This window comes from Aquipseudomonas ullengensis, from assembly GCF_014174475.1.
GTDB lineage: Bacteria > Pseudomonadota > Gammaproteobacteria > Pseudomonadales > Pseudomonadaceae > Aquipseudomonas > Aquipseudomonas ullengensis.
The window spans coordinates 513,393-568,455 of sequence record NZ_JACJUD010000003.1 but is presented as its reverse complement, the minus strand read 5'-3'; the positions used below and the strand labels follow the sequence as shown (position 1 = coordinate 568,455).

Annotated in this window: 56 protein-coding genes (2 of these 56 only partly in view); 32 read left to right on the top strand and 24 right to left on the bottom strand. The window is 64.0% G+C overall.

The window, feature by feature from the left end; all coding sequences use genetic code 11:
* From H3H51_RS11950 to H3H51_RS11925, 6 genes are all read left to right on the top strand, one after another.
* Positions 1–1,302, top strand: partial view of an acyl-CoA dehydrogenase C-terminal domain-containing protein gene (locus tag H3H51_RS11950; RefSeq protein ID WP_183089256.1) — the 3' portion only. Its footprint begins 489 nt before the window's first position; the window shows 1,302 of its 1,791 coding nt (coding positions 490–1,791); the start codon falls outside the window, past its left edge; the stop codon is at positions 1,300–1,302.
* A 118-nt stretch (positions 1,303–1,420) separates the two neighbouring features.
* The gene (locus H3H51_RS11945; protein WP_183089255.1) at positions 1,421–2,413 is read left to right on the top strand and encodes an alpha/beta hydrolase family esterase; all 993 of its coding nucleotides are present in this window, start codon (positions 1,421–1,423) and stop codon (positions 2,411–2,413) included.
* Between the two features lie 18 nt (positions 2,414–2,431).
* The gene (locus tag H3H51_RS11940; protein WP_183089254.1) at positions 2,432–3,595 is read left to right on the top strand and encodes an iron-containing alcohol dehydrogenase; all 1,164 of its coding nucleotides are present in this window, start codon (positions 2,432–2,434) and stop codon (positions 3,593–3,595) included.
* A gap of 259 nt (positions 3,596–3,854) precedes the next feature.
* Entirely contained in the window at positions 3,855–4,289 is a 435-nt protein-coding gene (locus tag H3H51_RS11935) for an acyl-CoA thioesterase (protein ID WP_183089253.1), read from the top strand.
* A gap of 27 nt (positions 4,290–4,316) precedes the next feature.
* A complete protein-coding gene (locus H3H51_RS11930; RefSeq protein WP_183089252.1) occupies positions 4,317–5,501 on the top strand; it encodes an acetyl-CoA C-acyltransferase in 1,185 nt (394 codons plus the stop codon).
* Between the two features lie 153 nt (positions 5,502–5,654).
* A complete protein-coding gene (locus tag H3H51_RS11925) occupies positions 5,655–5,948 on the top strand; it encodes a hypothetical protein (protein WP_183089251.1) in 294 nt (97 codons plus the stop codon).
* A 128-nt stretch (positions 5,949–6,076) separates the two neighbouring features.
* Here the strand turns inward: H3H51_RS11925 and H3H51_RS11920 are convergent, their stop codons facing one another.
* A complete protein-coding gene (locus tag H3H51_RS11920) occupies positions 6,077–7,099 on the bottom strand; it encodes a ferrochelatase (protein WP_183089250.1) in 1,023 nt (340 codons plus the stop codon).
* Positions 7,096–8,001 (bottom strand): TIGR01777 family oxidoreductase, encoded by a 906-nt coding sequence (locus tag H3H51_RS11915; protein WP_183089249.1) that lies wholly within the window; start codon positions 7,999–8,001, stop codon positions 7,096–7,098. Before H3H51_RS11915 ends, H3H51_RS11920 begins: the two co-directional genes overlap by 4 nt.
* 198 nt (positions 8,002–8,199) lie before the next feature.
* Here H3H51_RS11915 and H3H51_RS11910 point away from each other — a divergent pair, with 198 nt between their 5' ends.
* Genes H3H51_RS11910 through H3H51_RS11895 form a run of 4 tightly spaced genes read left to right on the top strand, consistent with a single transcriptional unit; the run spans position 8,200 to position 11,034 of the window.
* The gene (locus H3H51_RS11910; protein WP_183089248.1) at positions 8,200–9,186 is read left to right on the top strand and encodes an NAD(P)/FAD-dependent oxidoreductase; all 987 of its coding nucleotides are present in this window, start codon (positions 8,200–8,202) and stop codon (positions 9,184–9,186) included.
* Positions 9,183–9,407: a TIGR02450 family Trp-rich protein gene (locus H3H51_RS11905; RefSeq protein WP_183089247.1), complete on the top strand. Its 225-nt coding sequence runs from the start codon at positions 9,183–9,185 to the stop codon at positions 9,405–9,407. The genes H3H51_RS11910 and H3H51_RS11905 overlap by 4 nt, the downstream gene beginning before the upstream one ends.
* Positions 9,408–9,452: 45 nt before the next feature.
* Complete coding sequence (gene rlmF / locus H3H51_RS11900; RefSeq protein WP_183089246.1) at positions 9,453–10,442, top strand: 23S rRNA (adenine(1618)-N(6))-methyltransferase RlmF; 990 nt, start codon at positions 9,453–9,455, stop codon at positions 10,440–10,442.
* 4 nt (positions 10,443–10,446) lie between these two features.
* On the top strand, positions 10,447–11,034 hold the full coding sequence (locus H3H51_RS11895) for an IMPACT family protein (RefSeq protein WP_183089245.1): 588 nt from the start codon (positions 10,447–10,449) through the stop codon (positions 11,032–11,034).
* Positions 11,035–11,659: 625 nt separating this feature from the next.
* On the opposite strand, the gene H3H51_RS11890 is transcribed toward H3H51_RS11895, so the two are convergent.
* Positions 11,660–12,079, bottom strand: coding sequence for an Lrp/AsnC family transcriptional regulator (locus H3H51_RS11890; RefSeq protein WP_183089361.1), 420 nt, complete (start codon positions 12,077–12,079; stop codon positions 11,660–11,662).
* Positions 12,080–12,212: 133 nt separating this feature from the next.
* On the opposite strand from H3H51_RS11890, the gene yjeH reads away from it, so the two are divergent.
* From yjeH to H3H51_RS11825, 13 genes are all read left to right on the top strand, one after another.
* Complete coding sequence (gene yjeH, locus H3H51_RS11885) at positions 12,213–13,478, top strand: L-methionine/branched-chain amino acid transporter (protein ID WP_183089244.1); 1,266 nt, start codon at positions 12,213–12,215, stop codon at positions 13,476–13,478.
* A 102-nt stretch (positions 13,479–13,580) separates the two neighbouring features.
* A complete protein-coding gene (locus H3H51_RS11880) occupies positions 13,581–14,924 on the top strand; it encodes a TAXI family TRAP transporter solute-binding subunit (protein ID WP_183089243.1) in 1,344 nt (447 codons plus the stop codon).
* Positions 14,925–15,082: 158 nt separating this feature from the next.
* Positions 15,083–19,921 carry a PAS domain S-box protein gene (locus H3H51_RS11875; protein ID WP_183089242.1) on the top strand — a complete coding sequence of 1,613 codons (4,839 nt, stop codon included), beginning with the start codon at positions 15,083–15,085 and terminating at the stop codon, positions 19,919–19,921.
* A gap of 62 nt (positions 19,922–19,983) precedes the next feature.
* Entirely contained in the window at positions 19,984–21,141 is a 1,158-nt protein-coding gene (locus H3H51_RS11870; protein WP_183089241.1) for a response regulator, read from the top strand.
* A 114-nt stretch (positions 21,142–21,255) separates the two neighbouring features.
* Complete coding sequence (yejK, locus tag H3H51_RS11865) at positions 21,256–22,263, top strand: nucleoid-associated protein YejK (RefSeq protein WP_183089240.1); 1,008 nt, start codon at positions 21,256–21,258, stop codon at positions 22,261–22,263.
* Positions 22,264–22,438: 175 nt separating this feature from the next.
* Positions 22,439–23,086 (top strand): helix-turn-helix transcriptional regulator, encoded by a 648-nt coding sequence (locus H3H51_RS11860; protein WP_183089239.1) that lies wholly within the window; start codon positions 22,439–22,441, stop codon positions 23,084–23,086.
* On the top strand, positions 23,083–23,472 hold the full coding sequence (csgE, locus tag H3H51_RS11855) for a curli production assembly/transport protein CsgE (protein ID WP_183089238.1): 390 nt from the start codon (positions 23,083–23,085) through the stop codon (positions 23,470–23,472). Before H3H51_RS11860 ends, csgE begins: the two co-directional genes overlap by 4 nt.
* The gene (locus tag H3H51_RS11850; RefSeq protein ID WP_183089237.1) at positions 23,469–23,894 is read left to right on the top strand and encodes a curli assembly protein CsgF; all 426 of its coding nucleotides are present in this window, start codon (positions 23,469–23,471) and stop codon (positions 23,892–23,894) included. The genes csgE and H3H51_RS11850 overlap by 4 nt, the downstream gene beginning before the upstream one ends.
* 25 nt (positions 23,895–23,919) lie before the next feature.
* On the top strand, positions 23,920–24,768 hold the full coding sequence (locus tag H3H51_RS11845; protein WP_183089236.1) for a CsgG/HfaB family protein: 849 nt from the start codon (positions 23,920–23,922) through the stop codon (positions 24,766–24,768).
* 123 nt (positions 24,769–24,891) lie between these two features.
* Positions 24,892–25,365, top strand: coding sequence for a curlin (locus H3H51_RS11840; protein WP_183089235.1), 474 nt, complete (start codon positions 24,892–24,894; stop codon positions 25,363–25,365).
* Positions 25,366–25,417: 52 nt separating this feature from the next.
* Positions 25,418–26,590, top strand: a complete 1,173-nt coding sequence (locus tag H3H51_RS11835) for a hypothetical protein (RefSeq protein WP_183089234.1) — start codon at positions 25,418–25,420, stop codon at positions 26,588–26,590.
* 61 nt (positions 26,591–26,651) lie between these two features.
* A complete protein-coding gene (locus tag H3H51_RS11830; RefSeq protein ID WP_183089233.1) occupies positions 26,652–27,023 on the top strand; it encodes a hypothetical protein in 372 nt (123 codons plus the stop codon).
* A 41-nt stretch (positions 27,024–27,064) separates the two neighbouring features.
* Positions 27,065–27,754: a helix-turn-helix transcriptional regulator gene (locus H3H51_RS11825; protein WP_183089232.1), complete on the top strand. Its 690-nt coding sequence runs from the start codon at positions 27,065–27,067 to the stop codon at positions 27,752–27,754.
* Here the strand turns inward: H3H51_RS11825 and H3H51_RS11820 are convergent.
* From H3H51_RS11820 to H3H51_RS11805, 4 genes are all read right to left on the bottom strand, one after another.
* Positions 27,751–28,686, bottom strand: a complete 936-nt coding sequence (locus tag H3H51_RS11820; protein ID WP_183089231.1) for a glutathione S-transferase family protein — start codon at positions 28,684–28,686, stop codon at positions 27,751–27,753. The genes H3H51_RS11825 and H3H51_RS11820 overlap by 4 nt on opposite strands.
* 67 nt (positions 28,687–28,753) lie before the next feature.
* Positions 28,754–29,050 (bottom strand): GIY-YIG nuclease family protein, encoded by a 297-nt coding sequence (locus H3H51_RS11815; protein ID WP_183089230.1) that lies wholly within the window; start codon positions 29,048–29,050, stop codon positions 28,754–28,756.
* A complete protein-coding gene (locus H3H51_RS11810) occupies positions 29,047–29,745 on the bottom strand; it encodes a glutathione S-transferase family protein (protein ID WP_183089229.1) in 699 nt (232 codons plus the stop codon). Before H3H51_RS11810 ends, H3H51_RS11815 begins: the two co-directional genes overlap by 4 nt.
* A gap of 76 nt (positions 29,746–29,821) precedes the next feature.
* Positions 29,822–30,286 carry a nuclear transport factor 2 family protein gene (locus H3H51_RS11805; RefSeq protein ID WP_183089228.1) on the bottom strand — a complete coding sequence of 155 codons (465 nt, stop codon included), beginning with the start codon at positions 30,284–30,286 and terminating at the stop codon, positions 29,822–29,824.
* A 120-nt stretch (positions 30,287–30,406) separates the two neighbouring features.
* Here H3H51_RS11805 and H3H51_RS11800 point away from each other — a divergent pair, with 120 nt between their 5' ends.
* The gene (locus H3H51_RS11800) at positions 30,407–31,360 is read left to right on the top strand and encodes a GlxA family transcriptional regulator (RefSeq protein ID WP_183089227.1); all 954 of its coding nucleotides are present in this window, start codon (positions 30,407–30,409) and stop codon (positions 31,358–31,360) included.
* 145 nt (positions 31,361–31,505) lie between these two features.
* Here H3H51_RS11800 and H3H51_RS11795 read toward each other — a convergent pair whose 3' ends face one another.
* The 4 genes from H3H51_RS11795 to H3H51_RS11780 form a co-directional block, all read right to left on the bottom strand.
* A complete protein-coding gene (locus H3H51_RS11795) occupies positions 31,506–32,267 on the bottom strand; it encodes an amino acid ABC transporter ATP-binding protein (protein ID WP_183089226.1) in 762 nt (253 codons plus the stop codon).
* 9 nt (positions 32,268–32,276) lie between these two features.
* The gene (locus H3H51_RS11790) at positions 32,277–33,374 is read right to left on the bottom strand and encodes an amino acid ABC transporter permease (RefSeq protein WP_183089225.1); all 1,098 of its coding nucleotides are present in this window, start codon (positions 33,372–33,374) and stop codon (positions 32,277–32,279) included.
* Positions 33,375–33,383: 9 nt separating this feature from the next.
* Positions 33,384–34,568, bottom strand: coding sequence for an amino acid ABC transporter permease (locus H3H51_RS11785; protein ID WP_183089224.1), 1,185 nt, complete (start codon positions 34,566–34,568; stop codon positions 33,384–33,386).
* A gap of 98 nt (positions 34,569–34,666) precedes the next feature.
* Complete coding sequence (locus tag H3H51_RS11780; RefSeq protein WP_183089223.1) at positions 34,667–35,695, bottom strand: amino acid ABC transporter substrate-binding protein; 1,029 nt, start codon at positions 35,693–35,695, stop codon at positions 34,667–34,669.
* A gap of 388 nt (positions 35,696–36,083) precedes the next feature.
* Here H3H51_RS11780 and H3H51_RS11775 point away from each other — a divergent pair, with 388 nt between their 5' ends.
* The 4 genes from H3H51_RS11775 to rhlB all read left to right on the top strand — a co-directional run bounded on the left by H3H51_RS11775 (position 36,084) and on the right by rhlB (position 40,695).
* Complete coding sequence (locus tag H3H51_RS11775; RefSeq protein ID WP_183089222.1) at positions 36,084–36,743, top strand: alpha/beta hydrolase; 660 nt, start codon at positions 36,084–36,086, stop codon at positions 36,741–36,743.
* 247 nt (positions 36,744–36,990) lie between these two features.
* On the top strand, positions 36,991–37,929 hold the full coding sequence (locus H3H51_RS11770; RefSeq protein ID WP_183089221.1) for a GGDEF domain-containing protein: 939 nt from the start codon (positions 36,991–36,993) through the stop codon (positions 37,927–37,929).
* An 81-nt stretch (positions 37,930–38,010) separates the two neighbouring features.
* Positions 38,011–39,171 carry a dipeptidase gene (locus H3H51_RS11765; RefSeq protein WP_183089220.1) on the top strand — a complete coding sequence of 387 codons (1,161 nt, stop codon included), beginning with the start codon at positions 38,011–38,013 and terminating at the stop codon, positions 39,169–39,171.
* 99 nt (positions 39,172–39,270) lie between these two features.
* A complete protein-coding gene (rhlB, locus tag H3H51_RS11760; protein WP_328803655.1) occupies positions 39,271–40,695 on the top strand; it encodes an ATP-dependent RNA helicase RhlB in 1,425 nt (474 codons plus the stop codon).
* A 182-nt stretch (positions 40,696–40,877) separates the two neighbouring features.
* On the opposite strand, the gene H3H51_RS11755 is transcribed toward rhlB, so the two are convergent.
* The 3 genes from H3H51_RS11755 to H3H51_RS11745 all read right to left on the bottom strand — a co-directional run bounded on the left by H3H51_RS11755 (position 40,878) and on the right by H3H51_RS11745 (position 42,885).
* Positions 40,878–41,180 (bottom strand): ribbon-helix-helix domain-containing protein, encoded by a 303-nt coding sequence (locus tag H3H51_RS11755; RefSeq protein ID WP_183089218.1) that lies wholly within the window; start codon positions 41,178–41,180, stop codon positions 40,878–40,880.
* 143 nt (positions 41,181–41,323) lie between these two features.
* Positions 41,324–41,890, bottom strand: coding sequence for a DJ-1/PfpI family protein (locus H3H51_RS11750; protein ID WP_183089217.1), 567 nt, complete (start codon positions 41,888–41,890; stop codon positions 41,324–41,326).
* 212 nt (positions 41,891–42,102) lie between these two features.
* Positions 42,103–42,885 (bottom strand): class I SAM-dependent methyltransferase, encoded by a 783-nt coding sequence (locus tag H3H51_RS11745; RefSeq protein ID WP_183089216.1) that lies wholly within the window; start codon positions 42,883–42,885, stop codon positions 42,103–42,105.
* Between the two features lie 106 nt (positions 42,886–42,991).
* Here H3H51_RS11745 and H3H51_RS11740 point away from each other — a divergent pair, with 106 nt between their 5' ends.
* The gene (locus tag H3H51_RS11740; protein WP_183089368.1) at positions 42,992–43,792 is read left to right on the top strand and encodes a hypothetical protein; all 801 of its coding nucleotides are present in this window, start codon (positions 42,992–42,994) and stop codon (positions 43,790–43,792) included.
* Between the two features lie 2 nt (positions 43,793–43,794).
* Here the strand turns inward: H3H51_RS11740 and H3H51_RS11735 are convergent, their stop codons facing one another.
* From H3H51_RS11735 to ppc, 5 genes are all read right to left on the bottom strand, one after another.
* Positions 43,795–44,652: a DUF72 domain-containing protein gene (locus H3H51_RS11735; RefSeq protein ID WP_183089215.1), complete on the bottom strand. Its 858-nt coding sequence runs from the start codon at positions 44,650–44,652 to the stop codon at positions 43,795–43,797.
* A complete protein-coding gene (locus H3H51_RS11730; protein ID WP_183089214.1) occupies positions 44,652–44,999 on the bottom strand; it encodes a hypothetical protein in 348 nt (115 codons plus the stop codon). Before H3H51_RS11730 ends, H3H51_RS11735 begins: the two co-directional genes overlap by 1 nt.
* Positions 45,000–45,082: 83 nt before the next feature.
* Positions 45,083–45,763, bottom strand: a complete 681-nt coding sequence (tsaB, locus tag H3H51_RS11725; protein WP_183089213.1) for a tRNA (adenosine(37)-N6)-threonylcarbamoyltransferase complex dimerization subunit type 1 TsaB — start codon at positions 45,761–45,763, stop codon at positions 45,083–45,085.
* Positions 45,764–45,961: 198 nt separating this feature from the next.
* Entirely contained in the window at positions 45,962–46,609 is a 648-nt protein-coding gene (gene adk, locus H3H51_RS11720; protein ID WP_183089212.1) for an adenylate kinase, read from the bottom strand.
* Between the two features lie 159 nt (positions 46,610–46,768).
* Positions 46,769–49,405, bottom strand: coding sequence for a phosphoenolpyruvate carboxylase (gene ppc / locus H3H51_RS11715; protein ID WP_183089211.1), 2,637 nt, complete (start codon positions 49,403–49,405; stop codon positions 46,769–46,771).
* A gap of 196 nt (positions 49,406–49,601) precedes the next feature.
* On the opposite strand from ppc, the gene H3H51_RS11710 reads away from it, so the two are divergent.
* The 3 genes from H3H51_RS11710 (at position 49,602) to H3H51_RS11700 (ending at position 51,386) form a co-directional block, all read left to right on the top strand.
* Positions 49,602–49,946: a pilin assembly protein gene (locus H3H51_RS11710; protein WP_183089210.1), complete on the top strand. Its 345-nt coding sequence runs from the start codon at positions 49,602–49,604 to the stop codon at positions 49,944–49,946.
* A gap of 213 nt (positions 49,947–50,159) precedes the next feature.
* On the top strand, positions 50,160–50,570 hold the full coding sequence (locus tag H3H51_RS11705; RefSeq protein WP_183089209.1) for a DUF4398 domain-containing protein: 411 nt from the start codon (positions 50,160–50,162) through the stop codon (positions 50,568–50,570).
* Between the two features lie 39 nt (positions 50,571–50,609).
* Positions 50,610–51,386, top strand: coding sequence for an OmpA family protein (locus H3H51_RS11700; protein ID WP_183089208.1), 777 nt, complete (start codon positions 50,610–50,612; stop codon positions 51,384–51,386).
* A gap of 60 nt (positions 51,387–51,446) precedes the next feature.
* On the opposite strand, the gene H3H51_RS11695 is transcribed toward H3H51_RS11700, so the two are convergent.
* The 5 genes from H3H51_RS11695 to H3H51_RS11675 form a co-directional block, all read right to left on the bottom strand.
* The gene (locus H3H51_RS11695; protein WP_183089207.1) at positions 51,447–51,782 is read right to left on the bottom strand and encodes a hypothetical protein; all 336 of its coding nucleotides are present in this window, start codon (positions 51,780–51,782) and stop codon (positions 51,447–51,449) included.
* A gap of 97 nt (positions 51,783–51,879) precedes the next feature.
* Complete coding sequence (locus H3H51_RS11690; protein ID WP_183089206.1) at positions 51,880–52,761, bottom strand: alpha/beta hydrolase; 882 nt, start codon at positions 52,759–52,761, stop codon at positions 51,880–51,882.
* Between the two features lie 33 nt (positions 52,762–52,794).
* Positions 52,795–53,541, bottom strand: a complete 747-nt coding sequence (locus H3H51_RS11685; RefSeq protein WP_183089205.1) for a TIGR00266 family protein — start codon at positions 53,539–53,541, stop codon at positions 52,795–52,797.
* 118 nt (positions 53,542–53,659) lie between these two features.
* Positions 53,660–54,949: a flavohemoglobin expression-modulating QEGLA motif protein gene (locus H3H51_RS11680; RefSeq protein WP_183089204.1), complete on the bottom strand. Its 1,290-nt coding sequence runs from the start codon at positions 54,947–54,949 to the stop codon at positions 53,660–53,662.
* Positions 54,950–54,959: 10 nt separating this feature from the next.
* Positions 54,960–55,063, bottom strand: the 3' portion of a protein-coding gene (locus H3H51_RS11675; RefSeq protein WP_183089203.1) for a hypothetical protein. It continues 451 nt past the right edge of the window; only the last 104 of its 555 coding nucleotides appear in the window; its start codon lies beyond the right edge, outside the window — the gene reads right to left on this strand; its stop codon occupies positions 54,960–54,962.

Sequence of the window (55,063 nt, the reverse complement as noted above, 5' to 3'; positions counted from 1 at the left end):
GAGCCCCAGGCCGGTACCGACCTGGCCCTGCTGCGCAGCAAGGCAGAACCGCAAGCCGACGGCAGCTACAAGGTCAGCGGTAGCAAGATCTTCATCAGCGGCGGCGAGCAGGATTTCTCCGAGAACATCGTCCACCTGGTACTGGCACGCCTGCCGGATGCGCCGGCCGGGGTGAAAGGCATCAGCCTGTTCCTGGTACCCAAGTTCGTGGCCAAGGCCGACGGTTCGCTGAGCGACAAGAACGCCCTGTCCTGCGGCGCGATCGAACACAAGATGGGCATCAAGGGCGCGTCCACCTGCGTGATGAACTTCGACGGCGCCACCGGCTGGCTGATTGGCGACGCCAACCAGGGCCTGGCCTGCATGTTCACCATGATGAACGACGCGCGCTTCCAGGTTGGCCTGCAAGGTCTGGGCATCGCCGAGGCGGCGTTCCAGGGTGCCCTGCGCTATGCCCGTGAGCGCCTGCAATCGCGTGGCCTGGCCGGTGCCCAGCAACCGGAGAAAGCCGCCGACCCGATCATCGTCCACCCGGATGTGCGGCGCATGCTGCTGACCCAGAAGAGCCTGGTCGAAGGCAGCCGCATGCTCGCCGCCTACACCGCACGCCAGCTCGATCTGGAGCACGGTGCGAGCGACGCCGCCGAGCGCAAGGCCGCCAGCAAGCGCGCGGCGCTGCTGATCCCGATCGTCAAAGCCTTCTTCACCGACATGGGCCAGGAAGTCGCCAGCCACGCGGTACAGGTCTACGGCGGCCACGGTTTCATCCGCGAGTGGGGCATGGAACAACTGATGCGCGACAGCCGCATCACCCAGCTCTACGAGGGTACCAACGGCATCCAGGCACTGGACTACATCCGCCGCAAGGTGCTCGGTGATGGCGGCAGCGAGCTCAATGCGCTGATCGGCGAGTTCGCCGACCTGGCTGACCAGGCCAGCGCACGGCCGGCACTCGCCGAGCTGGGCAAGGTGGTCGGCGAGCGCCTGAACCAGTGGCGCGAGCTGAGCGCCGAAGTGATCGCCATGAGCCAGCGCGACGCCCAGGAGATCGGCGCCACCTCGGTGGACTTCCTGCAGTACTCGGCCTACGTGCTGCTGGCCGGTTTCTGGCTGCAGGCCGCCGCCAAGGCCCAGGACGCCCTGGATGCCGGCAGCAGCGAAATCGAGTTCTACCAGGCCAAGCTGCACAGCGCCGCGTTCTATGTGCGCCGCGTGCTGCCGCGCGCCAGCAGCCACCGCGAAGCCCTGTTGGGTGGCGCGGACTGCCTGATGGCGATGCCGGAAGACAGCTTCGCCTTCTGATGCGCTTTGGCGTTGAGTGCAGCGATGCCCTGCAGGTCTCTGCATGGGTATCCCTGCGCTCAACCCATCCTGCGGATTTCGCCTACCGGGGTAACCCCGATCTGACCGAGAGCCTTTGGTGAAAATAATAAAAATAGCCCTCTACGCACTCCTGCTGATCGTCGTCATTGCCGGCGGTCTGTATGCCTATTTCCTCCACGCGCCCAAGCCCGCCGCACCGGCCTTGAGCGCTACCCTGCAGCACGAGCGCATCGAACTCGGCGGCCTGCAGCGCGACTATGCGTTCTATCTCCCGGCCAAGCTGCCAGCCAACGCGCCGCTGCTGTTCGTCCTGCATGGTTCGCTGCAAACCATCGAAGACATGCGCACCTTCACCGGCTACCAGTTCGAGCGCCTGGCCGACCAGCACGGTTTCATCGTCGTCTACCCGCAGGGTTTCAAGAACAACTGGAACGACTGCCGCCGCACGGCCGACTACCCGGCGCGCACGCAGAACATCGATGACAAGGGCCTGATCGCCGCACTGATCCAGCGCTTCGCCGCACAGCATGGCGCCGACCCGCGCCGCGCCTTCCTCGCCGGCTATTCCAACGGTGGCCACCTGGGGCTGCGCATCGCCCTGGAACAACCGCAGCTGCTGGCTGGCGTCGCCGCCATCGCGGCCAACCTGCCAACCGACGACAACCTCGACTGCACGCCGTCCGGCCAGGCCGTGCCGGTGCTGTTCATGAACGGCACCCGTGACCCGGTCAACCCGTACAACGGTGGCGTCGTCACCCTGTTCGGCCTGGGCAATCGCGGCACCGTGCGCTCGTCCTACGAATCGGCGCTGTACTTCGCCAACCTGGCCGGGTATCCGCCTGCCGCCGTGCACAACAGCACCGTCTGGAGCGACCCAGACGACCGTGCCCGTCGCGTGACGCTCGACCAGTGGCAAACCGGTGACCGTGCCGAAGTGGCACTGTATTCGCTGATCGGCGGCGGCCACCTGATTCCCCAGGCGCAGTTCCGTGCTCCGCGCCTGCTCGGCCCGACCCTGTCCGGCTTTGCCGGCCCACAGGTGATCTGGGACTTCTTCGCCCGCCAGCGCCCTGTGCCGGCGCAGCCCTAATCGTCCGGAGGTATAGCCATGCAACCCTTCAGTTTCGCCACTACCGCGCAAATCCTCTGTGAATCCGGCTCGGCCGTACGCCTGGCCGAACTGTGCCGCGAGCGCGGCGCCCAGCGCGTGCTGATCGTCACCGACCCGGGCATCACCCGCTTCGGCCTGCTCAATGGCGTGCTGCCGGGCTTCGCCAGCGCCGGTTTGAACGTCGAGGTGTTCGACCAGGTGGTGGCCGACCCGCCGGAGGCCATCGTCCTCAATGCCGTGGAACGTGCCCGCGCGCTCGAAGCGCAATTGGTGATCGGCTTCGGTGGCGGCAGTTCGATGGACGTCGCCAAGCTGGTCGCCCTGCTCGCCCACCCGAGCTGCGCGCAGTCGCTCAAGGACATCTACGGCGTGGGCAATGCCAAGGGCCAGCGCCTGCCGCTGATCCAAGTACCGACCACTGCCGGCACTGGTTCGGAAGTCACCCAGATCGCCATCATCACCACCGGTGAAACCACCAAGATGGGTGTGGTCTCGCCGCTGCTGCTGCCGGACCTGGCCGTGCTCGACGCCGACCTGACCCTCGGCCTGCCGCCGGCCGTGACCGCGGCCACCGGCATCGACGCCATGGTGCATGCCATCGAGGCCTACACCAGCAAGATCAAGAAGAACCCGCTGTCCGACCTGCTGGCCCGCGAGGCCCTGCGCCTGCTTGCCGCCAACCTCGACCAGGCGGTGCACAACGGCCAGAACCGCGAGGCGCGCCAAGCCATGCTGCTCGGCGCCCTGCTCGCCGGCCAGGCCTTCGCCAACTCGCCGTGCGCGGCGGTACACGCGCTGGCCTACCCGCTGGGCGGGCACTTCCACATTCCCCACGGCCTGAGCAACGCCCTGGTGCTGCCGCACGTGCTGCGCTTCAACGCGCCGCTGGCGATGCCGCTGTATGCCGAACTGGCCCCGCTGATCCTCGGCGAGCGCCTGCAGCCAGGTGACGCGCAGAGCCTGTGCGAGCAGTTCATCAGCGAGCTGGCGGCACTCAACCAGCGCTGTGGCCTGCCGTCGCGCCTGCGTGACGCCGAGGTGCCAGAAAACATGCTCGAACAGATGGCCAGCGACGCCATGCTGCAGCAGCGCCTGCTGGTGAATAACCCACGCGAAGTCAGCGAAGCCGACGCCCTGGCGATCTACCGCGCCGCGTACTGAGTAGGGGGGGGCGCGCATCATCGATCCACCGAGCGTGACCGAAGGTGGATGTATAGAGCGACATCCACCCTACGGAGCTGCCCCCCTCTCCCTCCGGGAGAGGGCCAGGGTGAGGGAAAGCGAGTTGCCCGCAGCCCCTTCCCTCCCCCGCAGGGAGAGGGGTGACCTGACCAATAACCCGCAATACAGCCCACGAATCAAACTATCCCGCGCACCGGCCAGGCCTTAGGGTGGTACGCAAGCAAGACGAGAGCAGAGCATGAGCCAGCCCGAACACCTGCGCAGCGACTACGCGCACTTCCAGCCGATCACCACGCGCTGGCACGACAACGACGTCTATGGTCACGTCAACAACGTGGTCTATTACGGCTTCTTCGACAGCGCGGTGAACACCTACCTGATCGAAGTCGGTGGCCTGGATATCCACGACGGCGACGTAGTCGGCTTCGTGGTCAGCTCGTCGTGCGACTACTTCGCCTCCATCGCATTCCCCGAGCGCATCGAGGTCGGCCTGCGGGTCGGCAAACTGGGCAACAGTTCAGTGCAGTACGAGCTGGCCATCTTCAAGGCCGGTGAAGAGCAGGCCTGCGCCGCCGGCCGCTTCGTCCACGTGTTCGTCGACCGCGCGAGCAATCGTCCGGTAAGCATTCCCGACAACCTGCGCACGGCGCTCGCCCGCCTGCTGCGCGACTGATCAAAAACAACAGCTGAGGAATCCGTCATGCAAGACGCCGTCATCGTCTCCACCGCCCGCACCCCGATCGCCAAGGCCTTCCGCGGCGCCTTCAACGACCTCAAGTCGCCGTCCATGGCCGCCGTCGCCATCCGTGCCGCGGTCGAGCGCTCCGGCATCGAGCCGGGCGAAATCGAAGACCTGGTGATGGGCACCGCCATGCAGGGCGGCACCGCCTCGACCAACCTGGCGCGCCTGTCGCTGCTGGCCGCCGGCCTGCCGCTGACCGTCAGCGGGCAGACCATCGACCGCCAGTGCGCCTCCGGCCTGATGGCCATCTCCATCGCCGCCAAGCAGATCATGGTCGACGGCATGGCCGTTACCGTCGGCGCTGGCCAGGAGCAGATCAGCCTGGTGCAGAACACCCACATGAAGTGGACTGCCGCCGACTACGATCCGGCCGTGGTGAAGATGGCCGAAAACGCCTACATGCCGATGCTGCAGACCGCCGAAATCGTCGCCAAACGCTACAACATCAGCCGCGAAGCCCAGGACGCCTACTCCCTGCAATCGCAGCAACGCACCGCCGCCGCCCAAGCCGCCGGCCTGTTCGCCAATGAAATCGTTCCGGTCAGCGCACGCAAGAAACTGGTCGACAAGGAAACCGGCGCGGTGACGTTCGAAGACGTCACCCTGAGCATCGACGAAGGCAACCGCCCGCAAACCGTGCTGGGCGACCTGAGCAAGCTCAAACCAGTCATCGAAGGCGGCTGCATCACCGCCGGTAACGCCAGCCAACTGTCCGACGGCGCCAGCGCCAGCGTGCTGATGAGCGGCTCCCTGGCCGCCCAGCGCGGCATCCAGCCGCTGGGCCTGTACCGCGGCATCGCCGTAGCCGGTCTGGCTCCGGAAGAAATGGGTATCGGCCCGGTGTTCGCCGTACCGAAACTGCTCAAGCAGCATGGCCTGACCGTCGACGATATCGGCCTGTGGGAGCTCAACGAAGCCTTCGCCTGCCAGGTGCTGTACAGCGCGCAGAAACTCGGCATCGACCCGGCCAAGCTGAACGTCAACGGTGGCGCCATCTCCATCGGCCACCCGTACGGCATGAGCGGTGCGCGCATGGTCGGTCACGCCCTGCTGGAAGGTAAGCGTCGTGGCGTGAAGTACGTGGTGATCACCATGTGCGTCGGCGGCGGCATGGGTGCTGCAGGTCTGTTCGAAGTGCTGTAAGCACGACTTCGCAACGACTACAAAACGGAGGCTTCGGCCTCCGTTTTTGTTTGTGCGCCAGAGTCGCGCGGGCGCCCTTCCGGGACGGCGACTATAGTCAGATCGCACGGCAAGGTCGTAGCCGCCCAAAGCCATTTACTCAGGAGTTCAGGTATGCGAATCGTAGCGACCCTTGTATGCGCACTCTTACTTTCCCCGACCCTGCCATCGCTGGCATTTGCCGGTTCGGATTGCAAAGACGCAGGCAGCGCAAGTGACGTCAGAGATTGCCTTCGAGATCAGGACAGCGATCAAAAAGGCAAAGGCAATTGCAATGAGAAGGGCAATTGCGACAAGGCAAAGGGTAAAAGCAAAGATGATTACGACAACGATGATTACCTGATCAATTGCCACGAGATCAACAGCCTCACCCTGCGTCGTGAGTGCCTTGATAAACGCCGGGACTGAACTCCTGCTGGCAACGGCTACACGGCGACTCCGCTCACCTGAAAGAGTCGCCGGCTAGCCCCAAGCCGGCATGCAATAGAGGGCAGCGCCGAGCTGCCATGCCTCAGCAGCCCCTCCTCCCTCGTCCATCAAAGCTCTTTCGGGGCTCTCTCACTCAGCACCCGCAACGCCGTCACCCACTGCGGATGTTCGTTAAGGCACGGCACCAGCACCAGTTCCTCACCACCCGCTTGCTGGAACTGCTCCTGGCCACGCATGCCGATCTCTTCCAGGGTTTCGATGCAGTCGGCGACGAACGCCGGGCACATCACCAGCAGCTTTTTCACCCCGGCCTTGCCCAGTTCGTCGAGGCGCGCCTCGGTGTAGGGCTCGATCCACTTGGCGCGGCCCAGGCGCGACTGGAACGACACCGACCACTGACCCGGCTGCAAGCCAGCGCGCTCGGCGAACAGTTCGGCGCTGCGCAGGCACTGGGCGCGGTAGCAGGTGGCAAGCACCTGTAGCGAAGCCGTCTTGCAGCAATCGGCACCTTTGAGGCAATGACCGCCGGGGTCGAGTTTATGCAGATGGCGCTCGGGCAGGCCGTGGAAACTCAGCAGCAGATGATCGAAGCCTTGCGCCAGGTGTGGCTGGGCGCTGGCGACCAGGGCATCGAGGTATTCCGGCTGTTCGAAGAACGGCGGCAGGATTGCCAGTTGCAGGGGCAACTGCTGGTCGCGCAGCACGCGCTTGGCTTCCTCGATCACCGTGGTTGTGGTGCTGTCGGCGAACTGCGGATACAGCGGCGCCAGGGTCACCCGCTTGACACCCTGCGCGGCCAGGCGCAGCAGCGCCTTCTCGATCGACAGCTCGCCATAACGCATCGCCAGGTCGACCGGGCCGTGCCGCCACAACGGCGCCATCGCCTGCTGCAGGCGCTGGCTGAGTACCACCAGCGGCGAGCCTTCCGGCCACCAGATCGAGGCGTAGGCGTGCGCCGACTGCGCCGGGCGCTTGATCAGGATCAGCGACACCAGCAGACGACGGATCGGCCAGGGCAGGTCGATCACATAGGGGTCCATCAGGAACTGGTTGAGATAACGACGCACATCGGCCACCGAAGTGGAGGCCGGCGAACCGAGGTTGACCAACAGCAATGCGTGATCTGTCATGCAGCGTCCTTGAGGATGTCGGCCAGGGCCGCATCGATAGCGGTAAAACGAAATACGTAGCCAGCCTGCTCGGCGCGCACCGGCAAGGCCTTCTGCCCGCCGAGCAGCAGGCCGGACAATTCGCCCAGGCCAACCTTCAGCAGCAAGCCCGGCAGCGGCAACAACGCCGGGCGATGCAGTGCCCGGCCCAAGGCGGTGGCGAAGGCCTTGTTGCGCACCGGCTGCGGCGCGCAGGCATTATAAGGACCGCGAGCGGTCTCCTGCCGCAAGAGAAAATCGATCAGGCCGATTTCATCCTGCAGGTGAATCCAGGGCATCCACTGCCGGCCATTGCCGATCGGCCCGCCCAGCCCCAGTTTGAACGGCAGCAACAGGCGCGACAAAAAGCCGCCCTTTGGCGCCAGTACCAAGCCGGTGCGCAGCAGCACCACGCGGATACCCTGTTCCTCGGCGCGCAGCGCGGTCTCTTCCCAGGCACCACACAGCTGGGCGGCATAGTCCTCGACCACCGGAGGCGTGTCCTCATGCAGCTCGCGCTCGCCCGCATCGCCATACCAGCCCACGGCCGAGCCAGAGATCAGCAGCGCCGGCTTCTGCTCGCGCGTCTCCAGCCAGGCCAGCAATTGCTCGGTCAGACCGATACGACTGGCCCACAGCAGCGCCTTGCGCTTGTGCGTCCAGGGCCGCTCGGCAATCGGCGCACCGGCCAGGTTGATCACGGCATCCAGCGGGCCATCGCCGTAGTCCTGCAGGCTGCCGATACCGCGCACCGCCGCACCACACAGAGCGGCTACCTGCTGCGGGGTGCGGCTCCACACCGTCAGCTGATGCCCCTGCGCCAGCCAGTGCCGGCACAACGCGCGCCCGATCAAACCTGTACCGCCGGTCAGCAAGATGTGCATGACGTCCTCCTTGCGTGGCGTGAAGCGCCAGACTCACCCTAGTCTGAGTCATGAAGTCCATTCGTGCCTTGCCTGCTCCCAGCCAGCGTCGCAGTTTTAGCAGGACGGTGATTTGAACCGATAAAAATTGTACATACAAATAGATTTGTACAATAAAAGTCAGCATCGTAGCCTGTACCCAAGGACACGAGGTAGACCATGAACGCACCCATCGCCATCATCGGCACCGGCCTGGCAGGACTCTCCGCCGCCCAGGCGCTGCATGCTGCCGGCCTGGAGATCGTACTGTTCGACAAGAGCCGTGGCAGCGGCGGGCGGATGGCCAGCAAGCGCAGCGAGGCCGGCTCGCTGGACCTTGGCGCGCAGTACTTCACCGCCCGCGACCGCCGTTTCGTCGAAGTGGTCCAGCAGTGGCAAGCTCGCGGCTGGGTCGCCGAATGGGACCCGCAGCTCTACCACTGCAACGAAAACGGCCTCAGCTCCTCGCCCGACGAGCAGGTGCGCTGGGTCGGCACGCCGCGCATGAGCGCCATCACCCGCGCCATGCTCGGCGCCTTGCCGGTGCATTTCAGCTGCCGCATCACCGAGGTGTTTCGCGGTGAGCACTACTGGGAATTGCAGGATGCCGAAGGCCAGAGCCACGGCCCGTTCAGCAGCGTGATCATCGCCACCCCCGCGCCACAAGCGGCCGGCCTGCTCAGCGCCGCACCGAAACTCGCCAGCGCCGCCGCCAGCGTGGTGATGGAGCCGACCTGGGCCGTCGCCCTGGGCTTTGCCACGCCACTGGAGACCCGCGTAGAAGGCTGCTTCGTGCGCGGCAGCCCGCTCGACTGGCTGGCACGCAACCGCAGCAAACCGGGGCGCGACAACAGCCTGGATACCTGGGTGCTGCACGCCAGCAGCAGCTGGAGCCGGCAGCACCTGGACCTGCCCAAGGAAGCGGTGATCGAGCAACTGCATGGCGCCTTCGCCGAACTGATCGGCTGCCCCCTGCCTGCCCCCGCTTTCAGCCTGGCGCACCGCTGGCTCTATGCGCGTCCGGCCAGCGCCCACGAATGGGGCGCCCTCGCCGATGCCGACCTGGGCCTCTACGCCTGCGGCGACTGGTGCCTGTCCGGCCGGGTAGAAGGCGCCTGGCTGAGCGGCCAGGAAACCGCCCGCCGTCTGCTTGAGCACCGCCAATGAGCGACCGGACGCGGCTCAACCCGCGCAAGCTGCTGCTGTCGAAATGGACCGCGCGCCAACCGCAGAACCGCGAGAAACACTTCCTCGTCAGCGAGCTGTTCTGCGACGAGGAAGGCGTGGTGCTGCAGATCGAACTGCAGGCCGTGCTCACCCAGCGCAGCGAGCGCCTCGACTGGCGCGACCTGCAGGACGGCACGCGCTGGCAGATGGGCTGGAAGTAGCCATCCTGTGGGACAATGCCCGCCCCGCCCAGTGAACCGCTCGCCATGCCACACAAGCCCAGTCGTCCCGCCCAACCTGCCAAGCCCGGTGAAAGCCAGGCGTTGCTGCATCCGCGCAATCGCCATCAGGGCCGCTACGACTTCCCCAAGCTGATCGCCAGCAGCCCGGAACTGGGCGAGTTCGTCATCCTCAACCCCTACGGCAAGCAGAGCATCGACTTCGCCAACCCCGAGGCGGTACGGGTGTTCAACCGCGCCCTGTTGCGCCAACTGTATGGCATCGCCCACTGGGACATTCCGCCCGGCTACCTGTGCCCGCCGATCCCCGGCCGCGCCGATTACGTGCACGGCCTGGCCGACCTGCTGGCGGCGGAGAATGGCGGCGCAATCCCACGCGGCAAGGCGATCCGGGCGCTGGATATTGGCACCGGTGCCAGCTGCATCTACCCGCTGCTCGGCCATAGCGACTATGGCTGGGGCTTTCTCGGCGCGGACATCGACGACACCGCCCTGGCCTCGGCCCGCACCATCATTCAGGCCAACGGCCTGAGCGAGGCCATCGAACTGCGCCAGCAACAGCAGCGCGGGCAGATATTCAAAGGCCTGTTGCAGGAAGGCGAGCGCTTCGAGCTGACCCTGTGCAACCCGCCCTTCCATGCCAGCGCCGAAGAGGCCGCCAGCGGCAGCCGACGCAAGTGGAAGAACCTCGGCAAACTCGACCCCGCACGCAAACTGCCGGTGCTCAACTTCGGCGGGCAGAGCGCCGAGCTGTGGTGCACCGGTGGCGAAGCCAGCTTTCTCAAACGCATGGTCAACGAAAGCGCCGGCGTGGCCAGCCAGGTACTGTGGTTCAGCAGCCTGGTATCCAAGGCCAGCAATGTGTCGACTACCGAAGCCCTGCTGAAGAAAGTGGGCGCCGTGGACGTGCGCAGCGTGGCGATGGCCCAGGGCAACAAGCAGAGCCGCTTCCTTGCCTGGACCTTCCATACGCCCGAGCAACGTGCGACCTGGTTGCGCGAGCGCAGCGCGGGCTGAGGCCATGCCGTTCAGCCTGCTGGCCGCCTGCGAGTACCGCGAGGAGATCCGCAAAAGCCGCTTCCTCGCCCTCGCCGCGCCCATCACCAGCGCCGAGCAGGCCCAGGCCTTTATCGAGACCCACAGCGACCGCAGTGCCTCGCATAACTGCTGGGCCTGGAAGTGCGGCAACCAATACCGCTTCAACGACGATGGCGAACCGGGCGGCACCGCCGGCCGACCGATACTCGCGGCCATCGAAGGCCAGGATTGCGATCAGGTGGTGGTGCTGGTGATCCGCTGGTACGGCGGCATCCAGCTCGGCACCGGCGGCCTGGCTCGCGCCTATGGCGGCAGCGCGGCCAAGTGCCTGCAGGGTGGTGAACGAGTCGCCCTGGTGCAACGGGTACAGGCGCGCTGCCATGTGCCATTCGCCGACCTGGCGCGGGTCAAGGCCCGCCTGGGCGACTGGCAGATGGTCATCGAACAGGAAACCTTCGACGCCGACGGCGCGTTGCTACAGCTGGCGCTGCCGACCGAGTGCTTCGACGAAGCGACACGCCAATTGGCGGATCTTGGGCGTGGGCGGATTCAGCTGGAGCTGGTGCCCTAGAAGCCCAGCTTCGGGGCATGCCGGATAGGCAATAGTGTGTGAGCCGGTTTTTTGTCGCGATGTTCAGCTGATTTCAGAGTGTTCCACAGCCTCTGGTTTCGCCCTCCCGGGCGACTCACTTTTTCCAAGCGCGGAAAAAGTAAGCAAAAACGCTATGCCCCTGCATCCGGCCCTGCGCTTCGCTCCGGGTTCGTTCGCTCCATCGCCGTTCCAGGGGCCCGCCGCGAAGGGCCATCCCTGGCCCATCGCGGCTCTCGCGGCATCCATGCCGCTCAACCCCTTACACAACGATTCCGCTCACCCTCCTGACGGGGCGTTTGGTGGTGCCTGGAAGCTCGCGCTAAACAAATAGAGCAAAGAGCACTCAAACAACTCGGAGCTCGATCTCCATCAGAAACCCGGATGTCGGGAGCGCTTTCTCTTTGGTTTCTTTCTCTGCGTGCAAAGAGATACGGAGCGAAGCGGAGTAACAGCCGTAGGCTGGCCCGAAGGGTGAGCGAAGCGAATCAAGTGACTCGTCCGGGAGGGCGAAATCCGAACACTCAGAAAACTCGGTAATAGGCTTGTCGCCCGGCTAACTCCGCGTCAGGCAAATCACACCGGATTGCCTATCCAGCGTGCAACCCTACATCGCCCATTCCTGCACCACCATGTGCGTCTTCACTCGCTGCATGCCGGGGTAGTTCTCGATCTCGCCGCGGATCTCGGCCAGGCGCGCCATGCTCGGCGCCTCCACCAGCACCAGCATGTCGGTCTCGCCGCTGATGCCGCAGCACTGGCGGATTTCCGGAAAGGCACGCATACGCTCGACGTAGTCCTGGCAGCGGCTGTCCTTGTAGAACAGCTCGAGAAAGGCGCGCACCGCCGCCCCCTGCGGGCTGGCCACCCGCGCGTGGTAGCCCTGGATCACCCCGCCCTGCTCCAGCTGGCGAATCCGTTCACCTACCGCCGAGCGCGACAGGTTGACCTCGCGGGCGATCTGGCTGACAGAGGTGCGGGCGTCCTGGCGCAGTAGGGCGATGATTTGGTGATCGAACTTGTCCACGGTGTTCTCGACAACAAGCAGTTTGACGGGCGATTCCGCCAGTTTGCCGGTCATCGGCGGCGACCTGGCAGCAGCGATGGCAGCGCCAGCCGCTTAACATGGCGGGATTGCAAAGAAGCCGCGAGCATACAACATGAGTCGTCTGAACAAGGAGTTGGGCCTGCTGCAGGGAATCGGGCTGCTCAGCACCTCTCTCCTCGGCACCGGCATTTTCGTGGTACCGGCGCTGGCGGCCACCGCTGCCGGCAGCGCCTCGCTGTGGGCCTGGCTGATCCTCATCGTGCTGGTGTTGCCGGTGGCCTTCACCTTCGCCCAGTTGGGCAAGCGTTTCCCTCACGCCGGTGGTGCGCCGCACCTGATCGGCCGCGCCTTCGGCCCGCGCATGGAGCGCTTGATCGCCTTCCTGTTTCTCGCTGTGCTGCCGGTCGGTTTGCCGGCGGCACTGAATATCGCCACCGGTTTCTGGCAAGCCGTGCTGCCCATCGGCCGCGGTGAAGCACTGCTGATCCAGTTCGCCACCCTCGGCGCCATGCTCCTACTCGGCCAACGCCCGGCACGCGCCTCGGGCGTGGTGCAGGGGCTGATCGCCCTGGCCATCATTGGCACGGTGGCGCTGGTCTGGTGGGTCGGCGACCTGCCGTTGCACAGCCAGCCGCTGCTGCCACCCATCAGCGGTTCCTGGCACCTGCTGCCGGCGGCGCTGGGGGTGATGTTCTGGTGCTTCGTCGGCATCGAGGCTTTCACCCACCTGGGTGAAGAGTTCAAGCACCCGCAGCGCGACTTCCCCCTCGCCCTGCTGCTCGGCGTGCTGCTGGCCGGCCTGATCTACTGGGCGTTCTCGGTGGCGGTGTTGAGCTTCAACGTGTACGGCGATGTGCACAGCGATGCCGCTTCGCTGCCACGCCTGATGGATCTGCTGCTGGGCGAAAAAGCCCGCTGGCTGGTGGCGCTGGTCGGCTACCTGGCCTGCTTCGCCTCGATGAACGTCTATGTACAGGGCTTCGCCCGGCTGATCTGGAGCCTGGCCGACGAAGGCAAGCTGCCGACGCCACTGGCTCAGCGCAACCGCCATGGCGTACCGGCCAAGGCGCTGCTGCTGGTGATCCTCTGCTGCTGCCTGTGCACCGCGCTGGCCGGGGTGCTGCAGCTGTCGGTGGATGACCTGATCCGCTACGCCAACGGCAACTTCATCCTGGTCTACCTGCTCAGCATGGCCGCCGGCTGGGTGCTGCTGCAGGGCATCTGGCGCCTGATCGCGGGCTTCAGCACCCTGCTCTGCGCCCTGGTGTTGGTGATGCTCGGCGGTGAAGCGCTGTATGCCCTCGGGCTACTGGCCGCGCTAGCGTTGTGTGGTTACGCACAGCAGCGCTGGAGCACACGCGGCAAGCAGGCTGTTTGACCCTGGGGCGCCACGGAGCTGATTGCCGACAGCGCGATTTTTTGGCAGAACGACGCAGGTCGCCCGGCTATCCTGTAGCTCAAGCCACGACAAGGACCGCCCATGCGCCGCATCCTCCGCGACCTGAAAATCATGCTCCTGACCAACCTGTGGATCGTGCCGGTGCTGGCCGCCCTGGTTGGCGCGCTGTTCTACTTCGCCGCCCCGCCGCCACCGATGCACGCGCGCATGGCTACCGGCGCGGTCGGTGGCGGTTATCACGCCTTCGGTGAGCGCCTGCGCGCCGAGCTGGAGCAGCAGGGTTTCACCCTGGAGCTGGTGCAAAGCCAGGGCTCGCAGGACAACCTGGCCAAGCTGAAAAGCGGCGAAGTCGAGCTGGCCCTGGTGCAGAGCGGCCAGGAGCTGACCCTGGCCGACAAGGAACGGGAGGCGCTCAATGGCCTCGGCGTGATGTACCGCGAACCGCTGTGGCTGTTCACCAGCAAGAAAGTGAAATTCCAGCGCCTGGCCGACCTGCTGAAACTGCGCCTGGCCGTGGGCGGGGCCGACAGCGGCACCCAGGCCGTCACTGCCGCGCTGTTCGCCGCCAACCGTATCGACGCCGCGCACTACCCCAAACAGTGGCAGCAGCTCGGTGGCAGTCGCGCGGCCGATGCGCTGCTCGCCGGCGAGCTGGATGCCGCGTTCTTCGTCGGCCCGGCGGAGAACCCGCTGATCCAGCGCCTGGCTGCCGAACCCACGCTGCGCCTGGTCAGCCTGCGGCGCACCGCCGCCTACCTCGCCCGCCTGCCCTACCTGAGCCAGCTCGAAGTCGGCGAAGGCATGCTCGACATGGCGCAGAACACCCCCGAGCAGGACATCGTCACCCTCGGCCCGGTGGCCACCCTGGTGTCCGGTGAAAGCTTCCACCCCTCGCTCACCCCGCTGATTCTCGAGGCGGCGAAAACCGTGCTGAAAAACGGCAGCCTGCTCGACCTGGCTGGCAGCTACCCGGCACCACCACCCCTGTCGCTGCACACCCTGGACGAGGCCGATTACTACTACAAGAAGGGCCTGCCGATCCTGCAGCGCTACCTGCCGTTTCGCATCGCCTCGCTGGCCGACCGCTACATCATCCTGGCCATCCCACTGTTGGTATTGCTGTTCCCGCTGTTCAAGGCCATCGGGCCGATCTACCAATGGCGCATCCGCGCGCGCATCTACCGCTGGTACAAGCACTTGCGCGAAATCGACCAGCTGCTCTACAAGGGCAAGCTGAATGGCGACATAGAGGCCGAGATCTCCCGTCTGGAGAAACTGGAAGATGAACTGGCGCGGGTCGAGGTGCCGCTGTCCTATTCCAGCGAGCTGTACGAACTGCACATGCACCTGCGCTACATGATCGAACGCCTGCAGGCCTACCAGCGGCGCACGACTGCAGGGGCATCCATACCCGCCTCTAGTTGATCCATTATTTGCCCCGGGTTAGCGGCCGCCTTTCAGCTCCGCTCCAGAGCCAGCTTCTATTAAGAGCTGATCAGGATGACGAGTGACACGGGGATGTGCCATATGGACGCACTGCACAAGAACAGCGCTGGTTACGCCAGCAACGCCAAGGAGCACAGATGAGTTTTCTGATGACGGCACTGGAGCGGCGCCCCCTGGCGCAAAAATTCGCCCTGGCATTTGTTGCCCTGCTATTGATTGCCGCAGGTTTGGCCATTGAAGGCCTACTGAGCCAACGCAGCTTGAGCCGCGACCTGCACGCGCTGTATGAAAAGGAACTACTGGGGATCTCCAGCGCCCGAGAGGCCCAAGTCAATTACATCCTGATTGGGCGCCATCTACGCCAGGCAGTACTTGCTCCTGACGCGAGCGCTCGCCAGGAGGCACTGGCCCTGCTGGCTCAGACACGCAGCGCAGTACCCCAGGCTATCGCTGAACTGCGCCCACGGATTCTCGTGGAAGAGGATCACAGGACCCTGGCGGAGTTCGAGGCGGCGTTTACCGTCTACATCCGCGACGTCGACAAGGCCGTTACCCTGCTGCAACTGGACAAGCCTGGTGATGCACGGGCCATTGTCACCTCAGCTGAACTGCAGAACGCCGGGCTGGCAACCAATGCCGCACTGAACGAGGTCGTAAACACCAAGGAAAGCCGGGCCAAGGCCACGGTCTCGGCCGCCGTAGAGCACGCGGAGCAAAGCGAGGTGCTGTCTCTACTGCTGCTGCTCGCGGGGATCGCCACGGTCATTGCGCTGACCCTGGTGGTTGCGCGCTCCATCCTGCGGCCAACCGAGCGCATTCGCACCGCTGTAGAACAGCTGGCGGCCGGCCAATTGGCACACGTGGTGCCGCATACCGACTACCCCAACGAAACCGGAGACCTGGCACGCGCCATCACGGTCCTGCAAGCCGGTGCGCAAACCATGGAGATGCAGCGCTGGATCAAAATGCACCAGGCCACCCTGGCCAGTCAGTTGCAGGCTGCCGACAGCTTCAGCGATCTGGCCAGCTGTTTTCTTTCCGGCATAGCGCCCTTGCTGACGCTCGGCCACGGCGCCGTTTACATCCATGAGGAAGAACAGCGCCGCATCCGCTTGCTGGGCAGTTATGCCGGCTCCGACCAGCAGCATCTTGATCAGTACTTCAATCTGGGCCAGGGGCTGGTCGGCCAGAGTGCACTGGAGCGCCAGCGCATCATTCTCAGCCAGCCGCCCGCCGACTACCTGCGCATTCGTTCCAGCCTGGGCGAAGGCGCACCGCGCAGCATTGCCATCCTCCCGGTCCTGCGCGGCGAACGCCTGCTGGCGGTGATCGAACTAGCCACCATCGACAACTTTGGCCACCGCGAACAGGCGCTGCTCGACGAAGTGCTGCCGACCCTGGCCATGAATATCGAGATCCTCGAGCGCCAGGCCAAAGCCCGGGCGTTGCTGGAGGAAACCCAGCGCCAGGCCAGCAAGATGGAGCGCCAGGCCAACCAGCTTGAAGCGCAAACCGTGGAACTGGAGGCGCAGCAGGCCGCGCTCCAGGCCACCGAGGTCTGGTACCGCGGCATCATTGAGTCGGCACCCGACGGCATGCTGGTTATCGACATGCACGGCAAGCTGGTCATGGCCAACAGCCAGATTGATGCCATGTTTGGCTATGCCCCCGGCGAACTGATCGGCCAGCCGATCGAAGTGCTGGTACCCCACGCGATACGCGGCGCGCATGTTGCGCTGCGTGACGGTTTTATCGGTGAGGGCGGCACCCGGCGAATGGGCATGAGTGGCCATGACCTGCGCGGCACACGCAAGGACGGCAGCGAGTTCTCCGTCGAAGTTGGCCTGGCACGCCTGCCCGCGCTAGGCGGCCAGCAACATTGCGTGTGCGCCTCGGTGCGCGATGTCACGGAGCGCAAGGTCGCGGCAGATCGTCTCGCGGCGCTGGAAGAACGCAGCCGCCTGATCCTCGCCTCGGTCAATGACGGCATTATCGGCCTGGATGCCGACGGCATGATGACCTTCGCCAACCCCGCAGCGCCGGCGATGCTGGGCTTCGAGGCCGACGAGATGGTCGGCAAATCGCTGCACGCGCTGATCCACCACCACTATGCCGACGGTCGCGAATTCCCGCGCGATGAGTGCTCGATGTACCTGACGAGTATCGATGGCCAGGCGCGCACCGTGGACAACGAAGTACTGTGGCGCAAGGATGGCAGCGCCTTCCCGGTCGAGTATTCGACAACCCCCATCCACAAGGATGACGCCCTGGTGGGTTCGGTCGTCGTCTTCCGCGACATTACCGAACGCAAAGACGCAGCCGAGCGCCTGACCCGCGCCAACTTCCTCTCGGACATCGCCCTGGAGCTGACCGGCTGTGGCTACTGGCAGGTGGACTACCAGGACCCGGGCTATTACCTCCAGTCGGAGCGGGCAGCACGCATTCTCGGCGAACCGCTCAAGCCTGATGGCCGCTATCACTTGCAAGACGAGTGGTTTGCCCGCCTGGAAGAGGCCGATGCCGAGAGCGCGGCACTCGCTGCAGAGCGCTACCAGGGGGCGATCGAGGGGCGCTATGAGTTCTACGATGCCACCTATGCCTATAAACGCCCCATCGACGGCCGCATCGTATGGATTCATGCCAACGGCAAACTGATACGCGATGCCAGCGGCAATGCCCGCTATATGTACGGTGCCTATCAGGACATCACCGAGCGCAAGGCGGCCGAAATGGCCATCCGCCAGGCCAAGGAGATTGCCGAGGAAGCGACCAAGGCCAAGAGCGACTTCCTGGCCAATATGAGCCACGAAATCCGTACCCCGATGAACGCCATCATCGGCATGTCCCACCTGGCCCTGCAAACAGCACTGGACAAGAAACAGCGCAACTACATCGAGAAAGTGCATCGCTCGGGCGAGAACCTGCTCGGCATCATCAACGACATCCTCGACTTCTCGAAAATCGAGGCCGGCAAGATGTCGATGGAAAGCATCGAGTTCCGCCTTGAGGATGTCATGGACAACCTGGCCAATCTGGTCGGCATGAAGACCGAGGACAAGGGCCTGGAGTTACTCTTCAGCGCTGCGGCGGATGTACCGACCGCACTGATTGGCGACCCCTTGCGACTGGGCCAGGTGCTGATCAACCTCGGCAACAATGCGGCCAAGTTCACCAGTACCGGAGAGGTGGTGATCGGCGTGGAAAGAATCGCCGAGGAAGCAGGCGAGGTAGCGCTGCACTTCTGGGTCAGGGATACCGGCATCGGCATGACGCCCGAGCAATGCGCCAAAATGTTCCAGTCCTTCAGCCAGGCGGACGCCTCGACCACGCGCAAATATGGTGGCACGGGCCTTGGCCTGGTTATTTCGAAGAATCTGGTTGAACTGATGCAAGGCCAGATCTGGGTCGAGAGCGAAGTTGGCCAAGGCTCCACCTTTCACTTCAATGCCCGCTTCGGCCTGCAGGCCGAACCCATGCCCCGCCGTATGTTCCGTGCCGACGAACTGTTTGGCTTGCGCGTACTGGTGGTCGACGACAATGCCTCGGCGCGAGAAATACTCTCCACCATGGCCGACTCTTTCGGGCTTGAAGTCGACGCCGCCTGGGACGGCGCCCAGGCACTGCACATGATCATGGCGGCGGAAAAACAGGAACTGCCTTACGACCTCGTCCTGATGGACTGGAAGATGCCCGGCATGGATGGGGTCGAAACGATTCATCGCCTGCAGAACGAACAGCTCAGCAGGACGCCAGCCGTCATCATGGTCACCGCTTATGGCCGCGAGGACGCACTCAGTTCGGCCGAAAACCGCGGCGTTGCGCTCAAAACCGTACTGACCAAACCCGTGACCTCATCGACCCTGCTCGAAGCCATAGGCGACGCGCTTGGCAAGGGCTTCATCGCCGAGACCCGCGCCAACGAGAAAACGGAAAACCATGACGAGGCCATCGCCAGGTTAAAGGGTGCCCGCGTGCTGCTGGTGGAAGACAACGACATGAACCAGGAGCTGGCCATGGAGCTCCTCAGCCAAGCCGGCATAACAGTTGTACTGGCCAATAACGGCCAGGAGGCGCTCGATATACTGGCCAACGACCAGGGCTTTGATGGCGTGCTGATGGATTGCCAGATGCCCGTCATGGATGGCTACACGGCCACCCGCGAAATCCGTAGGCAACCTGCCCATCAGACCTTGCCCATCATCGCCATGACCGCCAACGCCATGGCGGGCGACAAGGAAAAAGTCATCGAAGCCGGGATGTGGGACCACATCGCCAAGCCGCTCAATGTGGGTGAAATGTTTGCCACCCTGGCCAAGTGGATAAAGCCGAACGTCAGCGCTGACCACCCAGCGACTCACACTGCGACATCGAGCCAGACCGATGACGAATTGCCGGCCCTGCCCGGTATCAATATCCAGGCCGGCATGGCCACGACCATGAACAATGCCAAGCTCTACCGCCGCATGCTGAGCAAGTTTCGCGACAGCCAGGGCAGGTTCGCCGAGCTGTTCGCTGCCGCGCAGCTTGATGCCGACCCGCAGGCCGCCACCCGTGCGGCTCACACGCTGCGGGGCACGGCCGGCAATATCGGCGCCAAGGCCGTCGAGGCGGCAGCCGCTGAGCTCGAGCGGGCCTGCAATGACCAAGCACCCGCAGAGAAGATCGGTGAACTGCTGGAGCATCTGCTGGCCGAGTTGACGCCACTCATCGAGGGTTTACACAGCGTCGGCGCAACCGACAAACCACCCGTCGTACAAGGCGAAGCCATGCCCGCGGCAGAACTCAAAACCAGGCTCTCGCAGTTGCAAAAACTGCTGGAAGATAGCGACGCGCAAGCCAGCGAACTGCTGGATAGGTTGATGGAGAAAGCCAAAGGCAGTGCCTTGGAGCAATCCCTGAGACCGGTCGCCATTGCCATCGAAAGCTATGATTTCGACGCGGCACTGGAGCGGTTAACGGCAATTGTGTGGGCGTGACCAACATCAGCTGAGCCAAGCCCTGCGTTAAAGGCAAACAACGAACCCCGGAGAGGCGCCCCATGGAACTGGATGTCAATTTGCTCGAAAAAGCCACTGTACTTGTGGTTGACGATACGCCAGACAACCTTGCGCTGATGAGTGACCTGCTCAAGGGCAACTACCGGGTCAAGGTGGCCAACAGTGGCGAAAAGGCCTTGAGGATCAGCCACACCGGCACGCCACCCGATCTGATCCTGCTCGACATCATGATGCCCGACATGGATGGCTATGAAGTCTGCCAGCGGCTCAAGCAAGACCCTGCTACGCGCGACATTCCAGTTATCTTCCTGACGGCCAAGGTCGCCGTCGAGGATGAAAGAAAAGGTTTTGAGCTCGGCGCCGTCGACTACATCACCAAACCGATCAGCCCGCCCATCGTCATGGCGCGCGTGAAGACCCATCTGGCGATGAAAGCGCAAGCCGACTTCCTGCGTGACCAGAACGACTACCTGGAGCAGGAGGTCACCAAGCGCACGCGCGAAGTCATGGCCATCCAGGACGTCACCATATTGGCCATGGCCTCGCTGGCGGAAACGCGCGACTCCGACACCGGCAACCACATCCGGCGCACCCAGTTTTATGTCAAAGCCCTGGCGGAAAAGCTCAAAAGCCACCCGCGCTTTGCCGCCACGCTGACCGATCACTACATCACCATGCTGTTCAAGTCGGCGCCGCTGCACGACATCGGCAAGGTCGGCATTCCCGACCGCATTCTGCTCAAGCCCGGCAAGTTCACGCCGGAAGAATTCGAGATCATGAAGTCGCATACCACGCTCGGGCGGGATGCCATCGCCCATGCCGAGGAGTTGCTGGGCATGAAGGTGGAGTTCCTCTCCATGGCCAAGGAAATCGCCTATGCCCACCAGGAGAAATGGAATGGCTCGGGTTACCCGGAGGGAATCAGCGGCGACGATATTCCGGTGTCTGCCCGGCTGATGGCTGTCGCAGATGTCTACGACGCCCTGATCAGCCGCCGCGTTTACAAGGAAGGTATGCCACACGAAAAAGCGGTGGACATCATCGCCGAAGGCAGAGGCAGCCACTTCGACCCCGACATGGTCGACGCCTTTCTCGAGTTGCAGGAGCAATTCCGCACCATCGCCGCACGCTATGCGGACTCCGATCAGGATATGGAGAAAAAGAAAGAACAGCTTGAGCGGCAGGCAGGCGAACGCTGAAGTGTTTGTCGGAAACCCTGAACCGGCAGCCGTCAGCCCGAAGCGCCTCGACGTCCCGAAGCGGCCCAGGTCGGGTAACATGCGCGCTTTCCGTTTCTGCACCACGAGGCCGCCATGCCGATCCGCCACTGCATCGTCCACCTGATCGACAAGAAACCCGACGGCACGCCCGCCGTGCTGCATGCGCGCGACAGCGAGCTGAGCGCCTCGCAGGCCATGGAAAACCTGCTGGCCGACCTCAACGAAAGCTACAACGCCAAGCAGGGCAAAGCCTGGGGCCTGTTCCACGAGGAATCCGGGGCCTACCCCTTCAGTGGCTGGCTCAAGGCCTACCTGGACAACGAACAGGACTTCACCGCGTTCAGCCGCCAGGCCGTCGGGCAGCTGCAAAAACTGATGGAAGAATCCAACCTGTCCACCGGCGGCCACGTGCTGCTGGCGCACTACCAGCAAGGCATGACCGACTACCTGGCGATCGCCCTGCTGCACCACAGCGAAGGCGTGGCGGTGACCGACGCGCTGGACGTGACCCCGGCCAAGCACCTCGACCTCGGCCAGCTGCACCTGGCCGCGCGCATCAACATCTCCGAGTGGCAGAACAACAAGCAGTCCAAGCAGTACATCTCGTTCATCCGCGGCAAGAATGGCAAGAAGGTGTCGGACTACTTCCGCGACTTCATCGGCTGCCAGGAAGGCGTCGATGCACCGAGCGAGACGCGCACCCTGCTCAAGGCCTTCAGCGATTTCGTCGAGAGCGAAGACCTGCCGGAAGAACAGGCCCGCGCCAAAACCGATACCCTGGTCGACTACGCCAGCAGCCAGGCCAAGATCGGCGAACCGATGACCCTGGAAGACCTCTCCGGGCTGATCGACGAAGACCGCCCGCGCGCCTTCTACGAGCACATCCGCAACAAGGATTACGGCCTGGCACCGGAATTCCCCGCGGACAAACGCACCCTCAACCAGTTCCGCCGCTTCACCGGCCGCGCCGAGGGGCTGTCGATCAGCTTCGAGTCGCACCTGCTGGGCTCGGCCATCGAGTACGACGAGGCGCGCGACATGCTGATCATCCGCCAGCTACCGACCCAGCTGAAGGACCAGCTCAAGCGCCGCAAGGACTGACTCAGCCGGAGTAGCCGCACAGGCGACGCGCGGCTGCAACGCAAACTACAACCAAGGTTGCAGTTACTGTGCAGAAGGCCCATCAGACGCCACCTGCTTAGCCGAATCAGGCATTTTTCCCGACAGGATTAATCCGCTAGGGTGGCAGCCTGATTTGGCTTCAGGACTGCACCCCATGGATCGGGAACTCACTCAACTCAGTGCGAGCAGCACGCCAACCTGCCTTGGCCTGCTGAGTGGCAACGAGCTACTCGGCCAGTTGCTCCATCACTACATCGACCACGACCTTTCCCTGCAGTTACGCGCCTCGGCCGACATCAGCCAGATCAGTGCCGATGTCTCCCTGTGGCTCCTGGACGTGCAAAGCTTTTCCGGCGAAGACCTTGATGCGGTATTCGCCCAGCTCTACAGCAGAGTGCCGACCGCCCTGGTCAACAGCAGTCAGACACAAGCCGAAGAACTGGTCGAGACCTACCCCTGGATCAACGGGGTGTTCTACAGCAGCTGCCCGCGCGACCAGTTTCTGCTAGGCGTCAATGTCCTGCTCAAGGGTGGGGACTGGCTGCCACGCGGCCTGATGGAGCGGCTGCTGCGTCAACTCCGCCGCTTGCGTCAGCCGGCCTGCCCCCATGCGCGACTGACCCAGCGCGAACGAGAAATTCTCGAACTGGTGCGCAAAGGTCTGCCGAATGCCGAAATCGCCGCCCATCTGTGCCTGAGCCCGCACACGATCAAGAGCCATATCCACAACCTGCTGCGCAAGATTGGCGCCGCCAACCGCGCAGAAGCGGTATTCCTCATGCAGGCCAGCAGTCAGCCATGAGAGTCGCCAGCCTGTGCCTGCTGCTGTTGATCTACAGCGCGCCAACGCTCTGTGCGAACGAGGATGAGCTGCGCGGCTTCATCATCGACAACACCATCTCGCGCATCGGCCACGAGTTCTACCGCTACTTCAGCGACCGCCTGCGCGACACCAGTGCCCTGGATTTCAACCTGGTGGTGCGCGAACGGCCCTCGGCACGCTGGGGCAGCCTGGTCTGGGTCGAGCATGAAAACCAGACGATCTATCGCAGCTTCCTGCAACCCAATACCGCCGAGCTCAAGCCACTGGCCGAACAGGCTGCCGACCAGATCAAGGAGCGTATCGCCCGGCAAAAAATCGAACGCTTACTGCAAGACTCCACCGACATCGGCAAGGATGAACTATGAAAAACCAACGCAGGTACGCCACGCTGTTTCTCGCCCTTAGCGGCGCACTGGCTGGGTCTGCCAGCCAAGCCACGGAGCTGGTCTACACGCCCGTGGATCCGGCCTTCGGTGGCAGCCCGCTAAACGGTAGCTGGCTGCTCGGTGCCGCCCAGGCGCAGAACGATTTCGATGACCCCAAGAGCCAATCACGCAGCGGCTACACCGCCCCTTCCGCGCTGGAGCGTTTCAGCAATCAGCTGGAATCGCGCCTGCTCTCGCAACTGCTCAGCGATGTGGGCGATGGCAACTCCGGCAGCCTGACCACCGATGATTTCATCGTCAACATCGTCGATGACTCCGGCAGCCTGACGATCCAGATCACCGACCGCCTTACCGGTGAAATGTCCGAAGTCGCCATCAACGGACTCGACCCCAGCAACTGAATGACCCGGCCGGATGCCCATTGTCATGAAACGACTCACTGTTGCCATATCCCTGTTACTCCTGCTGCAAGGCTGCAGCACCCTGCGCGAGCCGATGCCTGCCGAGCAGGAAGAGCAAATCCCCACCCTGACCCCGCGTGCCTCGACTTACTACGACCTGCTTAACCTGCCCCGTCCACGCGGCAAGCTGGTGGCAGCGGTCTACGGCTTTCGCGACCAGAGCGGCCAATACAAACCGGTACCGGCCAGCTCGTTCTCCACAGCCGTGACCCAGGGCGGTGCCAGCATGCTGATGGATGCCCTGCAAACCAGCGGCTGGTTCCGCGTGCTCGAACGTGAAGGCCTGCAGAACGTACTGACCGAGCGCAAGATCATCCGCGCCTCACAGACCAAGCCCGAGGTGGCCAAGAACATCCAGCAGGAATTGCCGTCGCTACAGGCAGCCAACCTGCTGCTGGAAGGCGGCGTGGTGGCCTACGACACCAATATCCGCAGCGGCGGTGAAGGTGCGCGCTACCTGGGAGTCGGCTCAGCGGTGGAGTACCGGGTCGATCAGGTGACTGTCAGCCTGCGCGCCGTCGATGTGCGCAGTGGCGAAGTCCTGGCCAATGTCATGACCTCCAAGACCATCTACTCGGTAGGCCGCAACGCCGGCGTATTCAAGTTCATCGAGTTCAAGGATCTCTTGCAACTGGAGGCGGGCTACACCACCAACGAACCGGCGCAACTCTGCGTGCTGGCGGCGATAGAGGCGGCCGTCGCGCACCTGATCGCTCAAGGCGTCGAGCGGCAGTTCTGGATGACAGCGGCGAATGTCGACCCCGCCCAGACCATCCTGGCCAAGTACCTGCAACGACCAGCGCCGGCGCTGTAGGAACCAGCGGCTTAATCCTTTTCATCGAATCAAGCCGCAGATTTTCCGCCTATTGATTGATGGCTCACCGCCCACCACACCCCGACACTAGCCGCCACTCGAACGGTCAATGCGGAATGGATCATGCGTCTTCTGGCGGGTTTTCTTCAGGTTGTCGTCTTCGCTTCAGCGCTGCTGTTCAACACGACTAATGCGCTAGCCGACAGCCTGCCGGACAACTACGACCTATCCACGCTGGATGATCTGCACTTGCCGGCCAGCCATGCCACACAGCTGGCAGCGATCCAACAAGCCGGGCAACTCAATGAAGCGGGCATTGTTCAGCAGGGCCAGCAACTGCTGGCCGGCATCGCACAAACCGGCAGCGCCCAGGAGGCCTTCATCCTCCAGCAAGGCAGCCAGCACCTGGCGCTAATCAGCCAGGTCGGCGTAGCCAACTCAGCCCTTATCAGCCAAAGCGGTGCCTATAACCAGGCGGCTATCGAGCAGCTCGGAGCAAACAACCATGCCCTCATCGAACAGAGTGGCAACGGCCTGCAAAGCAGTATCAAGCAATACGGAAGCAGTCAGAGCGTACAGGTTCGCCAGTACCGCTGAATTCGACGCCCACTCTCGTCGTGTGAACGCCAACGCAACTAGGAGAAACACCATGTTCAAATTCAAGCCTCTTGTCGCTGCCCTTCTGACCGTAGCCAGCGTCCAGGCCATGGCAGCCAACAACGGCGCCGATCAGTCCCAGTCTGGCAACGACAACAATGCCAGCATCAACCAGACGGTTTCGGCGCAATCCAACTACGCCTCGCAGTCGCAGTCGGGCGACCTCAACAACGCCAACGTCAACCAGAGCTACGCCACCAATAACTCTGCCTATCAAAGCCAGTCGGGCACCGGTAACTCGACCTCTACCTGGCAATCCAGCGCGCAGAACAACACCTCCAGCCAGAACCAGACCGGCAGCAACAACTACGCCATTACCGAGCAGTCCTCGCAGACCAACAGCAACGCCTCGGTAAACCAGAACGGCAACAGCAACGACAGCACCGTGCACCAGTGGAGCGGCGACGCCAACTCGGCAAGCGTTACCCAGAACGGCGACGTCAACCATGTGCATCTGGACCAGTACACCGGCACCTACACCTCGACGGCCAGCATCTACCAGGAAGGTACCGGCAACCGTCATGACTTCCAGCAGGAAGGCAGCGGCCATGCGCTGACCACCTCCAGCGTCGGCAACGGCAACGCCATCACCGGCAACTCCTGGTCCACCTCACCAGTAGGCGGCCAGTACGGTTCGAACCAAACTGCCTCGCTGAACCAGAATGGCGACGACAACAGCATCGCCCTGCTGCAGCAGGGTGACGGCCATGACGCCAACGTGACCCAGACTGGCAACAACAACGTTGCCAGCCTCAATCAGAGCGGCAACGGCTCCACTGCCACCACCACCCAGGATGGCGACGGCAACCAGGCCACCGTCAACCAGTCGGGTAATGCCAACGAGCTGTACTTCTCCCAGTCTGGCGAAAGCAACGTGCTGACCGCTGACCAGAACGGCGACAGCAACTATGTGGCTGGTTACAGCTACGGCACCGACAACACCACCGATGTCGACCAGGTCGGCAACGACAACTATGCCTACGTTCATCAGGACTACGGCAATGACAACCTGGCCCAAATCAGCCAGACCGGTGACCAGCTCTCGGCGCACGTTGGCCAGGGTGGTGCCGGCAACGAGGCATACGTGACCCAGACCAGCACCGGCAACTACGCCAACGTGCACCAGTACGGCAACTCGAACCTGGCAACCGTCAGCCAAAACTGATAATTGCCGAAACACAGACTGCCAGCCCTAGGGCTGGCAGTTTGCATACAGGGGGTCACCCATGCTGATTGCGCTGGACACACCACCGACTCAACCCGTCGCCAGCCTTGAGCTGCAACGCCTGGAAAGCCAGTGGCAAATTCGCCCGTGCTTCAGCGGGCAAGACCAGCACGTACATTTCGAGCTGGATATAGAGCTGCACGGCCGCGCAGGCGTGAGCCATAGCCGGCAAAAGGGCACTCTGCGCCTTGCCAGCACAGAGCAATGCCCTGCCACCAACCGCCAGGGCTGGCAGGCCGATCAGCAAATCGCCATTCGCTTGCGCTGGTGGCTGGACGGGCAACCACAGGCGGAAATTTTCCGGCAGATTTCTGCTAGCGAGTTCAACAACGCGACAGAAAGCAGCCATCAAAGCGCCACCACGCCGCTATAACATGCACACCCTCAAACTGATCGAACATGTGCATCCACGGAATGGAAACTTCACCACAGCTCCACCTGCTGGCACCCAGGGATGAGCAAACCAGCAACCTGATCTGCCACCTTCGCCAGCATGGTATTGCGACCCGATTGCTGAAACAGCGCACAAGCCCGTTAGCGGCGCACTCCATCGGCGTATTCGACCTGCGCCTGCTGCAGAACCCTCTTCATCTTTCCAGGCCCGCACAGTGCATGCTCACGCATGGCCGCTGGCTACTGATCAACGCAGCAAAACCGTTCGCTGAAGATTTTCTGCTGTTCAATCCTGGCGTGTATGGCTTGCTGCACCGGGATGAGCCGCTGACCACCCTATTACCGGCAATCCATTGCGTGACACGCGGCGAGCTATGGCTGCCCCGTGCATTTCTGGCCCAGGCATTCGAACGTCAACGGGTCGGCAAACGCGCTGTCACCACGAGTTTGCCGGACCTGACGCGCAGGGAGTGGCAGGTCATCCACGGGCTGCTGGCGGCAGAGAACAACCGGCAAATCAGCCAGGTTCTGAACGTGCAGGAAAGCACGGTCAAACGCCACCTCTACAACCTGTTCCGCAAGCTGGGCGTCCGCAATCGTCTGGAGGCCTTGCAGTGGGCGCATGCCGCCGGCTTGCAGAACGAGACGAGCACCCTCCAGGGCTGCAACCGTCGCGCCCTGCGGACCAGTGCTCGCCAACAGCCTCGTTAGCAGGCCTCGATGCGAAAGCCCAGCCGCGGGAAGTGCACATGCACCACGCCGGCACGCTCGTCTTCGCGGCGCAGGATCAGCTCCTCACGACCGGCGAACAGCAGCTCGCCTTCCACCGGGTCCACGCCGTAGTCGGTTGCGGCGATCTTCACCCGTTGCCCGGCCTGGAAGCCATTGGGCTCGACGAACTGTTCATCCGGCAACGCCGCTGGCGTTGCGGTACGGGCGATCTCGATGGCCTCCTCCGCAGTCAGCGGGCTGGCCGCGCCGTGGCCGAAGCCCAGCACCCGGCCCAACCAGGCGCTGACGGTCGGGTAGTCGTCCACCAGCGGAGCTGTCACCGGCGTGGCCTTGAGGAACCACAGGCAGTGGGCCAGGGAGAAGTCGGCAATCGATGGCGCGCCGAAGAGGAAATCGCCGTCCTCGCGGGACAGCTGCTGCTCCAGGCGCGCCATGATGCTCGGCCAGTTGTGCTTGGCGACATCCGCCGGAACGCGGGTGGCAGTGCCGCCGCTGAACAACCCGGCGCGGTCGGCGATAAAGGCCTTGATCGCTTCCGGCGGTAGCTTGGCAAAACGCACGGCGACCGATTCTGGCTGGAACACCAGGCTCACCGCATGTTGGAACACCACCGAGTCGACCCACTGGGCGAAGCTGGCCGCGACGAACTCCTGGCCTTCCGGGAACAGGGCTGGAATGGCTTTATCTGCCTCCAGGCGGCGGGCGATCAATGCGGTATCGCAGTAGATATCGGCGCCGATCTGCAACACCGGGGTCTTGCGGTAGCCACCGGTCAGGGCCACCAGATCAGGCTTGGGCATCACCGGCGAGATCATCACCGAGCGCCACGACAGCTGCTTGAAGCCCAACAGCAGGCGGGCCTTTTCGGCAAAGGGCGAGGTCGGGTAGTGGTGCAGGATCAACTCGTGCATGACGGGCTCCGCGTCGGTGGCAGGTAAGCGGCCAGCTTAACCCTGGCGCCGCCGTCGGCCTACCCGCTCAGACTGATAGCGGGCTATCAGTGTTCTGCATGGGCCCGGCCAGTACTAGGCGCTCCTTGGCCACCTTGGTCAGCGCCTTGATCGCGCGCTCGCGGCGCAAGGCGTCGCCCTTGGCCCCGCAGGCCTCGATGTAGACCAGCGCCTGTGCCGGGCTGGAGTGAAAGAAACGCGCGCCTTTGCCGCTCTGGTGCTGGACGAACCGCCGCTGCGGATCGTCGCTGATGCCGCAGTACAGCGCGCCGTTCTCGGCACGCACCAGGTATACCGACCAGGCTTTGGGTTCGGCCGTACTCATGCCCAGTAGGCAGCCCGCAGGCGCTCGCAGTAGGCCACCAGCGTGGGAAACTCGCGAGCCATGCGGTTCAGTGGGGTTTCCAGGGTGCAGAAAATCAGGTTGGCCAGCACCCCATAGGCCGCCGCATCGGCGCTGCAGGGTTGCTCGCCGCCGAAGTAGTCCGCCGCACCGAGAAGGTCATGCAGCGCCTGCAGGTCCTCTCGGGCGAAGGCCAGCAGTTCGTCGCGGCTGTGGCGGCCGAGGCCCTGACTGTGCAGGCTGCCGCGCACCCTGCGTTGCATCAGCGCCGGCACGACCCAGCGCAGGGTCGCCGGCAGGCGACCGAACAAGGCAGGCTTGATCTGCTGCCAGCCCTTGTCGTCGACCCAGCGGAAGTACACCAGGATATGCACCAGGTGCTCGTCGCACAGCCGGGTGATCGCCACGCTGCGGCCCAGGCCGGCGGCATCCAGATGGCTGTCCAGATCGAGTTTGAAGCGTTTGGCGAGGTGGCGCAGGACGATGGCCGAGTCGGCAATCACTTCGCCTTCCAGTTCGACGAAAGGCAGCTTGCCCTTCGGGCCCCGGCGCGGGTCACTGAGGGTCTTCACCTCATAGCGTTGGCCAGTCAGGCGCAGGAAGGTTTCCAGCTTGAGGCAGTAAGGGCTGATATTGGGGACGGCGAAGGCGGCAGGAAATTGGTAAAGGGTGATCATTTTCGGCAGCCTGCAAAAAGGTGCCGGCGAGAGTAGGCGATCCCGCCTGCTCACGCCAACACCCTAGGCAGCACTACTACCGACGGAATGCCGCCAGACCACGCGCCGCCTGCTGGCGAATCGCGTTCTGTACCGGCGGCGCCCAGCCCAGCAGCAGGCCCTTGGCGCCGAGTGCCTGGCGGGCCCAGCGCCACAGGTCGAAATGATCGTGGTGCTCGACGATCTTGCCGTCGACAAAGCGAAAGTTGGCCTGGATGCGATTGACCACGGTGTTGCCGGTCTGGCTGAACAGGTAGGTGGCCACCCAGTGTGCGCTGCCCTGCTGGTCATCCGCCTGCACGCTGTCGAAAGTCAGCGAGAAGTTCTGCGCGCGAGCCGCCAGCATGCGCCACATGTCGCCCGCCTCGCGGCCGCGCAGGGCGGGAAACACCGGATCACTGAACTGCACGTCCTCGGCATAGCAGGCGGCCATGGTCTCGGCATCGAGGTGCTGGAAAGCCTGGTAGAAACGAGTGATCAATTCGGCGTTGGGGTGGGCCATGACATGCTGCTCCGACTCTGGGGTATGGCGCCAAGTATGGTCGCCACCGCCAATCACGGCGATTGGCGATAAAGACAACTTTGTGTCAATAATCGCCAAACACCTGCCTGTGAATACACAATGATCCGCATCGCCCTGTACGTTGGCCCGCAAACCGTCTGTTCCAGCCTGAGCATGGCTGACGATGCCTTTCGCCTGGCCAACCAGTTGGCCGGTGAGCGCCTGTTCGACACCGTGCGGGTGAGCCAGGATGGTCAACCGGTCGAACTGGGTTTCGTCCAGGTGCGCGTCGACGGCGATCTGCGTCTGGCCGAGAACGTCGATCTGGTAGTGATTCCCGCCAGCGGCAGCTCGGTACCGCGCATGCTCGACAGCAACGCCACCCTGCTCGCCTGGCTGGCCAAGCGCCCCGCCGAACAGCAACTGGCCAGCCTGTGCAGCGGCGCATTCCTGCTGGCGGCCGCCGGCGCGCTGGATGATCGTCGTGCCACCACCCACTGGTCGCTGGCCAGCGAGTTCCGCCAACGCTTTCCGCAGGCAAAACTGCAGATCGAGCAGTTGTTCACCGAGGACACCAACCGTTTCTGCTCCGGCGGCGCCCAGGCCGGGCTCGACCTGTGCCTGCACCTGATCGCCTGGCATGCCGGTGACTGGCTGGCCCAGCGCCTGGCCAGCGCCCTGGTGGTAGAGCGCGAGCGCGGGCCGCAATCGCGCTTCGCCCCGCTGCTACCGGAACCCCGCGAGGAGGATGGACTGATCGGGCCACTATTGCGCTGGCTGCATGAGCATCACCACGAAGCCATCGACCTCGAACGCCTGGCGGCCCAGGCCCACTGCTCGACCCGCACCCTGCTGCGACGCTTCAAGGCCGCCACTGGCCTGACACCCAACGACTACCTGCAACGCCTGCGCATCAGCGCCGCACAAACCGCCCTGCGCAACCCGGCCCGCTCCCTGGAGCAGGTCGCGGCGCAGGTTGGTTATGCCGACCGCGCCACCTTCGCCAAGCTGTTCAAGCAGCTGTGCGGGGAGTCACCGGGGGCTTTTCGCAAGCGCTTGAGCCAGCGCACCTAACCCCTGTAGGAGCCAGCTTGCTGGCGATCCGTGCCCCCTGTGAGGCTGCTGATCGCCAGCAAGCTGGCTCCTACACGAGCGTGTGCTTATCCGCCGGCAAAGAAAAAGGGAGCCCGTGGGCTCCCCTTGTCATGCGGCACAAACCTCAGTGCAGGATCTGGCTGAGGAACAGCTTGGTGCGCTCGTTCTGCGGGTTGGTGAAGAAGGCGTCGGGCTCATTCTGTTCGACGATCTCGCCCTTGTCCATGAAGATCACCCGATCCGCCACGGTACGGGCGAAGCCCATCTCGTGGGTCACACAGAGCATGGTCATGCCGTCCTGGGCCAGGCCGACCATGGTGTCGAGCACCTCTTTCACCATCTCCGGATCGAGTGCCGAAGTCGGCTCGTCGAACAGCATGATCTTCGGCTTCATGCACAGCGCCCGGGCAATCGCCACGCGCTGCTGCTGGCCGCCGGAGAGCTGCCCCGGGTACTTGTGGGCCTGCTCGGGAATGCGCACGCGCTCCAGGAAGTGCATGGCGATTTCCTCGGCCTTGCGCTTGGGCATCTTGCGTACCCAGATCGGCGCCAGGGTGCAGTTCTGCAGCACGGTCAGGTGCGGGAACAGGTTGAAGTGCTGGAACACCATGCCCACTTCACTGCGGATCGCCTCGATGTGCTTGAGGTCGTTGGTCAGCTCGGTGCCGTCGACGATGATCCGCCCCTGCTGGTGTTCTTCCAGACGGTTGATGCAGCGGATGGTGGTCGACTTGCCCGACCCGGACGGCCCGCACAGGACGATGCGCTCGCCCTGCTTGACGTTCAGGTTGATGTCCTTGAGCACGTGGAACTGGCCGTACCACTTGTTCACGCCCTGCAGACTGATGATCGGGTCGGCACTGGCCACTTTGTTTGCTTCAGTCATGTTTCACTCCTAACGCTTGTGGCCGGTGTCCAGCTTGCGCTCCAGATGCATGGAGTAGCGGGACATGCCGAAACAGAAAATCCAGAACACCAGTGCGGCGAACACATAACCCTCGGTGGCCATGCCCAACCAGGCCGGGTCGTTGGTCGCTCGCTTGATGCTATTGAGGAGGTCGAACAGGCCGATGATGATCACCAGGCTGGTGTCCTTGAACAGGGCGATGAAGGTGTTGACGATGCCCGGGATCACCATCTTGAGCGCCTGCGGCAGGATCACCAGGCCCATCATCCGCCAGTAGCCCAGGCCCATGGCCGCAGCGGCCTCGTACTGCCCCTTGGGGATCGCCTGCAGGCCGCCACGCACCACTTCGGCGACGTAGGCGGACTGGAAGAGAATCACCCCGATCAGCGCCCGCAGCAGCTTGTCGAAGCTCATCCCCTCGGGGAGGAACAGCGGCAGCATCACCGAGGACATGAACAGCACGGTAATCAGCGGCACGCCGCGCCAGAACTCGATGAAGGTCACGCAGATGACGCGAATCGCCGGCATCTTCGAGCGTCGTCCGAGCGCCAGCAGGATGCCCAGCGGCAAGGCACCGGAAATCCCCACGGCGGCGATCACCAGGGTCAGCAGCAAGCCGCCCCACTGGCTGGTGGAGACTTCACTGAGGCCGAAGAAACCACCGTGCAACAGCCAGTAGGCCAGCAGCGGGTAGATCACCACGAAGCCCAGGCCGTAGGCCACCTTGCGCGTCAGCAGCGGGATGAACAACGGCGAAGCGCCGATGATCGCCAACCACAGGGTCAGATCGACGCGCCAGCGCAACGCTTCCGGGTAGAAGCCGTACATGAACTGGCTGAAACGCTGGCTGATAAACACCCAGCAGGCGCCCTCGCTGGTGCAGTCGGCGCGGGTGGTACCGTGCCAGTCAGCGGAGAAGAACGCCCAGTTGAGGATCGGTGGCACGATCAGCCACACCAGGTAGATCGCCACCAGGGTCAGCAGGGTATTGGCCCAGCTGGAGAACAGATTGCTGCGCACCCAGGCCACCACACCCACGCTGAGTGGCGGTGGCGGCAGGTCAGGCTTGAACGTATGAGTCTGCATGGCTGCTCCTTACCGCTCGATCAGCGCAATGCGCTTGTTGTACCAGTTCATCAGGATCGAAATGCTGATGCTGATGGCCAGGTACACGCTCATGGTGATGGCAATGGCCTCGATGGCCTGGCCGGTCTGGTTGAGCACCGTGCCGGCGAACAGCGAGACCATGTCCGGATAGCCGATACCGGCGGCCAGCGAAGAGTTCTTCGCCAGGTTGAGGTACTGGCTGGTCAGCGGCGGAATGATCACCCGCAGTGCCTGCGGCACGATCACCAGCTTCAGCGTCTTGCTCGCCGGCAGGCCGAGGGAGCGCGCCGCTTCGGTCTGGCCGTGGCTGACCGACTTGATCCCGGAACGCACGGTCTCGGCGATGAAGGCCGCGGTGTACACGCTCAACGCCAGCACCAGGGCCACCAGCTCGGGAATCACCACCCAGCCACCGCGGAAGTTGAAGCCCTTGAGCTCCGGATACTCCCAGTGGAAAGGGCTGCCACAGAGCAAGGCCAGCAAGCCGGGCAACAGCACCAGCAGGGCCAGCACGCCGAGTGCAACCGGAAAGGACTGGCCCGTTGCCTCGCGCCGTTGCCGAGCCCAGCGCGCCAGCAGCACGCTGCACACGATGGCGGTCACCAGCGCCAGAAAGAACGGCCAGAACCCGGCATCCATGACCAGCGATGGCATGTTCAGGCCACGGTTGCTGAGGAACAGCGTGTCACCCAGGTTCAGGCTCTGCTTCGGCCCAGGCAACGGCTGGAGGATGGCGAAGTACCAGAAGAATATCTGCAGCAGCGGTGGGATGTTGCGGAAGATCTCGATGTAGATGGTGGCCAGCTTGCTGACCAGCCAGTTCGGCGACAGCCGCGCCACACCGATGGTGAAGCCGAGGATGGTCGCCAGGATGATGCCGATCACCGACACCAGCAGGGTATTGAGCAAGCCGATGACGAAGACCCGGCCGTAGCTGTCGGCCTCGGTGTAGTCGATCAGGTGCTGGGAAATGCCGAAACCGGCGCTTTGCTCGAGGAAACCGAACCCAGAGATGATCCCGCGCTGCTGCAGGTTGGTCTGGGTGTTGTGGAACAGGTACCAGCCGAGCGCCACGACGGCGATCACGGCAATGATCTGGAATAGCCAGGCGCGCACCTGCGGATCGGTCCAAACCGACGTTCGCGGGCGCTGAATATTGGCGGGAGTTTGCATAAGGGCCCTCATTGAAAACTCCACGCTCTGTCACAGCAGCGTGGAGCTCATGGCATCAGGAACACCCTCACCCCATGGCGGGGCGAGGGCTCGATGGATCAGCGCACCGGCGGTGCGTACTGCATGCCACCTTTGTTCCACAGGGCGTTGAGACCACGCTCGATCTTCAGGTCGCTGCCGGCACCGACGTTGCGATCGAAGATTTCACCGTAGTTACCGACTTGCTTGACGATCTGCACCGCCCAGTCCTTCGGCAGTTTCAGGTCTTTGCCGAAATCACCCTCGGCGCCCAGCAGGCGGGCGATGTCGGGGTTCTTGGTGGACTTGGCCATTTCCACCACGTTGGCCGAGGTCACACCCAGCTCTTCGGCGTTCAGCTGTGCGTAGAGGCTCCAGCGCACGATGTCGAACCACTCTTCGTCACCCTGGCGCACGGATGGGCCGAGCGGCTCCTTGGAGATCACTTCCGGCAGCACCACGTAGTCGTCCGGCGCGGCCAGCTTGATGCGCTGGGCGTAGAGCTGCGACTGGTCGGAGGTGAGCACGTCGCAACGACCGGATTCCAGCGACTTGGCGCTTTCGTCGGAAGTGTCGTAGGTGATCGGGGTGTACTTCAGGCTGTTGGCACGGAAGTAGTCGGAGAGGTTCAGCTCGGTGGTGGTACCGGCCTGGATGCACACGGTGGCGCCGTCCAGTTCCTTGGCGCTGGAAACGCCCAGTTTCTTGTTCACCAGGAAGCCTTGGCCGTCGTAGTAGGTCACGCCGGTGAAGTTCAGGCCCATGGCCGCGTCACGCGAGCTGGTCCAGGTGGTGTTGCGCGAAAGCATGTCGACTTCGCCCGATTGCAGCGCGGTGAAGCGCTCCTTGGCGGTCAGCGGGCTGAATTTCACTTTGGAGGCATCGCCGAATACCGCGGCGGCCACGGCACGGCAGACGTCCACGTCGATCCCCAGGTAGTTACCCTTGGCGTCGGCGTAGGAGAAACCTGGCAAGCCATCACTGATACCGCACTGTACGTAGCCTTTCTTCTTCACTGCATCCAGGGTAGCGCCGGCGTGGGCAAAGCCACTGACGCCCAGAACTGTTGCCGTGGTCAGAATTGCCAGGGTGGATTTCACCATCTTCATCAAAACCTCCAAATGTTCTTGTTGGATCGGAGTCGCGGTCCTGCCGCCGTACCCTTGTGAGGCACGTTCGATCCCGCCACCATGGCAGGATCAACCGGGGTGCGAACCTGAAGTGAGTCTAGATGCCGATCCGGGGACCGGCGAACTCACCACATGCCGTAGGTAATACGGGCTTGAGACGCAGCATGTGTCCGGCATATCCGCCACTGGCGGCCCCCGCCGGACCCAATGCCTACAGCAAAGCGCGTACCACCTCGCCATTCGAATCGCGTTAGCGAACGGTCAAGAGCAAAAGTTTTCCTGTTGCGACATCTTCTTAAGCAATTCAACCCTCCCTTAAAATTGGCGCGCACCAAAACAAGGCGAACGCCCAACCCTGGAGCTCGACATGAGTGAAGTTCTGATCCTCGACCCCACACAAAGTGCCGACGCATGCGTCATCTGGTTACACGGCCTGGGGGCCGACCGTTACGATTTCCAGCCGGTGGCCGAAGCCCTGCAGAAAAGCCTGCGCAGCACCCGCTTCATCCTGCCGCAGGCGCCGACCCAGGCGGTGACCATCAATGGCGGCTGGGCCATGCCCAGTTGGTACGACATCCTGGCCATGAGCCCGGCCCGTGCGATCAACCGCGATCAGCTGGAAGCCTCGGCGCAGACCGTGATCGGCCTGATCGAAGCCCAGCGTGACAGTGGCATCGACCCGGCGCGGATCTTCCTCGCCGGTTTCTCCCAGGGTGGCGCGGTGGTGCTGCATACCGCCTTCCTGCGCTGGCAGGGCCCGCTCGGCGGCGTACTGGCACTGTCCACCTATGCGCCAACCTTCGGCGATGACCTGCAACTGGCCGCCGCGCAGAAGAGCCTCCCAACCCTCTGCCTGCATGGCAGCCACGATGACGTGGTACTGCCGGCCATGGGCCGCGCCGCCTTCGAAGCCCTGCAAGCCCAGGGCGTGCCGGTGGAGTGGCGTGAATACCCGATGGGCCACGAGGTGCTGATGGAGGAGATCCAGGCCATCGGCGACTGGCTGACCCAGCGCCTGAACCGCTGAATAGACGCGTCAAGGCACCGCCAGTTCGGTGCCATCACGCGCTAAGTGAAGGCTCTATCGTCAACTTCACGGCATAACAAAGCAGGCCATGCCACTCTCCACGACCGCCGGTCGGCCAGCCTCGGCCCAAGGATTGCTTCGGTAATCACGCGAGGCATAAGGTCGCCTCAAGGTGTTCGCCAGACGACATGGAGAGTGTTGCGATGTCACCCGCATTGAGCAGCAAGCCAGGGGATCAACCCACGCGATGAAAAACGCGCACTGGCAGCAGGATCTGCAACAGATCAGCCGATTGCGACTGTTCCAAAATGTCGCCGCCAGCAGCATCGATCAGCTGCTCAGGGAGTTTCGTGCCTGCGAATTGGAAACCGGCGAAGTCCTGCTCTCCCCGTTCAACCGCAACCAGTACCTCTACCTGCTGCTCGATGGCGAGCTGAAGGTCTATCTCGGCTCCCTGGAAAACCAGCCGGTCAGTACCCTGCTCAGTGGCGAATGCGCCGGTGAGATCAGTTTCATCGACAACGATCACCCCTCCGCCTACGTGGTCGCCAGCCAGCCTTCGCTGGTCCTGCGCCTGCACCGCGAGTCCCTGGTCAAGCTGTTCAACCAGTCGCCACAACTGATGCAGAACCTGCTGGAGCTGCTTTGCGACCGGGTCCGCCAGGGCAATCGGATCATCCTCGACAGCGAACAGAACGCCAACGTCGACACCCTCACCGGCTGCTTCAACCGGCGCTGGCTGGAGCACGTATTCGAGCGTGAAAGCACGCGCTGCGCCTTCAACGACCAGCCGTTGTGCATGCTCATGCTCGATGTCGACCATTTCAAACCCTACAACGACCAGCACGGCCACCTGGCCGGCGACTACGCCCTGTGCCTGGTCGCGCACACCCTGCGCAACCAGCTGCGCCCCAAGGACAGCATGGCCCGCTACGGCGGCGAAGAGTTCGTCATCCTGCTTCCCGAGATCGACGAAGTCGAAGGCCGCAGCATTGGCGAACGCCTGCGCCAGAGCCTGGAACAGGTCAGCTCCTTCTATTCACCGGTTGGCGTGCTGCCCGGCGTCACCGTCTCCATCGGCCTGGCCCAGATGCAGCCCAAGGACAGCCTGGAGGCGCTGATCGCACGGGCCGACTCCGCGCTGTATAGCGCCAAGCAGCAGGGTCGCAATCGCCTGGTTGGCTGAAATGCCCTAGCTCGGGTCGCACACCTCCCCTCTCGACTTGCTAGAGTCGGCGCATAAAAACAAAACGCCCGGATGGCACCCATGCGCAAACTCCTGCTCGCTCTGTTCGCCCTCGTCGTCATCGCTGCGGCGGTTTTCTTCAGCCTGCCCAGCCTGATCGATCGCCGCATGAACACCGTCGCCACGCCCGCGCCCTACCCGGCTAGCGAATCCGCCGAGAAGCTGCACCAGACCCTGTTCGTCGCCGACCTGCACGACGATGCCCTGCTCTGGCAGCGCGACCTGCTGGCGCGCCACAACTATGGCCACGCCGACCTGCCGCGCCTGCTCGAAGGTCACGTCGGCCTGCAGGTGTTCGCTACCGTGACCAAGACCCCGCGCGGCCTCAACTACGAGAGCAACGGCGCCGACAGCGACAACATCACCCTGCTGATCATGGCCCAGCGCTGGCCGCGGGCGACATGGAACAGCCTGCTCGAACGCGCCCTGTACCAGGGCCAGAAACTGCAGAAAGCGGCAGACGACAGCCACGGGCGGATGGTCCTAGTACGCACTCGCGGTGACCTGGAGACATTCATCGGCGCCTGGCAACAGGACCCGCAACGCCTGGCCGCCGTGCTCGCCACCGAGGGCCTGCACCCGCTGGAAGGCAAGCTGGAAAACGTCGATCGCCTGTATGACGCCGGTTTCCGCATCACCGGCCTGACCCACTTCTTCGATAACGAACTGGGGGGCTCGGCCCACGGCCTGCAAAAAGGCGGCATCACCCCCTTCGGCCGCGACGTGGTCGCGCGCCTGGAACAGAAAGGCATGCTGATCGACCTGGCCCACGCCTCCAAGCCGCTGATCGATGATGTGCTGGCCATCGCCACACGGCCGCTACTGGTCTCGCACACCGGCGTCGCCGGCACCTGCCCCGGCACGCGCAACCTGAGTGACGATCACCTCAAGCGCATCGCCGCTACCGGCGGGCTGATCGGCATCGGCTACTGGGACGCTGCCGTGTGCGACACCTCGGTGGGTGCCATCGTGCGCGCCATCCGTTATGCCGCCGACAAGGTTGGCGTCGAGCATGTGGCCCTCGGCTCCGACTTCGATGGCACCGTGCACGCCCCCTTCGACACCAGCGGCCTGGCCCAGCTCACCGAGGGCCTGCAGCGCGCCGGCTTCAAGCGCGGCGAGATCGCCGCGATCATGGGCGGCAACGTCCAGCGCCTGCTGCTGGCCAGTCTGCCGCGCTGAATCCGCCTTAGCAGCACCGAAGCCCCTGCGGCACTTCGCCACTGGGGCTTCTTGCTTTACACTGGCCGGCGTTCATTCCTTAACCAATACGAGATGACCGTGCTCAAAGCACTCAAGAATATGTTCAGCAAGGGCGAAAGCGAGCAGCCCGTAACGGCCTCTCCCACCACCCCAGCCGCTCCCCAGCAAGAAACCGCGCCCCAGGCGCCTGCCACTGCATCCAGTGCAGCCGCCAGCCAAACCGGCCAAGAGCCGAAGAAAGCACGCGCCGACAAACCGCGCCGCGAGCGCCCGGCGAAACCGGTGGATACCTGGAAACTGGAAGACTTCGCGGTCGAGCCGCAGGAAGGCAAGACGCGCTTCCACGACTTCCGTCTCGCCCCCGAGCTGATGCACGCGATCCACGATCTCGGCTTCCCGTATTGCACGCCGATCCAGGCCCAGGTTCTCGGCCATACCCTCAAGGGTAAAGACGCCATCGGCCGCGCCCAGACCGGTACCGGCAAGACCGCTGCGTTCCTGGTCTCGACCATCACCCAGCTGCTGCAAACGCCGCCGCCGAAAGAGCGCTACATGGGTGAACCGCGCGCACTGATCATCGCGCCGACCCGTGAACTGGTGGTGCAGATCGCCAGCGACGCCGCCAACCTGACCAAGTACACCGGCCTCAACGTCATGCAGTTTGTCGGTGGCATGGACTTCGACAAGCAGCTCAAGCAGCTCGAATCACGCTACTGCGACATCCTGGTGGCCACTCCCGGCCGCCTGCTGGACTTCAACCAGCGCGGCGAAGTGCACCTGGACATGGTCGAAGTGATGGTTCTCGACGAAGCCGACCGCATGCTCGACATGGGCTTCATCCCGCAGGTCCGCCAGATCATCCGCCAGACCCCGATGAAGGGCGAGCGCCAGACCCTGCTGTTCTCCGCCACCTTCACCGAAGACGTGATGAACCTGGCGCGGCAGTGGACGGTCGACCCGGCCATCGTCGAGATCGAGTCGGTCAACGTTGCCAGCGACACCGTCGAGCAGCACGTCTACGCCGTGTCGAGCAAGGACAAGTACCGTCTGCTGTACAACCTGGTGATGCAGAACGACTGGACGCGGGTAATGGTCTTCGCCAACCGCCGCGACGAAGTACGGCGCATCGAAGAGAAGCTGATCCGCGACGGCGTCAGCGCCGCGCAGATGTCCGGCGACGTGCCGCAGCACAAGCGGATCAAGACCCTGGAAGGCTTCCGCGAAGGCAAGATCCGCGTGATGGTCGCCACCGACGTGGCCGGCCGCGGCATCCACGTCGACGGCATCAGCCACGTGATCAACTTCACCCTGCCCGATGTGCCGGACGATTACGTGCACCGCATCGGCCGTACCGGCCGCGCCGGTGCCAGTGGCACCTCGATCAGCTTCGCCAGCGAAGACGACGCCTACGCCCTGCCGCCGATCGAAGAGCTGCTGGGGCGCAAGATCACCTGCGAAATGCCACCGGAAGAGCTGCTCAAGCCGGTGCCGCACAAGCACTGATCCGCAGCAACGAAAAAGGCCGGCTAATCGCCGGCCTTTTGCTATCTGAGCACTTCCTTTGTAGGAGCCAGCTGGCTCCTACAGGTCAGGGTGTAGGGCGGGTGGAACCCGCGTTGCCAGTGTCGCGGGTTGCACCCGCCCTACGGCGAAGCCGATGTCCAGGCCGCCCACCCATCCTACCGTCAGGCCTTCGCCACCAGACTGAGCACCTCCGCGGAGCGTTGCGGCGCCTGGCTGAGGAAGCGCGTGCAGCTGACCCGCAGGAACGAGGCGAAGTTGACCACCTCGCCACGGTAATCCATCACCTCGTCATAGAGTTTGGTGATCAGCTGGTTGGTGGTCATGCCGTCAACCGCCGCAATCTCGCTGAGAATGTCCCAGAACTGGTTTTCCAGGCGCAGGGTGGTGACCACCCCACGAATGCGCAGCGAGCGCGAACGCGATTCGTAGAGGATCGGGTCGGCCTTTACATACAACTCGCACATCTTGTTCCCCTCCCGAATCTGCTGCGCGTCGGCCAGGCCGCGTTGACGCGGGGCTCAGGTTGCTCATTTACAGACGTAAACTCCGCCCCTTCGCCCCACGTCGCCTTGCCTGACTCTAGCTCGCTAGACTCTCACACCGTGAATTAACCCAGTACTTTCAGAAAAGCCGCCAACCAGGCCGGATGCGCCGGCCAAGCCGGAGCGGTGACCAGATTGCCGTCGACATGGGCACCGTCCACCGGAAGGTCGACGAAGGTGCCGCCAGCCAGACGCACTTCCGGCGCGCAGGCCGGGTAGGCGCTGCAGGAACGGCCTTCGAGTACGCCGGCAGCAGCCAGCAGCTGCGGGCCGTGGCATACAGCGGCGATCGGCTTGCCGGCGGCAGCGAAGGCCTGCACCAGCTTGATCACCTGCTCGTTCAGGCGCAGATACTCCGGCGCGCGGCCACCGGGAATCACCAGCCCGTGGTAGTCCTCAGCCCGCACCTGATCGAAAGCGAAGTTCAGGACGAAGTTGTGCCCCGGCTTCTCGCTGTAGGTCTGGTCGCCTTCGAAGTCATGAATCGCGGTGCGCACCGTGTCGCCAGCCTTCTTGTCCGGGCACACCGCATGCACGGTGTGGCCGACCATCTGCAGGGCCTGAAACGGCACCATGGTCTCGTAGTCTTCGACGTAGTCGCCGACCAGCATCAATAGGTTCTTGGCAGTCATCGCAGCATCTCCAGCGGTAGTGACAGGTGCGACCAGTCTGGACCCGCCCTGCGCTGCACGGGTAATACGCGGCTACTACTTGAGAACCTGTTTACGATCTTCTGAATTAGAGCCAGACAAGGCAAAAACGGCCGAGGAAGCGGAGTTTACAAATTGTAAATGAGCATTCCGAGGCCGTTTTTAACGCCGTATGGCCGCGAGTCAGAAGATCGTTAACTGGTTCTGAGGGCTTTCTTCGGGTAGATGTCATAGCGACTGGACTTGCCCTCCAGCGCATAGCTGGGCTTGGCCCCCTCGATGATCGGCGCCTTGCGTGGGCGCTTGACCACCACCCGGTGGCTGGCCAGGGCCAAGGCTGCAGCGAGCAGCGCCGGGGCGTCCATGTCGTCACCGACCAGCGGGCGGAACAGGCGCATTTCCTTCTTCACCAGGGCGCTCTTGTCGCGGTGCGGGAACATCGGGTCGAGGTAGATCACCTGCGGCGGCTCGCCCTGCCACTGGCCCATCAGCTCGATAGCGTTGCCGGTCAGCAGGCGCATCTGCGTGGCGATGGCCGCCACCTCAGCATCGCGGACGGCACGTTGCAGGCCATCTTCGAGCAGGGCAGCAATGATCGGTTGGCGCTCGATCAGGGTCATGCTGCAACCCAGGCTGGCCAGCACGAAGGCATCGCGACCGAGGCCGGCGGTGGCGTCCAGCACGCTCGGCCGCACCCCGGACTGCACGCCGACCGCCTTGGCGATCATCTGCCCGCTGCCGCCGCCATACAGGCGGCGATGGGCCACCGCGCCCTCGACGAAATCGACCCGTACTGGCCCCGGTGCCTGCGGGCCCAACTCGGCCAGCTGCAGGCCCTCCTCGCCCAGTTGCAAGGCAAACTCCGCCTCGCCCTGCAGTGGCAGCCCCAGACGCTCGGCCCACTGGGCGGCGACGGCGGCATGCTGCGGGGCCAGGGCCTCGACTCGGATGGTGGTGATAGGCCGCTCGTCGGTCATCTGGAAAAGTGCTCAAAAAATGTTCAATCCGGGTGGCCTGCGGCCGATAACCCAATCAACCCGTATTCTGCCAGACGCGGTCCATCGAGACCGCACCGAGTTGATCATGTTAGATGCCCTATCCGCCCCACACAGCCCCTCCTCCTCCCGCCACAGCAGCAACCTGGAACAGGAACTGGATGCCGGCGTGCGCGACTCGCTGGACTACCAGATCCTGCGCCGCACCCTGATGCCCGACAGCGAGACGCCGTTGCCCGGTGAAGCCGCCGCCGAAATCAGCCAGGCCAGCCAGCAGTCCAATACCAGCAGCAGCGCCAGCACCGCCGTGGTCGACGCCAGCGCCCAAGCCGCCAGTTTCCAGCAGGTATTGGAGCAGCGCGAGCTGGAGCTTAACGTCACGGCCAAACCGCAACCCGAGCAGGTCGACCCATTGGTGCTCGACCTGGCCGGCAACGGCTTCAGCACCCGCGGCCTCGGTGATGCCGTGCAGTTCGATCTGGATGCCGATGGCCGCAGCGACCGCATCAGCGCGCCAAGCGGCGACGACGCCCTGCTCGCCCTCGACCGCAACGGCAATGGCCGTATCGACGACGGCAGCGAGCTGTTCGGCGACCAGAATGGCGCGGCCAACGGCTTCGCCGAACTGGCCAAGTACGACGACAACAGCGATGGCCGTATCGATGCCCAGGACGTGGTATTCGAGCGCCTGCGCCTGCTGCGCTTCACCGCCGATGGCCAACAGCAGGTGCAGAGCCTGAGCGATGCCGGCGTCAGCGCCATCGAGCTGCAGGCACGCGACGTCAAACAGGCGCTGGGTGCCTATGACCAGATTGCCCAGCTGGGCCAGTTCCAGTTCCAGGACGGGCGCAGCGGCCAGGCCGCCGATCTGCTGCTGGCCAAGCACTGACCTCAGAGCAGGCCCAACTGCTCCACTTCCGCCGGCAGCTCCGGTAACTCCAGCGCCGGCAAGCCAGGTAGCCGTTCAGCCAGTTGCCGGTGAAAACGCAGCGCCAGCTCGGGCGCGCGGATGTTGTCCGGGGTATGCAGGAACACCATGGGGCGCAGGCCCTGTTCGATCCAATCCGCCACCTTGTCCAGCCACGGGCGCATGAAGGCGTCGTTCGCCTCCAGCTCGGGATGGCCGATGAAACGCACCTGCGGCTGCTCGGTGAACGCTGTCGGCCGAGGTGGCAGGCGGGGTTTCTTCGACTGCGCGTGAAGCACCGCCGGGTCGCTCGACTGGCAACTGAACAGCGCGCGTGAATCCAGGCAGATGCGCTCCACCTGCCGATCACGCAGCAGCCGATTGAGCGCCCGCTCCTCCTCGCCCTTGGCGAAGAACGCCGGATGCCGCACCTCAACTCCCAGGTTCAGCGCCAGCTCCTCGAGGAAAACCTGCAACTCGCCGAGGCGCTGCGGGCCGAAACTGGCAGGCAGCTGCAGCCACAGCGGCGTACAACGCGCACCCAATGGCTTGAGCAGGTCAACGAATGCCTCGGCGTTAGCCAACTGTTCGCGCAGGTCGGCGCTGTGGCTGATATCGCGCGGCAACTTGGCGCAAAAGCGAAAGTCGGCCGGCATCAGCGCGGCCCAACGCTCCACGGTCTGCGCCGAGGGGCGGGCATAAAAGGTGGTATTGCCTTCCACCGCATTGAAAATGCCGGCATACAGCGGCAGGAAATCGCTACTGCGGGTGGAGTCTGGGTACAGGCTGGAACGCCAGGCCGGCTCGCTCCAGGACGGGCAGCCGAGGTAATACGGCAACATCAGGCGAACAGGTCGAGGCCGAGGACTTCGCTAGCGTCGCGATCAAAGGTGTAGCTGGCCGTGTTGCCATAGGCGGCCAGCGCCTGATTGGCCCGGGCACTAAGGCCGCGCTGCTGCTCGCTGTAGTTGCCCTGGGTGCGCGCAGGCAGGCTATCGCTGCCGGCACTGCTGGCCTGCACCCGGCGCGCCTGGGCGGCCTGTTCGAAGCCCTGACTGCTGGATGGGCTGGTGGGTTGGTCCCGACGCTCTTCGACTTCGCGCTGTACTTCGCGCAAAGGCGTCGCCGCGCTGCCCGGGCGGGGGCTGCGTTCCAGCGAATAAGCGGAGGAAAAACCATCGATGCGCATCAACTACTACTCGGGGTGCGTGGTGGCAATTTAGCGGCGCCGGGGGCACTTGGCAATTGCCCCAGCTGCGGCCAGACAGAAGGCTATGGCGCCGCCTTGGGCGTGGCCACCTTGTCACGCAGGTAGACCGGTTGCGCGTCGTCGGCGGGTAGGCCTTCGCCACGGGCCCAGGCGAAGGTCGCCAGGCTCAGCAGGTCCTGGGCATGCGGCAGCATCGCACCATCCTGGGCATTGGGTTGCAGCGGCAGGCGCGCGGCGAACGTGCCCCAGCCGGTACCGGCACCGAACCACTCCCCCGACGCGCCACGCGGCAGGCTGGCCTGCTCGGGCGGCAATACGGCCTCGATGCCCTGCAGGCGCATCTCGCCCTGTTCGGCGCGGTAGCAGCCCCAGTAGACCTCGTCCATGCGCGCATCGATGGCCGCGGCCACTTGCTGGGCGCCATGTTCACGCAGGGCGCGCTGGGCCAGGATGGCCAGGTTGGAGACCGGCAGCACCGGCTTGTCCAAAGCGAAAGCCAGGCCCTGAACCACGCCGATGGCGATGCGCACGCCGGTGAAGGCACCCGGGCCACGACCGAAGGCAATGGCGTCCAGCGCAGACAGCGCCACGCCGGCCTCGCCCAGCAGGGTCTGGATCATCGGCAGCAGACGCTGGGCGTGCAGACGCGGGATCACCTCGTAATGGCTGAGCACCTTGCCGTTATGCAGCAGGGCGACGGAGCAGGCTTCGGTGGCGGTATCCAGGGCCAGCAGGGTGGTCATCGGCGCTTCCGGTCGAACAGAAAAGGGGCGGCATTATAAACGCCAACGGCCCGCAATGGCGGGCCGTTGGACTACTTGCCGATGATCGAGCGAGCTAGAGCCAGGCTAGGCGGGAAAGGGCCGAGGGCGCGGAGTTTACATGCAGTAAATGAGCACCCGAGGACCTTTTCCAACGACGCATGGCCGACGCGCAGCCGATCAGCTGAGAGCGGCCAGTACCTTGGCGGTGATCTCGTCCACCGAGCCAACACCAGCAATGGCGCTGTACTTCGGGGTGCCTTCGGCGGCGGCCAGCTTCTGGTAGAAATCCACCAGCGGCTTGGTCTGCGAGTGATAGACCGACAGGCGATGACGCACGGTCTCTTCGGTGTCGTCCTTGCGCTGAACCAGGTCTTCGCCAGTGGCGTCGTCCTTGCCTTCGACTTTCGGCGGGTTGTAGACGATGTGATAGACGCGGCCGCTGGCCTCGTGCACACGACGACCGGCGATACGGCCGACGATTTCTTCGTCGTCGACAGCGATCTCGACCACGTTGTCGATGGTCACGCCAGCTTGCTTGAGGGCTTCAGCCTGAGGAATGGTGCGCGGGAAGCCATCGAAGAGGAAACCGTTGGCGCAATCTGGCTGAGCGATGCGTTCCTTGACCAGGTTGATGATCAGGTCATCGGAAACCAGACCGCCGCTGTCCATCACGCTCTTGGCGACCAGGCCCAGCTCTGTGCCGGCCTTGACCGCTGCACGCAGCATGTCGCCAGTGGAAATCTGTGGAATACCGAACTTTTTGGTAATGAAACCAGCCTGGGTACCTTTGCCGGCACCGGGCGCCCCCAGCAGAATCACGCGCATCGATGTGCTCCTCAAGAAATGACTAGAAATCGTCGGATTCGCCTCATGGGGCCAATCTCACTATTCGTGTTTCGGCGTCACTGAGCGGCCAAAAGGGTGACCAAGATACACAGCGCCCCCCTGGCGCACAAGCCACCGAAAGTCGGAGTTCGCAGGGGGTCATCCGGTGTTGCGCAGGCCTGCCGCGATGCCCGCGACACTCACCAGTAAAGCCTGTTCCAAAGGGCTGTCCACCAGGCTCTCGCGCTGCCTGGAACGGGCCAGAAGCTCCGCCTGCAGCAGGTGAAGCGGGTCCAGGTAGATGTTGCGCACGGTGATCGCTTCGCGGGTCTCCTGGCTATGGGCGAACAGCTCGGACTGACCAGTCAGACCCAGCACGATGCTGCAACACTGCGACAATAGGTCGCGCAATTGCGCCCCCAGCGGTCGCAACTCGTCGCTCACCAGACGGTCGTCATACAGGCTGGCGATGCTGCTGTCGGCCTTGGCCAGGACCATCTCCAGCATGTCGATACGCGTGCGGAAGAACGGCCAGCGCTCGCGCATCTCCTCCAGCAGCGGCTGTTCGCCGCGTTTCAGCGCATTGCCCAGCGCCGCTTCCCAGCCCAGCCAGGCCGGCAGCATCAGGCGTGTCTGGGTCCAGGCGAATATCCACGGGATCGCCCGCAGGCTCTCCACCCCGCCGGCACGGCGCTTGGCCGGCCGGCTGCCGAGCGGCAAACGGCCCAGCTCCTGCTCCGGCGTGGCCTGGCGGAAGTATTCGACGAACTGCGGGTGCTCGCGCACCACCGCGCGATAGGCCGTTACGCCCTCCTCGGCCAGGCGCTCCATCGCAGCGCGCCAGGCGGGCTCGGGGGCTGGTGGCGGTATCAGGGTGGCCTCCAGCACGGCAGCCAGATAAAGATTGAGGTTCTGCTCGGCAAGATCCGCCAAACCGAACTTGAAGCGGATCATCTCGCCCTGCTCGGTCGTGCGGAAACGCCCCGCCACCGACCCCGGCGGCTGCGACAGGATCGCAGCATGGGCCGGACCGCCGCCACGACCGACCGTGCCGCCACGGCCGTGGAACAGCAGCAGCTCGACATCATGCTGGCGGCACACCTCAACCAGCGCCTCCTGGGCGCGGTACTGGGCCCAGGCCGCCGCCGTGGTACCGGCGTCCTTGGCCGAGTCGGAGTAGCCGATCATCACCTCCTGCGGACCATGCAAGCGCGCCCGGTAGCCATGCAGACCGAGCAGGCGGTCGATGGCCGGGCCGGCGTTGTCCAGATCGGCCAGGGTCTCGAACAGCGGCACCACGCGAATCGGCCGCTGCAGCCCAGCCTCCTTGAGCAGCAACTGCACCGCCAGCACATCGGACGGCGCACCCGCCATGGAGATGACGTAGGAGCCGAGCGAGGCAGCCGGCGCTCCGGCGACCACCTTGCAGGTGGCCAGCACCTCGGCAGTCTCCGCCGAAGGTCGGTGGTGGGTCGGCAGCAGCGGCCGACGGTTATCCAGCTCGCGCAGGAGAAACTGGGTGCGGGCGTCCTCGTCCCACTCGTCATAGCGGCCGAGGCCCAGGTAATCGGTGATCTCGGTTAGGGCTGCGGCATGCCGGGCAGCGTCCTGACGAATATCCAGGCGCACCAGGAACAGGCCGAAGGTCGCCGCGCGACGCAAACAGTCGAGCAGAGCGCCCTCGGCGATCACACCCATGCCACAGGCGTGCAACGAGTGGTAGCAGAATTCCAGCGGCTCAAGTAGCTCGCGGCTGTCGTGCAGCACCTCAGGGCCCGGCGGTAGCGGCTCGGCCAGCGCTGCCTCGGCCCAGGTACGGGTGGCACGCAGGCGTTCGCGCAGCTGCTTGAGCACCGCACGGTAAGGCTCCGGGTGGACGCCAACGTGCAGGCGCAGCTCATCGCTGGCCTGCTGCATGGACAGCTCCGCCGCGAGCCGGTCGACATCGCGCAGGTACAGGTCGGAGGCCATCCAGCGCGCCAGGAGCAGCACTTCGCGCGAGACCTGGGCAGTGACATTGGGATTGCCGTCGCGGTCACCGCCCATCCAGGAGGCGAAGCGGATCGGCGCGGCCTCCAGCGGCAGGCGCAGGCCGGTGGCGTCTTGCAGGGCCTGGTCGGCGCGACGCAGGAAGTTGGGTACGGCCTGCCATAGCGAGTGTTCGATCACCGCGAAGCCCCACTTGGCCTCATCCACCGGGCTGGGCCGGCTGCGGCGGATTTCCTCGGTATGCCAGGCCTCGGCGATCAGTTGGCGCAGCTGCGCCTGGATACGCCCGCGCTCGGCGGTCGACAGGTCGGTATGATCCAGCGCCGCCAGTTGCGCGGCGATGGCGTCGTATTTCTGGATCAGCGTGCGCCGCGCCACTTCGGTGGGGTGCGCAGTCAGCACCAGCTCGATATCCAGCCGCCCCAGTTGCCGGGCCAGGTGCTCGGGCTTGTGGCCATCGGCCTTGAGGCGTTGCAGCAGCTCGTCGAGCACGCGGTTCTCGAACGGTGCCTGCTCGTCGGGGCGACGGCGGCGAATACGATGGTATTGCTCGGCGATATTGGCCAGGTTGAGGAACTGGTTGAAGGCCCGCGCCACCGGCAGCAACTCGTCATCGGCGAGGCTGGCGAGGGTCTCGCGCAACTGCTGCTCACCGGCGGCAGAGCCCTTGCGCCCGGCCTTGGAGCCGGTGCGGATCAGCTCGATCTTGTCGACGAAGGCTTCGCCGCGCTGGGTGCGAATGGTGTCGCCGAGCAACTCGCCGAGCAGGTGGACTTCTTCGCGCAAACGCGCATCGATTTCTGCCATGACCGTGCTTCCCCGCTGGAGGTAGAGCCCCCAGCTTGCACAGCGCGACCCTTTCTTACAAGGGCACGACGCGCCCGCAGTAGACGCGCCGCCAGCGGCTACGCTGAACCTTATGGGTGCCACAAGCATCCACCGTTTGGGCACGCACTGCCCAGCGAGCCACTCGCCCACCATCACTGGGCATACAGAGGTGTTTATGAAGATCCGCGAGCTTGTCCGCCATTGGGAGCAGAACGCCAAGGGTCGCCTGACCCGCAGCGAATACAGCATCAACCTCGACCTGGAAGCCGCCGCGCGCCTGGCCGCGCTGGCCGAGATGTACCCCAAGCGGCGCACCGAGGAGATACTCGGCGAGTTGATCGGCGCCGCCCTGGAAGAACTCGAAGCCAGCCTGCCCTACGTGAAGGGCAGCACGGTGGTAGCCACCGATGAACAGGGCGACCCGCTGTACGAGGACATCGGCCCGACGCCACGCTTCCTTGCCCTGTCGCGCAAGTACCTGCAGCAGCTCAGCGTGCAGCACGACGGCACCAAGCACTGACGCTCCGCACGTCACAGCAGCCCCCGCAACTGGGGGCATTTTTTTGCCCGCGCCCAGCCACGCCAAGCGCCGCGCAAAAATTCCCTGAACATTCCGCAAACCCCTTCGGTCACACCTAGCAAGCAGGCTAAATCGATCAACATCGGCCAATGCCGGCCTTCTTCGGCAAATTCCGAGTAAACGAAGGATCGATACGCTGCGGATATCCACCGAATGGAGCTGCACATCATGAACACAAGCCATGTTGTAACCCTGCCGAAAACCCTGCTCGCGGCCCTGACGTTGAGCGGCTGCGCCGTGCTGGCCGGCTGCGCCGGTACGCCGCCGACCGAGCAGTTCGCCGTAACCAATACCGTGGTGAAAAGCGCGGTGGCCGCAGGTGGCCCGGAGTTCGCTCCGGCGGAAATGAAGTCGGCGCAGGACAAGCTGGCCCAGGCGGAAACCCTGCTGCAAGAGCAGCGCTACGACGAAGCCCGACGCCTGGCCGAACAGGCTGAGTGGGACGCACGCGTCGCCGAACGCAAGAGCCAGGCGAGCAAAGCGCAGAAGACCCTGCAGGACTCCCAGCAAGGAGTGCAGCAGATCCGTGAGGAAGGCATGCGCGCGCCGATAATCGTGCAGTAACGCCCAGCCCGCCGACCCACAACGAGAAGGATGACCCTCATGAACAAGCTGATCACGCTTTCCACCCTGTCCGTGCTGAGCGCTGCCCTTATCGCCTGCGCCAGCCAGCCCAACCCCAACCTGGAGACGGCCCGCAGCAACTACGCCGAGTTGCAGGCCGAACCACAGGCCAACAGCCTGGCTGCGGTGGAAACCAAGGAAGCCGGCGACATGCTCAACCGCACACAGACGGCCTATGACAACGACCTGCCTGTGGCGGAAGTCGACCATCTGGCCTACATCACCAACCAGCGTGTCGAAGTGGCCCGCCAGACCGTCCAGCAGAAGGCTGCGGAAGACGCGCTGGAAAAGGCCCCGGCGCAGCGCACCCAAGCTCAGCTGGATGCCCGCAACCAGCAGGTCAACGTGCTGCTGCAACAGCTGCAGGCCAAGCCGACCGAGCGCGGCACGGTCATCACCCTGGGTGACGTGCTGTTCGCCATCGACCGCGCGGAGCTGACCGCGAACGGCAAGCAGAACGTGCAGCAACTGGGTAACTACCTGCTGCAGAACCCGGATCGCCAGGTGGTGGTGGAAGGCTTCACCGACAGCACCGGCACCGCCGACCACAACCTGCGCCTGTCGCAGGCCCGTGCCGACTCGGTGCGCAGCGCCCTGGTGGCCATGGGTGTCGACCCGCGCCGGGTGACCACACACGGCTTCGGCAAGGACTATCCGGTGGCCAGCAACGCCAGCGCCGATACCCGCACGCTGAACCGTCGCGTCGAGGTCACCATTGCCAATGGCCCAGGCCCGGTAGCGCCCCGCGTGCTGTAACCCGCCGGTATGAAAAAGCCCGCTGCAAGGCGGGCTTTTTCATGGGCGGGAGAAAACCGCTTACTGGGCCGACGGCGAAGCAGGCGGCGCCTCGGGATTGATGCAGCGCACGGCCTGCTTGTGGTCGTCCACCAGTACCCCGGACAGGCCCTTCTGCTGGGTGTCGAACAGCACCAGCACGCCATCCAGGCATTGTGCGATCTGGTCCGCCGGCTTCACCGAGATCTTGTAGTCCTGCCCCGGCAGGGTCTTGAGCATGGTGAACTCGGCCAGCAGCAGGGCATCCTCTTCCTTGGCGAAATGCACGTAGCCATAGAAGGAAAGGATCGCCACGGTCGCCACGATACTGACGATACCGGTGAGGATCATGGGGATGAGGTTTTTCTGTTCACTCATGGCGTTCTTCACTATTCAAGGCGATGGACATGTCGCCTGCGCCACGCGCAGGCCGGGCGCGCAGTTTACGTGTTGAAGCCGCGTCTGCCGAGGGGCGCTATTGCGGACTGTCCGGGGCGGGCACTTCGGCCAGCCGGCGCAAGCCGACGAAACCGCTGGGGTCTTCCAGGTAAAGCAGCAGCACTTTGCGCCAGGTCGGGTCATTGAAGGTCTGCACATGGCCGCCGCGGGTCGGTTGCAACACCCGTGGCGCCGGCGCGGCCTGATACAGGCGCACACCATTGGCCAGCGGCACCACCTCGTCATCCAGGCTGTGGTAGATCAGCTTGGGCAAGCCCGTAAGTTGCGGCATGGCATGGATCGCACTGTCGCCATCGGGCACCAGCCACGACAGCGGCACCTGCAGCGGCCAGGTCAGCCAGGCATTGTTGAGGGTGAACCGGGCGATATCGCGGTAGCTGGCCGGCACTCCGTCCAGCACCAGGGCCTTGAGCTGCCCGCGCTGGGCCGGATGCTCCGCCAGGTAATGCACCGCCAGGGCTCCGCCGAGACTCTGACCGAGCAGCACCAGGGGTTTGCCCTGCACCTCCGGCGCCTGTTGCAGCCAGGCGAAGGCCGCGTCGATATCCTGGTACACCGCCGGCAGGCTGGGCGAGCCCTGCGACAAACCGTAGCCACGATAGTCCAGCATCAGCACCTGATAGCCCTGCTCCGGCAACCAGTAGCTGCCGCCCAGGTGCCAGGCCAGGTTGCCGCCGTTGCCGTGCAGGTGCAGCACGGTGCCCTTCACCGTCACCCCGGGCTTGGCCGGCAGCCACCAGGCATGCAGACGGGTACCGTCGGCGGCAGTCAGTTCGATATCGCGATAGGCCAGGTCAGCCTTGGCCGGGGTGATCGGCAGGCCCGCCTGCGGGTAGAACAGCAGCGAGCTGCAGCCGCTCAATAGCAGACCGAACAACACGGGCAGCAGTGCTCTCATCACCCTCATCACTCCTTTATTACTGGGGCACGACTACTTGCCGCCTGCGCGCACTTCCTCGCGGGCCCGGAACGTCGCGTCATAGATGCGCTCGGCCAGGCGCGAGAACGGCAGGCTCTGAATCCACACCGTGCCGGTGCCCTTGAGGGTGGCCAAGAGAATGCCTTCGCCACCGAACAGCATGCTCTTCAGCCCGCCAGCCAGAGCGATGTCGTAATCGATACCCGTGGTGAAAGCCACCAGGCAACCGGTGTCCAGGCGCAGGGTTTCGTTGTTGAGTTCCTTGCGGATCACCGTGCCGCCAGCATGCACGAAGGCCAGGCCGTCGCCCTTGAGCTTCTGCAGGATGAAGCCCTCTCCACCGAAAAAGCCGGCGCCCAGGCGCTTGTTGAAGCTGATGCCGATCTGCGTGCCGTAGGCCGCGCATAGAAAGGCATCCTTCTGGCAGATCAGCCGCCCACCCACCTGGCCCAACTCGATCGGCACCACGGTGCCCGGATAAGGCGCGGCGAAACCGACGCGGTGCTGGGCTTTGCCAGCATTGGAGAAGTGCGTCATGAACAGCGATTCGCCAGTCAGCAGACGCTTGCCGGCGCCCCAGAGCTTGCCCAGCATGCCGCTGGCCGAGCCATCACCCATGCGGGTTTCGAAGCGGATGCCCTCGGTCATGTAGTTCATCACCCCGGCTTCGGCGATCACCGTTTCGCCAGGGTCGAGAATGATCTCCACGCTCTGAGCCGATGTACCGAGGATTTCGTAATCGAGGGTGTGACTGGGCATGCAGGGCTCCACAACGTGCGAGGAACAACCTGTAGGAGCCAGCTTGCTGGCGATCCGTTCACTCGAGAACCAGATGATCGCCAGCAAGCTGGCTCCTACAGATGACGCGACAGGCGCATCACAGGATGTTGGCGTAGTCCGCTTCGATGCGATCCAGGCTCAGGTGATTGAGGAAGTTGGAGAAGCACATCCAGGCCGACAGCGCGTTGAGGTCGCGGAACTGCGGCGGCAGGTACTTGGGTGGCGCCACCAGGCCTTCGTCCACCAGTTGGCGCAAGGTGCGCATGTCTTCCAGGGTGGTCTTGCCGCAGAACAGCAGCGGAATCTGCTCCAGCTTGCCTTTGCGTACCGCCAACTGGATGTAGTTGTAGATCAGGATGAAGCCCTTCAGGTAGGACAGGTCCTTGGTGAACGGCAGGCCGGTCGGGGTCGAGCCACGGAAGGCGCGACTGGCGTTGCCGTAGCTCTCTTCCAGGGTAAAGCCCTGCTCGCGGTAGAACTCGTAGACCTGCAGGAAGTCGGCGCCCTCCTCGGCCATGTGGATGGCGCGGGTGCGGTTGGTCAGCTTGCGCAGGCGGGTCGGGTAGGAGGCGAATGCGATCACCTCCATGAGGATCGCCAGGCCTTCCTGGGTCACCGTCGACGAGGGCGGACCCTTGGCCAGGAAGGTGCAGATCGGCTGGCTCAGGCCATTCAGCGTGGTACCGACATGCACCAGACCCTCGTGTACCTCCAGGGCACGCACATCGCGCTCGTTGAACAGCGCGTCGGCACGCACCTTGATGTAGTCGGCGCCAGCGGCGGCGTCGGCGACGATGCCGTCGGACTCGAATACGCGAATGGTGTCGTCACCGAATACCCGCGCCAGGCGCTCCTGCAGCATGCCCACGGCATCCTTGGCGGTCAGCGTCTTCGGCTCGTCCTCCAGGTCGCCCCGGGCGGCGATGTTGTTCAGGTAGTCGGAGAGCATCAGGCCGAGGTCGGCCAGGGTCGGGTCGCCGGCATGGAAGGCGTCCGAGGCGGCGCCATAGAGCTCTTGGGAAATCAGGCCGAAATCCGCCGTGCCGCGTGCTTCGAGCATGCGGATGACCATGCGGTATTCCTTGCACATGCGCCGCATGATCTGCCCGACCGGGTTGAACTGGCCCAGCTGACGGGTGATGTCGCGCTCGATGTTCTGGAATTCCAGCTTCTTCGCCGTCGAATCGAAACTCAGCGGGCGGCTGTCGTAGTAGCTGCGATCAACCGCCGGCATTTCCTTGCCCTTGGCCTTGATGAAGCCCTGGCGGATGTTGTCGTCCCACTTGATTGCGTCGAGCACGCGGATCGGCGTCTGCGCCTCGACCAGGCGGCTGGACAGGGTGCGGATGGTGTTGTGGTATTCGTTTTCCGTGGTACTTCTGGCCATGCCGGCTCCGTCATTCAGCGCTGCGTTGGTAGCGCGCCACTTCGACGAACACGTCGGAGTTGGCCTGGTCGTCCAGGTAGGCAAACACTTTTTCCAGCGGGCTGGTGACCAGCA

What these genes read in the sequence shown, in the direction of transcription:
- H3H51_RS11940 (WP_183089254.1), top strand. Translation starts at nt 2,432, where the DNA reads ATGCAACCCTTCAGTTTCGCCACTACCGCGCAAATCCTCTGTGAATCC.
- H3H51_RS11935 (WP_183089253.1), top strand. Translation starts at nt 3,855, where the DNA reads ATGAGCCAGCCCGAACACCTGCGCAGCGACTACGCGCACTTCCAGCCG.
- H3H51_RS11930 (WP_183089252.1), top strand. Translation starts at nt 4,317, where the DNA reads ATGCAAGACGCCGTCATCGTCTCCACCGCCCGCACCCCGATCGCCAAG.
- H3H51_RS11925 (WP_183089251.1), top strand. Translation starts at nt 5,655, where the DNA reads ATGCGAATCGTAGCGACCCTTGTATGCGCACTCTTACTTTCCCCGACC.
- H3H51_RS11920 (WP_183089250.1), bottom strand. Translation starts at nt 7,099, where the DNA reads ATGACAGATCACGCATTGCTGTTGGTCAACCTCGGTTCGCCGGCCTCC.
- H3H51_RS11915 (WP_183089249.1), bottom strand. Translation starts at nt 8,001, where the DNA reads ATGCACATCTTGCTGACCGGCGGTACAGGTTTGATCGGGCGCGCGTTG.
- H3H51_RS11910 (WP_183089248.1), top strand. Translation starts at nt 8,200, where the DNA reads ATGAACGCACCCATCGCCATCATCGGCACCGGCCTGGCAGGACTCTCC.
- H3H51_RS11905 (WP_183089247.1), top strand. Translation starts at nt 9,183, where the DNA reads ATGAGCGACCGGACGCGGCTCAACCCGCGCAAGCTGCTGCTGTCGAAA.
- rlmF (WP_183089246.1), top strand. Translation starts at nt 9,453, where the DNA reads ATGCCACACAAGCCCAGTCGTCCCGCCCAACCTGCCAAGCCCGGTGAA.
- H3H51_RS11895 (WP_183089245.1), top strand. Translation starts at nt 10,447, where the DNA reads ATGCCGTTCAGCCTGCTGGCCGCCTGCGAGTACCGCGAGGAGATCCGC.
- yjeH (WP_183089244.1), top strand. Translation starts at nt 12,213, where the DNA reads ATGAGTCGTCTGAACAAGGAGTTGGGCCTGCTGCAGGGAATCGGGCTG.
- H3H51_RS11880 (WP_183089243.1), top strand. Translation starts at nt 13,581, where the DNA reads ATGCGCCGCATCCTCCGCGACCTGAAAATCATGCTCCTGACCAACCTG.
- H3H51_RS11875 (WP_183089242.1), top strand. Translation starts at nt 15,083, where the DNA reads ATGAGTTTTCTGATGACGGCACTGGAGCGGCGCCCCCTGGCGCAAAAA.
- H3H51_RS11870 (WP_183089241.1), top strand. Translation starts at nt 19,984, where the DNA reads ATGGAACTGGATGTCAATTTGCTCGAAAAAGCCACTGTACTTGTGGTT.
- yejK (WP_183089240.1), top strand. Translation starts at nt 21,256, where the DNA reads ATGCCGATCCGCCACTGCATCGTCCACCTGATCGACAAGAAACCCGAC.
- H3H51_RS11860 (WP_183089239.1), top strand. Translation starts at nt 22,439, where the DNA reads ATGGATCGGGAACTCACTCAACTCAGTGCGAGCAGCACGCCAACCTGC.
- csgE (WP_183089238.1), top strand. Translation starts at nt 23,083, where the DNA reads ATGAGAGTCGCCAGCCTGTGCCTGCTGCTGTTGATCTACAGCGCGCCA.
- H3H51_RS11850 (WP_183089237.1), top strand. Translation starts at nt 23,469, where the DNA reads ATGAAAAACCAACGCAGGTACGCCACGCTGTTTCTCGCCCTTAGCGGC.
- H3H51_RS11845 (WP_183089236.1), top strand. Translation starts at nt 23,920, where the DNA reads ATGAAACGACTCACTGTTGCCATATCCCTGTTACTCCTGCTGCAAGGC.
- H3H51_RS11840 (WP_183089235.1), top strand. Translation starts at nt 24,892, where the DNA reads ATGCGTCTTCTGGCGGGTTTTCTTCAGGTTGTCGTCTTCGCTTCAGCG.
- H3H51_RS11835 (WP_183089234.1), top strand. Translation starts at nt 25,418, where the DNA reads ATGTTCAAATTCAAGCCTCTTGTCGCTGCCCTTCTGACCGTAGCCAGC.
- H3H51_RS11830 (WP_183089233.1), top strand. Translation starts at nt 26,652, where the DNA reads ATGCTGATTGCGCTGGACACACCACCGACTCAACCCGTCGCCAGCCTT.
- H3H51_RS11825 (WP_183089232.1), top strand. Translation starts at nt 27,065, where the DNA reads ATGGAAACTTCACCACAGCTCCACCTGCTGGCACCCAGGGATGAGCAA.
- H3H51_RS11820 (WP_183089231.1), bottom strand. Translation starts at nt 28,686, where the DNA reads ATGCACGAGTTGATCCTGCACCACTACCCGACCTCGCCCTTTGCCGAA.
- H3H51_RS11815 (WP_183089230.1), bottom strand. Translation starts at nt 29,050, where the DNA reads ATGAGTACGGCCGAACCCAAAGCCTGGTCGGTATACCTGGTGCGTGCC.
- H3H51_RS11810 (WP_183089229.1), bottom strand. Translation starts at nt 29,745, where the DNA reads ATGATCACCCTTTACCAATTTCCTGCCGCCTTCGCCGTCCCCAATATC.
- H3H51_RS11805 (WP_183089228.1), bottom strand. Translation starts at nt 30,286, where the DNA reads ATGGCCCACCCCAACGCCGAATTGATCACTCGTTTCTACCAGGCTTTC.
- H3H51_RS11800 (WP_183089227.1), top strand. Translation starts at nt 30,407, where the DNA reads ATGATCCGCATCGCCCTGTACGTTGGCCCGCAAACCGTCTGTTCCAGC.
- H3H51_RS11795 (WP_183089226.1), bottom strand. Translation starts at nt 32,267, where the DNA reads ATGACTGAAGCAAACAAAGTGGCCAGTGCCGACCCGATCATCAGTCTG.
- H3H51_RS11790 (WP_183089225.1), bottom strand. Translation starts at nt 33,374, where the DNA reads ATGCAGACTCATACGTTCAAGCCTGACCTGCCGCCACCGCCACTCAGC.
- H3H51_RS11785 (WP_183089224.1), bottom strand. Translation starts at nt 34,568, where the DNA reads ATGCAAACTCCCGCCAATATTCAGCGCCCGCGAACGTCGGTTTGGACC.
- H3H51_RS11780 (WP_183089223.1), bottom strand. Translation starts at nt 35,695, where the DNA reads ATGAAGATGGTGAAATCCACCCTGGCAATTCTGACCACGGCAACAGTT.
- H3H51_RS11775 (WP_183089222.1), top strand. Translation starts at nt 36,084, where the DNA reads ATGAGTGAAGTTCTGATCCTCGACCCCACACAAAGTGCCGACGCATGC.
- H3H51_RS11770 (WP_183089221.1), top strand. Translation starts at nt 36,991, where the DNA reads ATGAAAAACGCGCACTGGCAGCAGGATCTGCAACAGATCAGCCGATTG.
- H3H51_RS11765 (WP_183089220.1), top strand. Translation starts at nt 38,011, where the DNA reads ATGCGCAAACTCCTGCTCGCTCTGTTCGCCCTCGTCGTCATCGCTGCG.
- H3H51_RS11755 (WP_183089218.1), bottom strand. Translation starts at nt 41,180, where the DNA reads ATGTGCGAGTTGTATGTAAAGGCCGACCCGATCCTCTACGAATCGCGT.
- H3H51_RS11750 (WP_183089217.1), bottom strand. Translation starts at nt 41,890, where the DNA reads ATGACTGCCAAGAACCTATTGATGCTGGTCGGCGACTACGTCGAAGAC.
- H3H51_RS11745 (WP_183089216.1), bottom strand. Translation starts at nt 42,885, where the DNA reads ATGACCGACGAGCGGCCTATCACCACCATCCGAGTCGAGGCCCTGGCC.
- H3H51_RS11740 (WP_183089368.1), top strand. Translation starts at nt 42,992, where the DNA reads ATGTTAGATGCCCTATCCGCCCCACACAGCCCCTCCTCCTCCCGCCAC.
- H3H51_RS11735 (WP_183089215.1), bottom strand. Translation starts at nt 44,652, where the DNA reads ATGTTGCCGTATTACCTCGGCTGCCCGTCCTGGAGCGAGCCGGCCTGG.
- H3H51_RS11730 (WP_183089214.1), bottom strand. Translation starts at nt 44,999, where the DNA reads ATGCGCATCGATGGTTTTTCCTCCGCTTATTCGCTGGAACGCAGCCCC.
- tsaB (WP_183089213.1), bottom strand. Translation starts at nt 45,763, where the DNA reads ATGACCACCCTGCTGGCCCTGGATACCGCCACCGAAGCCTGCTCCGTC.
- adk (WP_183089212.1), bottom strand. Translation starts at nt 46,609, where the DNA reads ATGCGCGTGATTCTGCTGGGGGCGCCCGGTGCCGGCAAAGGTACCCAG.
- ppc (WP_183089211.1), bottom strand. Translation starts at nt 49,405, where the DNA reads ATGGCAGAAATCGATGCGCGTTTGCGCGAAGAAGTCCACCTGCTCGGC.
- H3H51_RS11710 (WP_183089210.1), top strand. Translation starts at nt 49,602, where the DNA reads ATGAAGATCCGCGAGCTTGTCCGCCATTGGGAGCAGAACGCCAAGGGT.
- H3H51_RS11705 (WP_183089209.1), top strand. Translation starts at nt 50,160, where the DNA reads ATGGAGCTGCACATCATGAACACAAGCCATGTTGTAACCCTGCCGAAA.
- H3H51_RS11700 (WP_183089208.1), top strand. Translation starts at nt 50,610, where the DNA reads ATGAACAAGCTGATCACGCTTTCCACCCTGTCCGTGCTGAGCGCTGCC.
- H3H51_RS11695 (WP_183089207.1), bottom strand. Translation starts at nt 51,782, where the DNA reads ATGAGTGAACAGAAAAACCTCATCCCCATGATCCTCACCGGTATCGTC.
- H3H51_RS11690 (WP_183089206.1), bottom strand. Translation starts at nt 52,761, where the DNA reads ATGAGAGCACTGCTGCCCGTGTTGTTCGGTCTGCTATTGAGCGGCTGC.
- H3H51_RS11685 (WP_183089205.1), bottom strand. Translation starts at nt 53,541, where the DNA reads ATGCCCAGTCACACCCTCGATTACGAAATCCTCGGTACATCGGCTCAG.
- H3H51_RS11680 (WP_183089204.1), bottom strand. Translation starts at nt 54,949, where the DNA reads ATGGCCAGAAGTACCACGGAAAACGAATACCACAACACCATCCGCACC.